At 70.8% G+C, this 56,487-nt stretch carries 53 protein-coding genes and 1 pseudogene (1 of these 54 only partly in view); 23 read left to right on the forward strand and 31 right to left on the reverse strand.

The window, feature by feature from the left end; all coding sequences use genetic code 11:
• The first annotated feature begins 504 nt into the window (after positions 1-504).
• Entirely contained in the window at positions 505-1,206 is a 702-nt protein-coding gene (locus tag ABD327_RS34165) for a hypothetical protein (RefSeq protein ID WP_344457174.1), read from the forward strand.
• A 24-nt stretch (positions 1,207-1,230) separates the two neighbouring features.
• Here the strand turns inward: ABD327_RS34165 and ABD327_RS34170 are convergent, their stop codons facing one another.
• Positions 1,231-2,052, reverse strand: coding sequence for a putative RNA methyltransferase (locus ABD327_RS34170; RefSeq protein WP_344457176.1), 822 nt, complete (start codon positions 2,050-2,052; stop codon positions 1,231-1,233).
• Positions 2,053-2,109: 57 nt separating this feature from the next.
• A complete protein-coding gene (gene trxA, locus ABD327_RS34175; protein WP_344457177.1) occupies positions 2,110-2,466 on the reverse strand; it encodes a thioredoxin in 357 nt (118 codons plus the stop codon).
• A gap of 159 nt (positions 2,467-2,625) precedes the next feature.
• On the opposite strand from trxA, the gene ABD327_RS34180 reads away from it, so the two are divergent.
• A complete protein-coding gene (locus ABD327_RS34180; RefSeq protein ID WP_344457178.1) occupies positions 2,626-3,636 on the forward strand; it encodes a sigma-70 family RNA polymerase sigma factor in 1,011 nt (336 codons plus the stop codon).
• 121 nt (positions 3,637-3,757) lie between these two features.
• Complete coding sequence (locus ABD327_RS34185; protein ID WP_344457180.1) at positions 3,758-5,104, forward strand: class II 3-deoxy-7-phosphoheptulonate synthase; 1,347 nt, start codon at positions 3,758-3,760, stop codon at positions 5,102-5,104.
• 5 nt (positions 5,105-5,109) lie between these two features.
• Here the strand turns inward: ABD327_RS34185 and ABD327_RS34190 are convergent, their stop codons facing one another.
• Genes ABD327_RS34190 through ABD327_RS34200 form a run of 3 tightly spaced genes read right to left on the reverse strand, consistent with a single transcriptional unit; the run spans position 5,110 to position 6,974 of the window.
• Positions 5,110-5,508, reverse strand: coding sequence for an ATP-binding protein (locus ABD327_RS34190; RefSeq protein ID WP_344457183.1), 399 nt, complete (start codon positions 5,506-5,508; stop codon positions 5,110-5,112).
• The gene (locus ABD327_RS34195; RefSeq protein ID WP_344457185.1) at positions 5,508-5,819 is read right to left on the reverse strand and encodes an STAS domain-containing protein; all 312 of its coding nucleotides are present in this window, start codon (positions 5,817-5,819) and stop codon (positions 5,508-5,510) included. The genes ABD327_RS34190 and ABD327_RS34195 overlap by 1 nt, the downstream gene beginning before the upstream one ends.
• Positions 5,820-5,840: 21 nt before the next feature.
• Positions 5,841-6,974: a PP2C family protein-serine/threonine phosphatase gene (locus ABD327_RS34200; protein ID WP_344457187.1), complete on the reverse strand. Its 1,134-nt coding sequence runs from the start codon at positions 6,972-6,974 to the stop codon at positions 5,841-5,843.
• 173 nt (positions 6,975-7,147) lie between these two features.
• On the opposite strand from ABD327_RS34200, the gene ABD327_RS34205 reads away from it, so the two are divergent.
• From ABD327_RS34205 to ABD327_RS34220, 4 genes and pseudogenes are all read left to right on the forward strand, one after another.
• Positions 7,148-11,179 carry a HAMP domain-containing protein gene (locus ABD327_RS34205; RefSeq protein ID WP_425547278.1) on the forward strand — a complete coding sequence of 1,344 codons (4,032 nt, stop codon included), beginning with the start codon at positions 7,148-7,150 and terminating at the stop codon, positions 11,177-11,179.
• Positions 11,180-11,182: 3 nt separating this feature from the next.
• Positions 11,183-11,650 (forward strand): annotated as a pseudogene (locus ABD327_RS34210) (response regulator); the annotation flags it as partial.
• Positions 11,651-11,778: 128 nt separating this feature from the next.
• The gene (locus ABD327_RS34215; RefSeq protein WP_344457191.1) at positions 11,779-12,759 is read left to right on the forward strand and encodes a DUF3616 domain-containing protein; all 981 of its coding nucleotides are present in this window, start codon (positions 11,779-11,781) and stop codon (positions 12,757-12,759) included.
• 51 nt (positions 12,760-12,810) lie between these two features.
• A complete protein-coding gene (locus tag ABD327_RS34220; protein ID WP_344457193.1) occupies positions 12,811-13,731 on the forward strand; it encodes an urease accessory protein UreH domain-containing protein in 921 nt (306 codons plus the stop codon).
• On the opposite strand, the gene galT is transcribed toward ABD327_RS34220, so the two are convergent.
• Both galT and gltX read right to left on the reverse strand, forming a co-directional pair.
• Complete coding sequence (gene galT, locus ABD327_RS34225) at positions 13,724-14,779, reverse strand: galactose-1-phosphate uridylyltransferase (protein WP_344457195.1); 1,056 nt, start codon at positions 14,777-14,779, stop codon at positions 13,724-13,726. The two genes, ABD327_RS34220 and galT, sit on opposite strands and share 8 nt — an antisense overlap.
• Positions 14,780-14,817: 38 nt before the next feature.
• A complete protein-coding gene (gltX, locus tag ABD327_RS34230) occupies positions 14,818-16,194 on the reverse strand; it encodes a glutamate--tRNA ligase (RefSeq protein ID WP_344457197.1) in 1,377 nt (458 codons plus the stop codon).
• 104 nt (positions 16,195-16,298) lie between these two features.
• Here gltX and ABD327_RS34235 point away from each other — a divergent pair, with 104 nt between their 5' ends.
• Genes ABD327_RS34235 through ABD327_RS34245 form a run of 3 tightly spaced genes read left to right on the forward strand, consistent with a single transcriptional unit; the run spans position 16,299 to position 20,057 of the window.
• On the forward strand, positions 16,299-18,389 hold the full coding sequence (locus ABD327_RS34235; RefSeq protein ID WP_344457199.1) for a DUF6421 family protein: 2,091 nt from the start codon (positions 16,299-16,301) through the stop codon (positions 18,387-18,389).
• Positions 18,386-19,006, forward strand: coding sequence for an SDR family NAD(P)-dependent oxidoreductase (locus ABD327_RS34240; RefSeq protein ID WP_344457201.1), 621 nt, complete (start codon positions 18,386-18,388; stop codon positions 19,004-19,006). Before ABD327_RS34235 ends, ABD327_RS34240 begins: the two co-directional genes overlap by 4 nt.
• Positions 18,990-20,057, forward strand: a complete 1,068-nt coding sequence (locus ABD327_RS34245; protein ID WP_344457204.1) for a threonine aldolase family protein — start codon at positions 18,990-18,992, stop codon at positions 20,055-20,057. Before ABD327_RS34240 ends, ABD327_RS34245 begins: the two co-directional genes overlap by 17 nt.
• A gap of 7 nt (positions 20,058-20,064) precedes the next feature.
• Here the strand turns inward: ABD327_RS34245 and narI are convergent, their stop codons facing one another.
• From narI to ABD327_RS34270, 5 genes are all read right to left on the reverse strand, one after another.
• The gene (narI, locus tag ABD327_RS34250; RefSeq protein WP_344457206.1) at positions 20,065-20,832 is read right to left on the reverse strand and encodes a respiratory nitrate reductase subunit gamma; all 768 of its coding nucleotides are present in this window, start codon (positions 20,830-20,832) and stop codon (positions 20,065-20,067) included.
• A complete protein-coding gene (narJ, locus tag ABD327_RS34255; RefSeq protein ID WP_344457208.1) occupies positions 20,829-21,530 on the reverse strand; it encodes a nitrate reductase molybdenum cofactor assembly chaperone in 702 nt (233 codons plus the stop codon). Before narJ ends, narI begins: the two co-directional genes overlap by 4 nt.
• On the reverse strand, positions 21,527-23,251 hold the full coding sequence (narH, locus tag ABD327_RS34260; protein WP_344457210.1) for a nitrate reductase subunit beta: 1,725 nt from the start codon (positions 23,249-23,251) through the stop codon (positions 21,527-21,529). The genes narJ and narH overlap by 4 nt, the downstream gene beginning before the upstream one ends.
• Positions 23,251-26,967, reverse strand: a complete 3,717-nt coding sequence (locus ABD327_RS34265) for a nitrate reductase subunit alpha (protein WP_425547282.1) — start codon at positions 26,965-26,967, stop codon at positions 23,251-23,253. The genes narH and ABD327_RS34265 overlap by 1 nt, the downstream gene beginning before the upstream one ends.
• A gap of 86 nt (positions 26,968-27,053) precedes the next feature.
• Complete coding sequence (locus ABD327_RS34270) at positions 27,054-28,277, reverse strand: MFS transporter (protein WP_344457214.1); 1,224 nt, start codon at positions 28,275-28,277, stop codon at positions 27,054-27,056.
• 92 nt (positions 28,278-28,369) lie between these two features.
• On the opposite strand from ABD327_RS34270, the gene ABD327_RS34275 reads away from it, so the two are divergent.
• Complete coding sequence (locus tag ABD327_RS34275) at positions 28,370-29,197, forward strand: 1-aminocyclopropane-1-carboxylate deaminase/D-cysteine desulfhydrase (protein ID WP_344457216.1); 828 nt, start codon at positions 28,370-28,372, stop codon at positions 29,195-29,197.
• 118 nt (positions 29,198-29,315) lie between these two features.
• Here ABD327_RS34275 and ABD327_RS34280 read toward each other — a convergent pair whose 3' ends face one another.
• Complete coding sequence (locus ABD327_RS34280) at positions 29,316-29,714, reverse strand: hypothetical protein (protein WP_344457218.1); 399 nt, start codon at positions 29,712-29,714, stop codon at positions 29,316-29,318.
• Positions 29,715-29,789: 75 nt separating this feature from the next.
• Positions 29,790-30,341, reverse strand: coding sequence for an RICIN domain-containing protein (locus tag ABD327_RS34285; RefSeq protein WP_344457220.1), 552 nt, complete (start codon positions 30,339-30,341; stop codon positions 29,790-29,792).
• 219 nt (positions 30,342-30,560) lie between these two features.
• On the opposite strand from ABD327_RS34285, the gene ABD327_RS34290 reads away from it, so the two are divergent.
• On the forward strand, positions 30,561-31,373 hold the full coding sequence (locus tag ABD327_RS34290) for a class I SAM-dependent methyltransferase (RefSeq protein ID WP_344457223.1): 813 nt from the start codon (positions 30,561-30,563) through the stop codon (positions 31,371-31,373).
• Positions 31,374-31,388: 15 nt separating this feature from the next.
• On the opposite strand, the gene ABD327_RS34295 is transcribed toward ABD327_RS34290, so the two are convergent.
• Together ABD327_RS34295 and ABD327_RS34300 are read right to left on the reverse strand one after the other, a co-directional pair.
• Positions 31,389-32,939 (reverse strand): long-chain-fatty-acid--CoA ligase, encoded by a 1,551-nt coding sequence (locus ABD327_RS34295; RefSeq protein WP_344457226.1) that lies wholly within the window; start codon positions 32,937-32,939, stop codon positions 31,389-31,391.
• Between the two features lie 59 nt (positions 32,940-32,998).
• Entirely contained in the window at positions 32,999-33,433 is a 435-nt protein-coding gene (locus ABD327_RS34300; protein WP_344457228.1) for a nitroreductase/quinone reductase family protein, read from the reverse strand.
• Positions 33,434-33,547: 114 nt separating this feature from the next.
• On the opposite strand from ABD327_RS34300, the gene ABD327_RS34305 reads away from it, so the two are divergent.
• Positions 33,548-34,255, forward strand: a complete 708-nt coding sequence (locus ABD327_RS34305; protein WP_344457230.1) for a TetR/AcrR family transcriptional regulator — start codon at positions 33,548-33,550, stop codon at positions 34,253-34,255.
• On the opposite strand, the gene ABD327_RS34310 is transcribed toward ABD327_RS34305, so the two are convergent.
• On the reverse strand, positions 34,239-35,033 hold the full coding sequence (locus tag ABD327_RS34310) for an ABC transporter ATP-binding protein (protein WP_344457232.1): 795 nt from the start codon (positions 35,031-35,033) through the stop codon (positions 34,239-34,241). The genes ABD327_RS34305 and ABD327_RS34310 overlap by 17 nt on opposite strands.
• A 103-nt stretch (positions 35,034-35,136) precedes the next feature.
• Here ABD327_RS34310 and ABD327_RS34315 point away from each other — a divergent pair, with 103 nt between their 5' ends.
• Together ABD327_RS34315 and ABD327_RS34320 are read left to right on the forward strand one after the other, a co-directional pair.
• Entirely contained in the window at positions 35,137-35,829 is a 693-nt protein-coding gene (locus ABD327_RS34315) for a (2Fe-2S)-binding protein (RefSeq protein WP_344457235.1), read from the forward strand.
• A 123-nt stretch (positions 35,830-35,952) separates the two neighbouring features.
• Complete coding sequence (locus tag ABD327_RS34320) at positions 35,953-37,506, forward strand: coiled-coil domain-containing protein (RefSeq protein ID WP_344457237.1); 1,554 nt, start codon at positions 35,953-35,955, stop codon at positions 37,504-37,506.
• Here the strand turns inward: ABD327_RS34320 and ABD327_RS34325 are convergent.
• The 4 genes from ABD327_RS34325 to ABD327_RS34340 all read right to left on the reverse strand — a co-directional run bounded on the left by ABD327_RS34325 (position 37,494) and on the right by ABD327_RS34340 (position 43,237).
• Positions 37,494-37,952, reverse strand: coding sequence for a peroxiredoxin (locus ABD327_RS34325; protein ID WP_344457240.1), 459 nt, complete (start codon positions 37,950-37,952; stop codon positions 37,494-37,496). The two genes, ABD327_RS34320 and ABD327_RS34325, sit on opposite strands and share 13 nt — an antisense overlap.
• Positions 37,953-37,956: 4 nt before the next feature.
• Positions 37,957-39,960 (reverse strand): zinc ribbon domain-containing protein, encoded by a 2,004-nt coding sequence (locus tag ABD327_RS34330; protein WP_344457242.1) that lies wholly within the window; start codon positions 39,958-39,960, stop codon positions 37,957-37,959.
• Between the two features lie 236 nt (positions 39,961-40,196).
• Complete coding sequence (locus ABD327_RS34335; protein ID WP_344457245.1) at positions 40,197-41,696, reverse strand: MutS-related protein; 1,500 nt, start codon at positions 41,694-41,696, stop codon at positions 40,197-40,199.
• The gene (locus ABD327_RS34340; RefSeq protein ID WP_344457248.1) at positions 41,696-43,237 is read right to left on the reverse strand and encodes a MutS-related protein; all 1,542 of its coding nucleotides are present in this window, start codon (positions 43,235-43,237) and stop codon (positions 41,696-41,698) included. Before ABD327_RS34340 ends, ABD327_RS34335 begins: the two co-directional genes overlap by 1 nt.
• A gap of 113 nt (positions 43,238-43,350) precedes the next feature.
• On the opposite strand from ABD327_RS34340, the gene ABD327_RS34345 reads away from it, so the two are divergent.
• Positions 43,351-43,929: a TetR/AcrR family transcriptional regulator gene (locus ABD327_RS34345; RefSeq protein ID WP_344457250.1), complete on the forward strand. Its 579-nt coding sequence runs from the start codon at positions 43,351-43,353 to the stop codon at positions 43,927-43,929.
• A 15-nt stretch (positions 43,930-43,944) separates the two neighbouring features.
• Here ABD327_RS34345 and ABD327_RS34350 read toward each other — a convergent pair whose 3' ends face one another.
• The 3 genes from ABD327_RS34350 to ABD327_RS34360 all read right to left on the reverse strand — a co-directional run bounded on the left by ABD327_RS34350 (position 43,945) and on the right by ABD327_RS34360 (position 46,254).
• Complete coding sequence (locus ABD327_RS34350) at positions 43,945-44,529, reverse strand: TetR/AcrR family transcriptional regulator (protein ID WP_344457253.1); 585 nt, start codon at positions 44,527-44,529, stop codon at positions 43,945-43,947.
• 143 nt (positions 44,530-44,672) lie between these two features.
• Complete coding sequence (locus tag ABD327_RS34355) at positions 44,673-45,302, reverse strand: TetR/AcrR family transcriptional regulator (RefSeq protein ID WP_344457255.1); 630 nt, start codon at positions 45,300-45,302, stop codon at positions 44,673-44,675.
• A 208-nt stretch (positions 45,303-45,510) separates the two neighbouring features.
• Positions 45,511-46,254, reverse strand: a complete 744-nt coding sequence (locus tag ABD327_RS34360) for an SIR2 family NAD-dependent protein deacylase (protein ID WP_344457257.1) — start codon at positions 46,252-46,254, stop codon at positions 45,511-45,513.
• A gap of 84 nt (positions 46,255-46,338) precedes the next feature.
• Here ABD327_RS34360 and ABD327_RS34365 point away from each other — a divergent pair, with 84 nt between their 5' ends.
• Complete coding sequence (locus ABD327_RS34365) at positions 46,339-46,650, forward strand: ArsR/SmtB family transcription factor (RefSeq protein WP_425547279.1); 312 nt, start codon at positions 46,339-46,341, stop codon at positions 46,648-46,650.
• A complete protein-coding gene (gene arsB / locus ABD327_RS34370) occupies positions 46,650-47,723 on the forward strand; it encodes an ACR3 family arsenite efflux transporter (RefSeq protein ID WP_344457259.1) in 1,074 nt (357 codons plus the stop codon). Before ABD327_RS34365 ends, arsB begins: the two co-directional genes overlap by 1 nt.
• 15 nt (positions 47,724-47,738) lie before the next feature.
• On the opposite strand, the gene ABD327_RS34375 is transcribed toward arsB, so the two are convergent.
• Entirely contained in the window at positions 47,739-48,461 is a 723-nt protein-coding gene (locus ABD327_RS34375) for a spermine/spermidine synthase domain-containing protein (protein WP_344457261.1), read from the reverse strand.
• A 235-nt stretch (positions 48,462-48,696) separates the two neighbouring features.
• Here ABD327_RS34375 and ABD327_RS34380 point away from each other — a divergent pair, with 235 nt between their 5' ends.
• From ABD327_RS34380 to hypF, 5 genes are read left to right on the forward strand one after another with little or no spacing between them, the layout of a single operon-like run.
• Positions 48,697-49,056: a helix-turn-helix transcriptional regulator gene (locus ABD327_RS34380; RefSeq protein WP_344457263.1), complete on the forward strand. Its 360-nt coding sequence runs from the start codon at positions 48,697-48,699 to the stop codon at positions 49,054-49,056.
• Between the two features lie 10 nt (positions 49,057-49,066).
• Positions 49,067-49,675, forward strand: coding sequence for an SIS domain-containing protein (locus tag ABD327_RS34385; RefSeq protein WP_344457265.1), 609 nt, complete (start codon positions 49,067-49,069; stop codon positions 49,673-49,675).
• Positions 49,672-49,899 carry a HypC/HybG/HupF family hydrogenase formation chaperone gene (locus tag ABD327_RS34390; protein ID WP_344457267.1) on the forward strand — a complete coding sequence of 76 codons (228 nt, stop codon included), beginning with the start codon at positions 49,672-49,674 and terminating at the stop codon, positions 49,897-49,899. The genes ABD327_RS34385 and ABD327_RS34390 overlap by 4 nt, the downstream gene beginning before the upstream one ends.
• On the forward strand, positions 49,896-50,555 hold the full coding sequence (locus ABD327_RS34395) for a D-sedoheptulose-7-phosphate isomerase (protein ID WP_344457269.1): 660 nt from the start codon (positions 49,896-49,898) through the stop codon (positions 50,553-50,555). The genes ABD327_RS34390 and ABD327_RS34395 overlap by 4 nt, the downstream gene beginning before the upstream one ends.
• Positions 50,552-52,852 (forward strand): carbamoyltransferase HypF, encoded by a 2,301-nt coding sequence (gene hypF, locus ABD327_RS34400; protein ID WP_344457272.1) that lies wholly within the window; start codon positions 50,552-50,554, stop codon positions 52,850-52,852. Before ABD327_RS34395 ends, hypF begins: the two co-directional genes overlap by 4 nt.
• A 51-nt stretch (positions 52,853-52,903) precedes the next feature.
• On the opposite strand, the gene hypE is transcribed toward hypF, so the two are convergent.
• The 6 genes in view from hypE to ABD327_RS34425 are tightly spaced (at most 14 nt apart) and all read right to left on the reverse strand, a layout consistent with a single transcriptional unit that may run on beyond the window.
• A complete protein-coding gene (hypE, locus tag ABD327_RS34405; protein ID WP_344457274.1) occupies positions 52,904-53,977 on the reverse strand; it encodes a hydrogenase expression/formation protein HypE in 1,074 nt (357 codons plus the stop codon).
• Positions 53,974-55,101: a hydrogenase formation protein HypD gene (gene hypD / locus ABD327_RS34410; protein ID WP_344457276.1), complete on the reverse strand. Its 1,128-nt coding sequence runs from the start codon at positions 55,099-55,101 to the stop codon at positions 53,974-53,976. Before hypD ends, hypE begins: the two co-directional genes overlap by 4 nt.
• 14 nt (positions 55,102-55,115) lie before the next feature.
• Complete coding sequence (locus ABD327_RS34415; protein ID WP_344457278.1) at positions 55,116-55,388, reverse strand: HypC/HybG/HupF family hydrogenase formation chaperone; 273 nt, start codon at positions 55,386-55,388, stop codon at positions 55,116-55,118.
• A gap of 10 nt (positions 55,389-55,398) precedes the next feature.
• The gene (locus tag ABD327_RS37555; protein ID WP_425547280.1) at positions 55,399-55,587 is read right to left on the reverse strand and encodes a DUF6893 family small protein; all 189 of its coding nucleotides are present in this window, start codon (positions 55,585-55,587) and stop codon (positions 55,399-55,401) included.
• Positions 55,506-56,090 (reverse strand): DUF5947 family protein, encoded by a 585-nt coding sequence (locus ABD327_RS34420; protein WP_344457280.1) that lies wholly within the window; start codon positions 56,088-56,090, stop codon positions 55,506-55,508. The genes ABD327_RS37555 and ABD327_RS34420 overlap by 82 nt, the downstream gene beginning before the upstream one ends.
• Positions 56,087-56,487 carry the 3' portion of a NifU family protein gene (locus tag ABD327_RS34425; protein ID WP_344457282.1) on the reverse strand. It continues 118 nt past the right edge of the window, so 401 of the gene's 519 nt are visible here — the last part of the coding sequence; the start codon falls outside the window, past its right edge — the gene reads right to left on this strand; the stop codon is at positions 56,087-56,089. Before ABD327_RS34425 ends, ABD327_RS34420 begins: the two co-directional genes overlap by 4 nt.

Raw genomic sequence — 56,487 nt, forward strand, 5'->3', positions numbered from 1 at the left:
GCCTTCCGGCGTTTCCCTCTCTGCGACTCTTCTAACTTAGCAGGCCTTTTGTCCCTGTCAAACCCGCTCTTTCGAGCGAATTCTTCCCGAGAAGACCTTTTGCAGTTCGTTCTCCGCCTTTCGGCGTTTCCCTCGCTGCGATGTTTCTAATTTAGCAGGCCCTTCTGAAGTGTCAAACCAGCGGAGTTCTCCGCTTCGTTTACACTTCCCAGACCATTTCCACGCGCAGCACTGACCTCGAACTTCGAAGAGTTCGCGATTCTCTGCTCGAGTGGAGTCCTGCCGGGGCCGGCCGCCTCAGGCGTCCTGCATCCCCTCAATGGGCTGACCGGTCCAGAGTAACCCGGCGGACTGCCGTCCGCACGTGGTTTTCCTCAGGTCGGTTCGCCGAGCTTACGCAGACCGTCCAGGGACGTCAAACCGGAGGGCCCGAGGGTGGCGGGCGCCACAGGAGTTCAGTACCTTCTACCGACCCAGTCGACGTTCCGGACCGGTGGAGGCACAGTGGCGACGCCGACCGTCGCGGGGGCGCTCAACGAGCAGAACGCCAGCCGGTTCGTGGTCGCCGGCGCCCTCGCCCCCGCGTTGTACGACATCCGCGCCTCCCGGCTCCGGGCGCTGCCCGGCCTGGTGGAGGTGCATGCCGATCCGGTCAGGTTCCGCGCGGCGGCCGACCCCCGGGCGCGCGGCCTCCATCTGAGCTGCGGCGCGGCCCTCTTCAATCTGCGGTTGTCCTCTGCGCAGGTGGGTTACGAGCCGGTCGTCAGGCTGCTGCCCGACCGGGGGCATCCGACGCTGCTGGCGTCCGTGCGGCTGGCGGGGCCCCGGCGTTCCCACCCGGAGGAGCGGCTCCTTTACGCGACGAGCCTCCGTCCGCTCCCCGGCCGCCAGCCCTACGGGGATCAGCGCCCTCCCCTTCCCGTGCTGCAGGAGCTTCAGGAAGCGGTGCGGTTGGAGGGGGCGACGCTGCATCTCCTCCCGCGGAGCGGCGGACCGCAGACGGCCGCGATCGCGACTTCGGGAGACGGTCCTTCCGCGTGGCTGCGCGCCGGCCAGGCGTTGCAGAGCCTCCTGCTGCACGGGGCGGTCCGCGCGGTGTCCGTCTCCTTCCTCTACGAGGTGAGCCGGGTGCCGCGCGCGCTGGAGGCGCTCCAGCCGGGTGAGGTCCCGCAGGTCGCGGTGGATCTGGCGCGCACCGGCCTTTGAGGTGCGGCGCCGGACGCCGGGGGTTCAGCGCTCCGGCAGGTAGACGGACAGGCGCACCTGCGCCTCGGTCCGGATCCTCGGCCCCAGCGCCTCGAGCCGGGTCCGCAGTTCCTCCGCCGGCACGTGGTGGGCGCTGGGCGTCATGCCGACGAGGGTGGCCGCCTCTTCTCCGGTGAGGTCCAGGGGCATCGTCACCGTGCCGGCCTCGTCGAGGCGGAAGACGCCCTCGAACGTCTCCGCCAGCCGCTCGTCCTTGCGCTCGTCCACCGACAGCAGCCCCAGCGGCCCGACGAGCCCGGACAGGTGGGCCGCCGTCGGCGTCACCACCAGGAGCCGTCCTCCCGGACGCAGGACCCTGCGGAACTCGGGGGCGTTGCGGGGGGCGAAGACGTCGTAGACGGTGTCGACCGTCGCGTCGCGCACCGGGAGGTCGCGCCAGAGGTCGGCGACGACCGCGCCGATCTTCGGGTGGGCGCGGGCCGCGCGGCGCATGGCGTGCTTGGAGAGGTCCAGGGCGAGCCCGCGCTCGGCGCCTCCGGAGCCGAGGGCGGCGGCGAGGTAGTGGCCGGTGCCCGCGCCCGCGTCCAGCACGGTGCCGGAGGCCGCTTCCGCCAGGGCGGCGGTCAGCCGCGCGTAGTGATCCGCGGCGAGGAAGTCCGCGCGGGCCTGGACCATGGCCGCGGTGTCGGCGGTGCCGGTCCCGGTGTCGCCGGCCAGCAGGGCGACATACCCCTGGCGGGCGATGTCGAAGGAGTGCCCCGCCGGGCAGCGGAGCGTCCGCTCCCGCTGGGCCAGGTCCCTTCCGCACAGCGGACAGGCCAGCAGGTCTTCGACGTCGTTCAGCACCCGACCAGGCTAGGGCGTGCGGCCGGGTGACCGTCCGGGCCGGTCACCCGGGGGCGGTCAGCTCTGCTCGAGCTTCTGCCTGATCTCGTCCATGTCCAGGGCCCGGACCTGTTCGATGATGCTCTCGAGGGCCTGCTCGGGCAGGGCGCCGGGCTCGGCGTAGACGATGACGCCGTCGCGGACCGCCATGATCGTGGGGATCGAGCGCACGTCGAAGCGGGCGGAGAGCGCCGGCTGGTCCTCGGTGTCGACCTTGCCGAAGGTGACGTCGGGGTGCCTCTCGGAGACCTTCTCGTAGACGGGCCCGAAGCGCATGCAGGGGCCGCACCAGGAGGCCCAGAAGTCGATCAGGACGATGCCCTCGCCCTGCGCCGCCTCGTCGAAGGTGTCCTCAGTCAGCTGGACCGTCGCCATGCCTGGGTTCTCCCGTTCTGCAGCGTATTGGATGCCCCTGAAGTGGGCACTCCGTAGAGCAATGAAGGCTGCTATGGCTATTCCCTCGCCGATCCGGGAATCACAGAGCCGTAATTAACGTTGGCAGTGTAGGGAACCCTCGACCGGAGAAGGGGCAGGATGGCTGCAACTCGTAGAGCGATCGCGGACAACCCCGACAAGGATCTCGTCGGCGCTTACCTCGACCGGATCGGGCGCAGGCAGCTGCTCGACGCCGCCCGGGAGGTCGAACTGGCCAAGGCGATCGAGGCGGGCCTGTACGCCCGGCAGCTGCTCGAGACAGGTGAGCTGCCCCCCGGGGTCGAGCCGTCGGAGCTGCGGGAACTCGTCGAGCTGGGCCTGGACGCCAAGCAGCGGTTCGTCGAGGCCAACCTGCGGCTGGTGGTGTCGATCGCGCGCAAGTACCCCACCGAGGCCCTGCCTCTGATCGACCTGATCCAGGAGGGCAACCTCGGCCTGATGCGGGCGGTCGAGAAGTTCGACTACCGGCGCGGCTACAAGTTCTCCACCTACGCCACCTGGTGGATCAGGCAGGCGATCGGGCGGGGGCTCAGCCACACCGCGCGGGCCATCCGGCTGCCGGTGCACGTGGAGGAGGAGCTGTCCCGGCTGCGCCGGGCCGAGCGCACGCTCAACCGGGAGCTGGGCCGCGACCCCCTCCGCGAGGAGCTGGCCGCCCTCCTGGACACCACGCCCGAGCATGTGGACGAGCTGCTGCGCTGGCGTCGCGACCCGGCCAGCCTCGACGCCAGCGTGGACGAGGAGGGCGACACCCCGATGGGAACGCTCCTTCAGGACCCCGAGGCGATCTCTCCGGAGAACGAGGTGGTCGCCGCCGACGACCTGGAGGGCCTGGTCCGCATGCTCGAGCGGCTTCCGGCCAGGGAGCAGGCGATCCTGCGCGCCCGGTTCGGCATGGAGAGCGGAGAGCCCCAGTCCTACGCCCAGATCGGCGCCCGGTACGGGCTGAGCCACAACCGGGTGCGCCAGATCACCGACCGTTCGCTGCGGCGGCTGCGCCAGCTGGTGGCGGAGTCGGACGCCGAGAGCGGGATCGCCGTGCAGGCCGCCCCCGTCCGGGCGCGCAAGTCCGTCGAGCAGGCCGACCCCGCCGCCCGGGCCGCCGCGTGACCGGTTCCTCCCCCGTTGAGGCCGGGCCCCGGTATACCCGGGGTATGTCGCCGGCCCGACACGGTCGTCCCACCCCCGCGACGGTGTCCTCATCCCGCGGGCTGTCCTACTCTGATATGTCGTGAGCACCCAGAGCAGCACCTCGTTCGATCTCGACGCCTGGCGCGGGCTGACCGCCCTTCAGCAGCCGGAATGGGCCGATTCGGCCGAACTCGAAGCGGTAACCGCCGAGCTGGCCGCACAGCCTCCGCTGGTCTTCGCCGGCGAGTGCGACCAGCTGAAGGAAAGACTGGCCGCGGTCGCCCGCGGCGAGGCCATCGTGCTGCAGGGCGGTGACTGCGCGGAGACCTTCGAGGGCTCGAACGCCGACGCCGTCCGCAACAAGATCAAGACCCTGCTGCAGATGGCGGTGGTGCTGACCTACGCGGGCAGCGTCCCGGTGGTCAAGATCGGCCGGATGGCCGGCCAGTTCGCCAAGCCGCGCTCCAAGCCCACCGAGACCCGCGACGGGGTGACCCTCCCCGCCTACCGCGGCGACATGGTCAACGACGTCGAGTTCACCCCCGAGGCCCGGCGCAACGACCCGCGGCGGCTGCTGCGCGCCTACTACTCGGCGGCCACCACGCTGAACCTCACCCGCGCCTTCACCAAGGGCGGCTACGCCGACCTGCGCCAGGTGCACGCCTGGAACCAGGACTTCGTGGCGGGCAGCCCGGCCGGGCAGCGCTACGAGCTGGTCGCCGGCGAGATCGACCGGGCGCTGACCTTCATGCGCGCCTGCGGGGCCGACCCCGAGGAGTTCTCCGAGGTCGACTTCTACTCCAGCCACGAGGCACTGGTCCTGGACTACGAGCGGGCCCTCACCCGGATCGACACCCGGACGGGCCTGCCCTACGACGTGTCGGCCCACTTCCTGTGGATCGGCGAGCGCACCCGCCAGCTCGACGGGGCGCACGTGGAGTTCCTGCGCCACATCCGCAACCCGATCGGCGTCAAGCTGGGCCCGACGACCACGGCGGACGACGCGCTGGCGCTCATCGAGCGGCTCAACCCCGAGGGCGAGCCGGGCCGGCTCACCTTCATCACCCGGATGGGCGCGGGCAAGGTGCGCGACGCGCTGCCCCCGCTGGTGGAGAAGGTCAACGGATCGGGCGCGCCGGTGGTGTGGCTGTGCGACCCGATGCACGGCAACACCTTCGAGGCCGAGTCGGGCCACAAGACCCGCCGGCTGGACGACGTCCTCGACGAGATCACCGGGTTCTTCGAGGTGCACCGCGCCCTGGGCACCCACCCCGGCGGCGTGCACCTGGAGTTCACCGGCGACGACGTGACCGAGTGCATCGGCGGCGGCCACGGGCTCGCCGAGAGCGACCTGCACGAGCGGTACGAGACCGCCTGCGACCCGCGTCTCAACCGGCAGCAGTCCCTCGACCTGGCCTTCCTGGTCGCGGAGATGTACCGGGGCTGAGCTCCTCAGCTCGCGACGGCGGCCTGGGAGGTGACGTCGATCTCGGCCCACACGACCTTGCCGCCGTCCGGCGCCGGTTCGGCGCCCCAGGCCCTGGCGTAGCAGTCGACCAGGAAGATGCCGCGGCCCCCGTCGGAGAGCGGGTGGGGGCTGCGCAGCACCGGCAGCCGGTGGTCGCGGTCGCGCACCTCGACCCGGACGTGGCCCTCGCCCCGCACCAGCCTCAGCTCGAACGGGGTCGCGGCGTGCGTGACGGCGTTGGCGACGAGTTCGGCGACGACGGCCGTCACCGGCTCCTCCCCCACGGTCATGTTCCAGGCCCGCATCGTCCTGACCACGAGCCTGCGCGACTGCTCCACGGCCTCGGTCAGCGGAGCCGCCCTCAAAGTGGTCTCGTCGTACATCACAGCTCGCGTATCAGGTATTTGTCCAGGCCGGTGGTGCGCAGGACGTTCTGCACCCGTCCCTGGGCCCCGGTCACGACGAGGGCGGCGTTGGTCACCCGCGCGTGCTTGTAAGCCCGTACCAGCACGTTCAGCCCCGAGGAGTCGCAGAAGTCCACCGCGGCCAGGTCGACGACGATCTGTCGATCACCTTCGTCGAGCAGGCCGATCAGATGGCTCTGCAGGCTCTCGGAGGAGTGCAGGTCGATGGAACCGCGTGCTGTCACCAGCGTCCGGTCTTCGTCTTTTCTCGTGTCCAGGGCCAGCCTCACCAGACAAACATAACCCGGACGTCAATCCAGAGCGCGCAGCACCACTATCGCCATGTCGTCCTGACCGGGATCGGATGAGTAGTCCCGGACGGCCTGTTCGACCGTGGCGGCGACCGCTCCGGCGCTGAGCCCGGCGCAGGAGGCCAGCAGTTCCTCCAGCCCGTTCCCGTCTCCGAGCAGGACCTCGCCGTTGCGGCGCTCGGTCACCCCGTCGGTGCAGGAGAAGAGCACGTCGCCCGGTTCCAGTTTGGTGGCGTCGGCCTCGAACACGATGTCCTCGACCACGCCGAGCAGCGGCTGCGGCGTGGCGCACTCGGTCACCTTGCCGTCGGGCGAGAGGATCAGCGGCAACGGGTGCCCGGCGCACACCAGGGACAGCTCGCCCTGGTCGGTCAGCTCGCCGTGCAGGAGGGTGAGCAGGCGCCCCCGGTCGCCCTCGGCGAGGATCAACCGGTTCAGGCGCTCCACGACGTCCGACAGCGGCATGCCCTCGGCGCCGAGGATGCGCAGCGCGTGCCGGGCGAGGCCGGTGACCGCGGCGGCCACGGGCCCCGTGCCGCAGACGTCCCCGATCGCGAACCGCCACCGGGTGCGTCCGTCCTCACTGGGAGGACAGGCGAATACGTCGTAGAAGTCACCGCCCACCTCGGCTCCCTCGCCGGCGGGGTTGTAGGCGACCGCCAGATCGAATCCGGGAAGATCCGGCAGCTCCGGAGGCAGAAGGCTGCGTTGCAGCGCTAGGCTTGTGGACTTCTGTTCCGCGTACAGCCTCGCATTGTCCAAGGCCAAAGCCGATCTTCGGACGAGTTCCTCGGCCAACTCGAAGTAGTCTGGTGGGAACCGCCCGGACCGGCCGATCGCGATCGCGCCGAGCTCCCTCCCCCGGGCGACCAGAGGGATCGTGCACGCCAGATCGTTGCCCCAGGGAACGGGCGGTCCCGACGGCGGCAGGCCCTCGATCCGCAGGAGGTGTTTCAGGTCATCCGAGCAGTCTTCATCGGTGTGCCAGACATAGACCGGCGGCTGGTCCTCGTCGGTGTAGGCCGCGCACCAGGTGGCCAGCCGAGGTACGACCAGTTGCGCGGTCAGCGCCAGGATCCCCTGGGGGTCCAGGGTCCCGGCGAGCAGTTCGCTCGCCTCCGCGACGAAGGTCATCCACCCCCGCCAGGTTCTCTCATTGGACTCAGCCGAAGAGGACATTACCCGGTCCTGTCCATTCGCTCGATCAGTGACGGACTCCCCACTGGATGTACTAGGAGCACCCTATGCCCAGAACGATAAGCGTGAATTCCCGGTTGGACGGAAACCCACGTTACAGCGACGCCGATATGGAACCGCTGCTCCAGGCACTGTCCAAGCTGCGCGACGGGGACTTCAGGCCGAACTCGCTCAAGGGCCAGGGCGCCATAGCCACGGCGCTGCTCCTGGTGGACCAGATCCGCGAACGGGCCTCCCACCACCACCAGGAGGCCATCCGGGTGCGCAAGGAGGTCTCGCGCGAGGGGCGGCTGGACGAGCGGATGAACGCGGGCCCGGGAGCCGGTTCCTGGGCCGCCACCATCGACGCGTCGAACGGCCTGATGGACGCGCTCACCGGTCCGACGGTCGCCATGGCGCAGGTGGTGGACGCGGTGGCGTCGGGGGACCTGTCGCACAAGGTGGAGCTGCGGGCCGACGGGCGGGCGCTGCGCGGGGACATGCTGCGGATGGCCCGTTCGGTCAACACCATGGTCGACCAGCTGGACACCTTCACCTCCCAGGTCACCCAGGTGGCGCGGGAGGTCGGAACGGAGGGCCGGCTGGGCGGCCAGGCTCCGCTGCGGGGGATGTCGGGCCGGTGGAGGGACGTGACGAGCGCGGTCAACACCATGGCGGGGCGCCTCACCGCGCAGGTCCGGGACATCGCGGTGGTGACGACGGCCGTGGCCAAGGGCGACCTGACCCGCAAGGTCACGGTGGAGGCGGCCGGGGAGCTGCAGGAGCTGAAGCACACCGTCAACACGATGGTCGACCAGCTGTCGGCGTTCGCCGACGAGGTCACACGCGTCGCACGCGAAGTCGGCACCGAAGGAAACCTCGGCGGACAGGCCAACGTCCGAGGCGTCAGCGGAGTCTGGAAAGACCTCACCGACAACGTCAACAACATGGCCACCAACCTGACCTACCAGGTCCGCAACATCGCACAGGTCGCTACGGCGGTGGCCCGGGGCGACCTGAGCCGCAAGATCACGGTGGACGCGCGGGGTGAGATCCTCGAGCTCAAGGACACCCTCAACACGATGGTCGACCAATTGTCGGCCTTCGCCGACGAGGTCACCAGAGTCGCACGCGAAGTCGGCACCGAAGGAAACCTCGGCGGACAAGCCAACGTCCGAGGCGTCAGCGGAGTCTGGAAAGACCTCACCGACAACGTCAACAACATGGCCACCAACCTGACCTACCAGGTCCGCAACATCGCACAGGTGACCAAGGCCGTCGCGCACGGCGACCTGTCCAAGAAGATCACGGTGAACGCCCAGGGCGAGATCCTCGAGCTCAAGGACACCGTCAACACGATGGTCGACCAGCTGTCGGCGTTCGCCGACGAGGTCACCAGAGTCGCACGCGAAGTCGGCACCGAAGGAAACCTCGGCGGACAAGCCAACGTCCGAGGCGTCAGCGGAGTCTGGAAAGACCTCACCGACAACGTCAACAACATGGCCACCAACCTGACCTACCAGGTCCGCAACATCGCACAGGTCGCCACCGCGGTGGCCGAGGGCGACCTGTCCAAGAAGATTGACGTGGACGCCCGGGGCGAGATCCTCGAGTTGAAGAACACCCTCAACACGATGGTCGACCAGCTGTCGGCGTTCGCCGACGAGGTCACCAGAGTCGCACGCGAAGTCGGCACCGAAGGAAACCTCGGCGGACAAGCCAACGTCCGAGGCGTCAGCGGAGTCTGGAAAGACCTCACCGACAACGTCAACGGCATGGCGACGAACCTGACCTACCAGGTCCGCAACATCGCACAGGTCACGACGGCCGTCGCGCACGGCGACCTCACCCTCAAGATCGACGTGGACGCGCGGGGCGAGATCCTCGCGCTGAAGACGACCATCAACACCATGGTCGACACCCTGTCCTCCTTCGCCTCGGAGGTCACCAGGGTCGCCCGCGAGGTGGGTTCGGAGGGCCGGCTCGGCGGTCAGGCCAAGGTCGAAGGCGTCTCGGGCACCTGGAAGGGCCTGACCGAGAGCGTGAACGAACTCGCCTCCAACCTGACCACCCAGGTGCGGGCGATCGCCGAGGTCGCCTCCGGCGTGGCCAGCGGAGACCTCACCCGCAAGATCGACGTCGAGGCCAGGGGGGAGGTCGCCGAGCTCAAGGACAACGTCAACCTGATGGTGGCCAACCTGCGCGAGACCACCCGGGCCAACGAGGAGCAGGACTGGCTGAAGACCAACCTGGCCCGGATCGGCCGGCTCATGCAGGGCCAGCGCGATCTGACCCAGGTCTCGCAGCTCATCATGAACGAGCTCACCCAGACGGTCGGCGCGCAGCACGGCGCGCTGTACCTGTCGAACGGCGAGGAGCTGGTGCTGACCGCCGGTTACGGGCTGGCCCGCGACTCGGTGGGGCGGGTCAGGTTCGCGCTGGGAGAGGGCCTGGTCGGGCAGGCGGCGATGGAGCGCCGCACGCTCCACGTCCGCGAGGTGCCCCGCGGCTATCTGAAGATCAGGTCCGGGCTGGGCGCCGCGGCGCCGGCGAGCGTGATCGTCATGCCGATCGTCTTCGAGGAGCAGGTGCTCGGCGCGATCGAGCTGGCCGCCTTCGACGGCTTCAACCCGGTGCACCTGGCCTTCTTCGACCAGTTCACCGAGACGATGGCCGTCACCATCAACGCCATCATCGCCACGACCCGGACCGCCTCGCTGCTGGAGGAGTCCCAGCGGCTCACCCACGAGCTGCAGGAGCGCTCCGACGAGCTGCAGCGCCAGCAGGGCGAGCTGCGCCGCTCCAACACCGAGCTGGAGGAGAAGGCCGCGCTGCTGGCCAAGCAGAACCGCGCGATCGAGATCCAGAACTTCCAGATCGAGCAGGCGCGGCGGGCGCTGGAGGAGCGGGCCGAGCAGCTGGCGGTCTCCTCGCGCTACAAGTCGGAGTTCCTGGCGAACATGTCGCACGAGCTGCGCACTCCGCTCAACAGCCTGCTGGTGCTGGCCAAGCTGCTGTCGGAGAACACCGAGGGGAACCTGACCGCCAAGCAGGTGGAGTTCGCCCGGACGATCCACGACTCGGGCACCGACCTGCTCCAGCTCATCAACGACATCCTCGACCTGGAGAAGGTCGAGGCGGGGAAGATGGACATCCACCCGCAGCCGCTGGAGCTCGCGAAGCTGGTGGACTACATGGACGCCACGTTCCGGCCGATGGCCGCGGACAAGGACCTGGAGTTCGACGCCAGGGTCGAGCCGGGCACACCCGCCACGCTGTTCACCGACGAGCAGCGGGTCGAGCAGGTGCTGCGCAACCTGCTGTCGAACGCGGTGAAGTTCACCTCCGAGGGCAAGACCGAGCTGGTGATCGGCCCGGCCACCCCCGAGGAGGTCGCGGCCTCCCGGCTGCAGGACGCCGAGCCGCTGGTGGCCTTCCGGGTCTTCGACACCGGGATCGGCATCAGCCCGGACAAGCTGCAACTGATCTTCGAGGCCTTCCAGCAGGCGGACGGCACGACCAGCCGCCGGTACGGCGGCACCGGGCTGGGCCTGTCGATCAGCCGGAACATCGCCCAGCTGCTGAACGGCGAGATCCAGGCCGAGAGCGAGGTGGGCAAGGGCAGCGTCTTCTCGCTCCTGCTGCCGGTGGACTACCAGGGGGCGCCCTCGGACCTGCCGGCGCCCGCCGTGCCCCAGCAGCCGTCGCGGTCCGTGGAGGACCTGGCGCTCCTCCCGACGGAGGAGGACGAGCCCGCGGAGCACCTCGATCTGGTCCTGTCGGGGAAGAAGGTCCTGGTCGTCGATGACGACGTCCGGAACGTGTTCGCGCTCACCAGCGTGCTGGAGGGGTACGGCATGGACGTGCTGTACGCCGAGGACGGCCAGGCGGGCATAGACCTGCTGCAGCGCAACCCCGACGCCGCGATCGTCCTGATGGACGTGATGATGCCGGGCCTGGACGGCTACGCCACCACCGAGGCGATCAGGAACATGCCGCAGTTCTCCGAGCTGCCCATCATCATGATCACGGCCAAGGTGATGCAGGGCGACCGGGAGGCGAGCCTGGCGGCCGGCGCCTCCGACTATGTCGCCAAACCGGTGGACATCGACAATCTGCTGAGTGTCATGCGCACCTGGCTGCAGAACCCGGAGGTGGGCTGAACGATGGAAGACAAGGTGAAGATCCTCCTCGTGGACGACCGCGAGGAGAACCTGATCGCGCTCGAGGCCATCCTGAGCTCCCTGGACCAGGAGCTGGTCCGGGCCCGTTCCGGGGAGGACGCGCTGAAGGCGCTGCTCACCGACGAGTACGCGGTGATCCTGCTCGACGTGGTGATGCCGGGCATGGACGGCTTCGAGACCGCCCGCGACATCAAGCGCCGCAAGAAGACCCGGGACATCCCGATCATCTTCCTCACCGCGATCAACAGCGACCCGGACTACGCCTTCCGCGGGTACGCGGCGGGGGCCGTCGACTTCATCTCCAAGCCGTTCGACCCCTGGGTCCTGCGGGCGAAGGTGTCGGTCTTCGTGGACCTGTACAACAAGAACAGGCAGCTGGAGCGGCAGGCGGTGCTCCTCAAGGAGCAGGCCGAACTGCTCAAGGAGCAGGCCGAGCTGCTGCGGCGGCGCGGGCTCCTCGACGAGGAAAAAGCCTAAGTCCTGTGCCAATATCTGGGGATATGTTCGTTGAAAGAAAAATCGAGTTGGTCTTCGGTGACCTGAGCCGACAGGCTCAGACCCACACCAACCTCTCGGCGGTGCGCAAAGAGGGACGGTGCCTCTGGGTGGCCGGCGACGAGACCGCCACCATCGAACGCCTCACCGAGACGCACGACGCCGACGGGGTCCTCACCGGCTACTCCGACGAGGTGACCTACCGGCTCGCGGACTTCGTCGACCTGCCCGCGGGCCCCGACGAGGAGGCCGACATCGAGGGCCTGGCCAGCGGGGACGGCTGGCTGTGGGCGATCGGCTCGCACAGCCTGAAGCGCAAGCGGGTCAAGCCCGAGCACCCCGCCCGCAAGTCCCGCCGCCGCCTGGCGACGGTCGTGCGCGAGGAGAACCGCTACATCCTGGTGCGGCTGCCCCTGGAGGAGGGGCCCGACGGGCTGCCGACGCCCGTGCGCAGGGCCGCCGACGGCCGGACCGCCGCCGTCCTGGGCGGGCGCGGCGACTCCCTCGCCGACCTGCTGCGCGACGACCCCCACATCGCTCCGTTCCTCTCCATCCCGTCCAAGGACAACGGCGTGGACGTCGAGGGCCTGGCCCTCCACGGCGACCGCCTGTACGTCGGCTTCCGCGGGCCGGTCCTGCGCGGCTGGGCCGCGATGGTGGAGGTCTGGCCCGAGACCGACCCCTACGACGAGCACCGCCTGCGGCTGCGCGCCGTGGACGGCGTCCGCTACCGCTCCCACTTCCTGGACCTGCGCGGCCTCGGGATCCGCGACCTGTGCCCGGACGGCGACGACCTGCTCGTCCTGGCGGGCCCGTCGATGTCCCTGAGCGGCCCGGTGCGCCTGTTCCGCTGGAAGGACGCCGTGAAGTGCGACGCCCCCGAGTTCGTGCGGGACCTCCTGCACGTCGGCGACCTGCCGCACGGTGACGGCGAGGACCACGCCGAGGGCATCGCCGTCGTCGCCGACCGGCTCCTCGTCGTCTACGACAGCCCCGCCGCGGAGCGCCACACCCCGGCCGGCGGCATGCTCGCCGACCTGCTCCTTCTCCCGAGGGAGGGGTGACCTCACCCTCCAGAACGGGTGATCTCTCTCCTTTCCGGGCACTGACCGTGCGTGAGCACGGCAACCTCCTTCGTGACCGGCACGGGCATGGGACTGCTCGCCGGCCTCACCACCTGCGCCGCACTGCACACCGGGCTCCTCGCCGGACTGGCGGGCCGACCGGGCGGCCCGGCCCGGCTCGTCGCGTCCTTCCTCACCGGTAAGCTCGCCGCCCACACCGCCCTGGGGGCGCTCCTCGGCGGTGTCGGCGCGGCGGTCCAGCCCGGCCCCCCGGCCCGAGGGCTCCTGCTGATGCTCTCCGCGGTGCTCCTGGCGTTCTTCGCGCTCCGCCTGCTCAGACCCCGTCCCCCCGACCACGGCTGCCCGCGGCCCTCCCGGCTCGGCCATCCCCTGCTCGTCGGCGCGGCCACCGTCCTGGTCCCCTGCGGCATCACGCTGTCCGCCGAACTGCTGGCCGTCGCCTCGGGCTCACCCCTGACCGGCGCGGCCGTCATGGCGGGCTTCGTCCTGGGAACCGCTCCGCTCACCGGGATCCTCGGCCTGAGCGTCTCCCTGCTGCACGGCCTCCCCGCACGCCTCCTCGGCGTGGCCCTGCTGGGAGTCGCGGCCTGGACGATGGCCGGAGGCCTCCGCCTCGGCGGCTGGCTTCCCGACACCGGCCGTGCGCCGCCCGTCGACGCCCGCCACGTCGCCACCGACGCCTCCGGGGTCCAGACCATCACCGTCCACGCCCTGGACGACGGCTACCGCCCCGCCCTCCTGTCGGCCCGCGCCGGAGTCCCCACCGTCCTGGTGCTCAGCACCAGCGGCACGACCGGCTGCACCCGGGCCTTCACCCTTCCCCGGCGCGGCACGTCGCTGCTCCTGCCCGAGAGCGGGCGGACCCGGATCGAGCTGGGCACTCCCCCGCCCGGCCGCCTGGGCTTCGTCTGCGCCGCGGGCCACTACCCCGGCTCGATCACCTTCAGGTGAAGGGGGGCAGGGCGTCGCGGAGCATCCGGGCCGCCTGCTCCGGGCTGACGTCGTTGATGAAGGTGCCCATGGCCGACTCCGAGGCCGCCAGGTACTTGAGCTTGCCCGGCGCCCTGCGGATGGAGAAGAGCTGGAGGTGCAGGCGGAAGGTCTCGCGGGCCTGGTTGACGGGGGCCTGGAACCAGGCGGCGATGTAGGGCAGGGGGAGGTCGAAGAGGGCGTCGAAACGGCGGAGGACGTCGAGGTAGAGGGGGGCGAAGGCGTCGCGCTCCTCCTCGGTCAGGGCCGGGATGTCGGGCAGCTGGCGGTGGGGGTAGAAGTGCACCTCGAACGGCCAGCGGGCGGCGCGGGGGACGAAGGCCGTCCAGTGCTCGTTGGCCGCCACCACGCGCTCGTCGGACTGCTCGCGTGACAGGCGGTAGCCGAAGGCGCCGGGGTCGCTCTCCAGGTAGAGCAGGATCTGGCGGACGTTCGGGGGGATGAAGGGATAGCCGTAGATCTGCCCGTGGGGGTGGGAGAGGGTGACGCCGATCTCCTCCCCCCTGTTCTCGAAGGGGAAGACCTGTTCGACGCCGGGCAGGGCCGACATCGCCTCGGTGCGGGCCGCCCACACGTCCAGGACCAGGCGGACGTCCCTCGCGTCCAGTTCCGCGAAGGAGCCCTCGTGGTCGGGGGTGAAGCACATGACCTCGGCGCGCCCCTCCCCGGGGCGGATGCCGGGCATGATGCGGTTCTCGGAGGTCCGGTCGCTGAACGAGGGGAACCGGTTCTCGAAGGTCACTACGCGGTAGGGGCCCGGCACCTCCGAGCGGAACTCCGGAGTGGACGGGCAGAGCGGGCAGTGGGTGCTGGGCGGCTGGAAGGTGCGTTCCTGGCGGTGGGCCGCCACGGCCACCCAGTCGCCGCGCATCGGGTCGAAACGCAGTTCCGAGGCCGGCGGGGGCGGCGGGAGCTCACGCGTGTCCTCGCCCTGCCGGGGCGGGTCGCCCGGCAGGTCGAAGTAGATGAGCTCCCGGCCGTCCGCGAGCTGGATCGGAGTGCTCCTCATAGGACCACTCTGTCCCCTTATGTCCAAAACGGAACCGATCAGGAGGTCAAACGTGCCCGAGCCGCGGCGATCCGGGCCAGGGTGCGCTCGCGGCCCAGGACCTCCAGCGACTCGAACAGCGGCAGGCCGACGGTGCGGCCGGTGGCGGCGACCCGGACGGGGGCCTGGGCCTTGCCGAGCTTCAGTCCGAAGCGGGCGCCGACCTCCTCCAGACGGCTCTTGAGCTCCTCCGCGGTCCAGGGGGCCTCGCGGTAGGCCTCCTCTGTGGCGGCGAGCAGCTCGGCGGCCGGCTCCTTCATGCCCTTGTTCCAGGACTGCTCGTCGAAGACGGGCTCGTCCAGGAAGGCGAAGTCCAGCAGGTCGTGCAGCTCCGACAGGACCCCCACGCGCGTCTGGGCCAGCTCGGCGAGCTGGGCGAAGACCTTGCGGTCCCAGGCCGGGTCCAGGTAGGGCTCGCTCTGCTCGATGAACCTCTCCAGCGGCAGCGCGCGGATGTACTCGCCGTTGATGGCGCGCAGCTTCTTGACGTCGAAGAAAGCCGGAGAGGTGTTGACGTCCTCGAGCCTGAACTCGGCGACCATCTCGTCCCAGGGGAGGATCTCGCGGTCGCCCGAGGGGGCCCAGCCCAGCAGCATCAGGTAGTTGACCATGGCGTCGGCCAGGTAGCCCTCGGCCTGGTAGTCCTCCAGGGCCACCTTGTCGCGCCGCTTGGACAGCTTCTGGCGCTTCTCGTTGACGATCACCGGCACGTGCGCCCAGACCGGCGGGGCCGCCCCCAGCGCCTCCCACAACAGCTGCTGCTTGGGGGTGTTGGACAGGTGCTCGTCGCCGCGCACGACCTGGGTGATGCCCATCTCGATGTCGTCGACGACGTTGGCGAGGATGAACAGGGGCGAACCGTCGCTGCGGGCGATCCCGAAGTCCTCCATCGCGGCGTTGGGGAACTCCACCCGGCCGCGGATCTCGTCCTGGACGACGGTGGCGCCCTCGTCGGGGGTGCGGAAGCGCACCAGGCCCTCGGCCAGGCCCCGGTCGCGGCAGTGCCCGTCGTAGCCGCGGTTGGGGTCGCCGGTGCGGGCGATGACCTGCTGGCGGTCGCAGTCGCAGTGGTAGGCCCTGCCCCCGGCGAGCAGCCCCCGCACCGCCGCGCGGTGCTGCGGCTCCTGCGCGGACTGCATGCGCGGGCCCTCGAAGTGGGAAGACTCGCTGTGGATGCCGATCCAGGCGAGCGCGGAGATGATCCCCTCGGTCCACTCGGGCCGGTTGCGGTTGGCGTCGGTGTCCTCGATCCGCAGGACGAAGGTGCCGCCGCTCTGCTGGGCGATCGCCCAGTTGAAGAGGGCGGAGCGGGCACCTCCGACATGGAACATGCCGGTGGGGGACGGAGCGAAGCGTACGCGGACATCGGAAGACATGGTCCAAGCCTAGCGCCGACCAGAGGAAACAGAATAACCTTTCGAATGTTAGGCTTTTTGCCATAAATTTTTCTCTGATCTAGCACTATTTCGGGAGGTATGCCGTGGAAGGCTTTGCGAGCGTGCTGTTCGACGAGGCGCATCGGGAGTCCTGGAGCATCCGGCCCGAGCAGGTGCGGACCATGAACCCGGGGCACCCCTCCGACGCGGGGTACCTCCGGGCCGCCGAACTGCTGCGCGAAGCCGGACACCGGATCGACGCCCACACCGGGGGTCCGCTCACCGGCGGCGCTCTCGACGGTCAGGACGTCCTGGTGATCGCGCATCCCTCCGAGGACCGCTGGGAGCGCACCACCGGATTGGGCGAGCCCCGGTTCACCGCCGAGGAGCTGGACGCGGTCGAGGCGTTCGTGCGCTCCGGCGGCGGGCTGGTCGTCATGGCCGAGTGCGAGCAGGACAAGTACGGGGCCAACCTGGACGAGCTGCTGGCCCGGTTCGGGATCGGGGTTCGGAACGTGACGGTCCAGGACCCCCGGAGCAACCACCGGGAGGTCGCGCACTGGGTGATGGGCGAACCGCAGGCACAGGACGGGTCCGAGGACCCTCTGGCAGGCGTCCGGAACGTTTGCTTCTACCGGGCGGGGGCCCTGGACGTCCCCGAAGGCGGCTCGGTACTGCTGCGCTCCTCCTCGAGCGCCGACCCCTCAGGGGCGCCCCTGGCCGTCGCGGTGCCCGCCGGCGAGGGCCGCGTGGCGGTGTTCGCCGACTCCGACCTCTTCGGCGACGACTCGATCGGCGAGCACGACCACGCCGTGCTGTGGCGGAACATCGTCACCTGGGCCGCGGGCGCGCCCCGCGAGTCCCGCGGCTCCGCGAAGGCCCCCCTCTCCTCCCCCGCCCTGGCCCACCCCGCCTGGACCGAGCTGAAGGAGACGGTCGAGCAGCTGCGCCTCCTGCAGGACAAGGACGGCTCCGTCCGGGAGGACGGGCGCGACCGGGCCGGCGGGCTCATCGACCGGATCGTCGCCTGCGTGGAGGAGCTGGCGCCCCTGTTCCCCCACGACGCCGGGTACCTGGCCGCCGTCGCCGACGACCTGCGCCGCTGGTCCGGCGAGGGGCTGGGCGTCCCCGACTTCCTGCGCTCCCTGCTGGCCTTCCAGCCGCAGCTGCGGCGCGAGGACGGGCTGGAGCACCTGGTCGTCTTCCCGATGTACACCCAGAACGGGAACCCCGACCGGAACCTGGAGGCCGTGCTCTGCCGGGTCGTCTGGCCGGACTGGCTGGCCGGGCTGGAGGCCTCGCGGTACGACAATCCGATGTTCGTGCCGCTGGCCTTCACCGACTTCACCTCCGGCTACGACACCAATTCCGCGGTGCTGTTCCCCGAGACCGTCGCGGTCCGCGAGGCGCCCGCGCGCTTCACCTGGGGCGGGATCTTCTGCGACCGGGAGGCCGCCCGGTTCCGCCGGGTCAGCCGTGCCGCCGCCGACACCCTGTGCCTGGCGCTGCCCCCGGACGCCGCCCGGCTCCTGGCCTCCCAGCGGCTGGCCCAGGACACCTTCACGCTGTGGGACCTCGTCCACGACCGCACGCACAGCCACGGCGAGCTGCCGTTCGACCCGTTCATGATCAAGCAGCGGATGCCGTACTGGATCTACTCGCTGGAGGAGCTGCGCTGTGACCTCAACACCTTCCGCGAGGCGACCCTGCTGACGGACGTGCCGCACGCCCGGCTCCTGCAGTACGCGATCCTCTTCGACCGGCTGTTCCGGTTCCCGATCACCGGCCCCCGGGTGCGCAACTACGATGGCCTGGGCGGGCAGCTGCTGTTCGCCCACCTGCACCAGCGCCAGGTGGTCCGCTGGTCCGACAACCGGCTGACGATCGACTGGGAGCACCTGCCCGAGGCCGTCGTCGCCCTGTGCGAGGAGGTCGAGGCGCTGTACCGCGAGGGCATCGACCGCCCCAAGCTCGCCCACTGGCTGGCCGCCCACGCGCTGGTCTCCCGCTACGTCGAGCCGCACCCGGCGTCCCGGTGGGCCGCGGGTGTGCGGGAGCTCCCCGCCGGGGAGCCTCCGAAGGCGTGGGTGGACGCCGTGCTGCCGGACGAGTTCCCGCTCAGCATGTTCTACGAGGCCCTCGCCAAACGGCTGGGGGACGTCATCGATTCTACGAAGGGGATCAGAGCGGCGTGAAGACGATCGTGGTGGCGGGGGCGGGCGGCGCGGCCGGCCCTTCCGCCGTACGGGCACTGGCCGGGGCGGGGCACCGGGTCGTCGCCCTGGACGTACGGGCCACGGCGTGGGACCACCCGAACGTCGTCGGGCGGGAGGTCGACCTGCTGGACCTCGACGCCGTGCGGGGGCTCGCCGCCGAGCTCGGGCCGGTGGACGGGCTGGTGCATCTGGTCGGCGGCTGGCGGGGAGGCAAGACCTTCGCCGAGACGCGGCTGGAGGACTGGGAGTTCCTCCACGACATGCTGATCCGCACCCTCCAGCACACCACCCTGGCCCTGGAGTTCGCCGACGGCGCCCGCGTCGCCGTCGTCTCCCAGACGGGCGTGCGCCGCCCCTCCCAGGGCAACGCCGCCTACGCCGCCGCCAAGGCCGCCTCGGAGGCCTGGGTCCTGGCGCTCGCCGACTCCTTCTCCGGTACCGGGAGCGCCGCCGTGATCCTGGTGGTGAAGGCCCTGGCCACCGGGGAGCCGCGGCCCGGCTGGACGCCGGTGGAAGAACTCGCCTCGAAGATCGCCGGGCTGTGGGATCGGCCCGCGTCCGAACTGAACGGAATCCGTCTTGACCTCACCAGCTGAACCGCTCGAACTGCACGACCCCTCCAGCCGCGGCTTCGCCAGCGACAACTACGCCGGGATCCACCCCGAGGCGCTGGCCGCGCTGGCCGCCGCCAACGGCGGGCACCAGGTCTCCTACGGCGACGACGTCTACACCGCCCGGCTCCAGGAGGTCTTCCGGAGCCACTTCGGCCCGGACGCGCAGGCCTTCCCCGTGTTCAACGGCACCGGCGCCAACGTCGTGGGCCTGTCGGCCATGACCGGGCGCTGGTCGGCGGTGGTCGCCGCCGAGACCGCGCACATCAACGTCGACGAGTGCGGCGCCCCCGAGAAGGTCGCCGGCATCAAGCTGCTGACCGTGCCCACCCCCGACGGCAGGCTCACCCCCGAGCTGGTGGACCGCCAGGCCTGGGGCTGGGGCGACGAGCACCGCGCACAGCCGCACGTGGTGTCCCTGACGCAGAGCACCGAGCTGGGCACCCTGTACGAGCCCGGGCAGATCCGCGCGCTGGCCGACCACGCGCACGAGCGCGGCATGCTGGTGCACATGGACGGCTCGCGCATCGCCAACGCCGCCGCGGCGCTGGACGTCCCCATGCAAAAGTTCACCACCGACGCGGGCGTGGACGTGCTGTCGTTCGGCGGCACGAAGAACGGCCTGATGCTCGGCGAGGCCGTGGTCGTGCTGAACCCGGAGCTCGCGCCTTCGATCAAGTACCTGCGCAAGTCCGCCATGCAGCTGGCGTCCAAGATGCGGTTCGTCTCCGCCCAGCTCCTCGCGCTGCTGGAGGGCGACCTGTGGCTGCGCAACGCCCGGCACGCCAACGCCATGGCGGCCCGGCTCGCCGCGGCCGTCCAGGGCCTGCCGAGACTGGAGATCACCCGTCCCGTCCAGGCCAACGCGGTCTTCGCGATCCTGCCGAAGGACGTCACCGAGCGGCTGCAGAAGCGCTTCCGCTTCTACACCTGGGACTTCAGCACCGGCGAGGTCCGCTGGATGACCGCCTTCGACACCACGGAGGAGGACGTGGACGCCTTCGCGGCCGCCATCGCGGCGGACCTCACCGGCTGAGGCCCCGTCAGCGGCTGGTGCTTTCCCACCCCCTGCGGGGAGCCCTGGTTCCCAGCTGCTCGTCGCGGCTGCGGTAGACGATGTAAGGCCTGGTCAGGTAGCCGACGGGCGCGGTGAGCATGTGCACCAGCCGGGTGAAGGGCCAGATGATGAACAGGCTCAGGGCGCTGAGGGCGTGCAGCTGGAACAGCAGCGGCACGCCCATCATCAGTTGCGGGTCCGGCTGGAGCAGGTACACCGACCGGAACCAGGGCGAGACGGTCTGCCGGTAGTTGTAGCCGCCGTCGATGACATTGGCCACGACGGTGGCCGCCAGGCCGAGCAGGATCACCGTCGTGAGGAAGAGGTACATGAGCTTGTCGTTGCGGGTGGTGGCGGAGAAGACCGGGCCGACGGTGCGCCGCCGGTAGATGAGGATCACCAGGCCCACGAGGGTGCAGAACCCCGCGATCGTCCCGAGCACGACGGCGATGACGTGGTAGGCGTGCTCGCTGACGCCGACGGCGTCCGTCCAGCTCTCCGGGATGAGCAGGCCGCCGACGTGGCCGAGCAGCACGACCAGGATGCCGAAGTGGAACAGCGGGCTGCCGACGCGCAGCAGGCGGTGCTCGTACAGCTGCGAGGAGCGGGTCGTCCAGCCGAACTTGTCGTAGCGGTAGCGCCAGACGTGCCCCAGGACGAACACCGCGATGGTGAGGTAGGGCAGGACCACCCACAGCAGGATGTCCCAGACGCCGGGGTCGGCCGCCTCGGGAGCGGCGAGGTACGCGGTCATGCTCGTGCTCCTCGTCGGACGGCGGGCCCGGCACCCGTCCGGATCTTGGGTTCGGGCAGCAGAACGGGACCGCCGTAGGGCTCCATGCCGACCTCCTCCTCGGGCGGCCCCTCGGCGGCCAGGCGGAAGACGGCCTCGCGGTCGTTCCCGGCCAGCGGCGGCAGCGTCGCCGAGACCGCCTCGAGCACCGCCCCCCACGGGGAGGCCGCGTCGGTCAGCGCCAGCCGGAGCAGCTCGAGCCCCGCCCGGTGCTCGGTCAGCAGCCGCCGGCCCGTCTCCGGGTCGCCGGTGGCGGCGAACTCCAGGACGACCGAGAGGTGGTCGGGCAGCTCCCCGTCCTCCAGGACGAGCCCGGCCTCGCGGTAGGCGGTCTTGAACCGCAGGAGCGCCCTGCCCCGCTCGCGGGTGTCGCCGTGGGCGTAGTACGTCAGGTAGAGGCAGCAGCGCTTGCGGTGGTCGAACGTGGCGACGTACTCGGCGGCCAGCTCCGGCGGCGGGGTGGCGTCGAGGTGGTCGAGGATGCGCCCCAGCGGTCCGCCCACGGCGGCGGGCAGTTCGGAGGCGACGCGCCGCAGCAGCGGACGCCGTTCCAGGAGGCGCTCGTCGGGGTAGCCGAGCAGCAGGGAGGCCGCCTGCCAGGCGATGACGCGGTCGGCGTCGTCGAGCGCTCGGTTCTGCGCTCTCTTCGCGGTTCTCACGGCTTGGCCTCCGTCTCGGCCGCGCCGGAGTCGGCGGGCGGGTTGGTGTCCCCGGGGCCGGGGGCGTCGGTCCGTTCGGGGAAGAGCCCCGACGGGGTGCCCTTTCCGTCCCAGTTGAGGAGGTTGACGCGGCGGCTCTTGTCGGCCGGGTCGGTGGAGCGGTCGGACGTCTGCCGCTGCTGGAGCATGTGGAAGTTCTCCACCGCGATCGGCGGGGCTCCCCCGGACGCCTCGCCGAACGGCCCGCCGCCCATGCCGGGGCCGCCCTCGTAGTCCAGGCTGCACTCGGTGGCGAGCTCTTCGAGCTTGTGGGCCTGCTCGGCGTGGGCGGTCGGGATGACGTACCGCTCGTCGTACTTGGCGAGCGCCAGCAGTCGGTACATGTCGTAGATGTCCTCGCCGGTCATGCCGACCCGGGCGGGGATCGCCTCGTCGGCGTCGCGGCCGAGGTTCAGGTCCCGCATGTAGGAGCGCATGGCCGCCAGCCGCCGCAGGACGGAGTCGACGGGGGCGGTGTCCCCCGCGGTGAACAGCTCGGCGAGGTACTCGACGGGGATGCGCAGGGCGTCGATCGCCGCGAACAGGTTGCCGTCGTCCTCGGCGTCGTGGCCGGTGTCGCGCACCACGTCCACGACCGGTGACAGGGGCGGGATGTACCAGACCATCGGCATCGTCCGGTACTCCGGATGCAGCGGCAGCGCCACCTTGAACCGGTTGATCAGGGCGTGGACGGGCGAGCGCCGGGCGGCCTCCACCCAGTCCCGGGGAATGCCGGCCCGCTCTGCGGCGGCCGCGACGGCCGGGTCGTCGGGGTCGAGGAACACCTCGCGCTGCGCCTCGTACAGGTCGGTGTCCTCGGGCACGGAGGCGGCGGCCAGCACCTTGTCCGCGTCGTAGAGCATCAGGCCGATGTAGCGCAGCCGCCCCACGCACGTCTCCGAGCAGACCGTCGGGATGCCGACCTCGACGCGGGGGAAGCAGAAGGTGCACTTCTCGGCCTTGCCGGTGCGGTGGTTGAAGTAGACCTTCTTGTACGGGCAGCCCGTGACGCACATCCGCCAGCCCCTGCACCGGTCCTGGTCGACCAGGACGATGCCGTCCTCGGTGCGCTTGTAGATCGCTCCGGACGGGCAGGAGGCCGCGCAACTGGGATTGAGGCAGTGCTCGCAGATGCGCGGCAGGTAGAACATGAAGGTCTTGTCGAACTCCAGTTTCACCTTCTCGGAGACCTTGGCGAGCTCGGCCAGCACCGGATCCTGCGCTCCGTACTGAGGCATGCCTCCCAGGTTGTCGTCCCAGTTCGCCGACCAGGAGATCTTCATGTCCTCGCCGGTGATCAGCGACTTGGGGCGGGCGACGGGCGTGTGCTCCTGCAGGGGCGCGCTGGTGAGCGTCTCGTAGTCGTACGTCCAGGGCTGGTAGTAGTCGTCCAGGGACGGCATCTTGGGGTTGGAGAAGATCGTGAGCAGCTTGCGCAGCCGCCCGCCGGCCTTGAGCGCCAGCCTTCCGCGCTTGTTGAGCGTCCAGCCGCCGCGCCAGGCCTCCTGGTCCTCGTAACGGCGGGGATACCCCTGCCCCGGCCGGGTCTCGACGTTGTTGAACCAGACGTACTCGACGCCGCTGCGGTTGGTCCACGCCTGCTTGCAGGTGACCGAACACGTGTGGCAGCCGATGCACTTGTCGAGGTTCATCACCATCGCCATCTGAGCCATGACCCGCATCAGTACGTCACCTCCTGGGAGCGGCGGCGGATCACGGTGACCTCGTCGCGCTGGTTGCCGGTCGGACCGAGGTAGTTGAAGGCGAACGACAGCTGGGCGTAGCCGCCGATGAGGTGGCTGGGCTTGATCAGCAGCCTGGTCAGCGAGTTGTGGATCCCTCCGCGCCGCCCCGTGGTCTCGGTGAGGGGGACGTCGATGAGGCGGTCCTGCGCGTGGTGCATGTAGACGGTGCCCTCGGGCATCCGGTGCGAGACGATGGCGCGGGCCGCCACGACGCCGTTGCGATTGACCGCCTCGATCCAGTCGTTGTCCGACACCCCGATCTTGGCGGCGTCCACGTCGCTCATCCAGATCAGCGGGCCGCCGCGCGACAGCGACAGCATGAACAGGTTGTCCTGGTACTCGGAGTGGATGGACCACTTGTTGTGCGGGGTCAGGTACCGGAGGCTGATGCCCAGCTCGCCGTTCTCGCCCAGGCGCGGCTCGCCGAACAGCTGGTGCATGTTCAGCGGCGGCCGGAACACCGGGAGCTGCTCGCCCAGCTCGGTCATCCAGTCGTGGTCGAGGAAGAAGTGCTGGCGCCCCGTCAGGGTGTGCCAGGGTTTGAGGCGCTCCACGTTGACGGTGAAGGGCGAGTAGCGGCGGCCGCCCGTCTCCGAGCCCGACCACTCCGGCGAGGTGATGACCGGGACGGGCCTGGCCTGGGTGTCGGCGAAGGTGATCTGCTTGCCCTCGTGCTCGGCCGCGAGGTCCGCCAGCCGGGTGCCGGTGCGCCGCTCCAGCGTCCGGAAGCCCTGGGTGGCCAGGTGTCCGTTGGTGGTGCCCGAGAAGGCGAGGATCATCTCGCAGGCGTGGACGTCGCTGCGCAGCGAGGGGCGTCCGGCCGCGGGGCCGCTCCGGACGGTGCCGTTCTTGCCGTGCAGGTACTCCAGCTCGCGTTCCAGCTCGAATGTGACGCCCTTGGTCGTCGCTCCCAGCTTGTCCGCCAGCGGCCCGATCGAGGACATCTTCGCCGAGACCGCCCCGTAGTCGCGCTCCACCACGACGAGCTTGGGCATCGTCGCGCCGGGGACGGGCTCGCACTCCCCCGCCGCCCAGTCGGCGACCACGCCGTGAGGGTTGGCCATCTCGTCGGGGGTGTCGTGCAGCAGCGGCACCGCGACGACGTCCTTGCGCACCCCGAGGTGGACGGCGGCGAGCCTGCTGAACGCCGCGCCGATGGTCTGGAAGGCGTCCCAGTCCGTGCGGGTCTGCCACGGCGGGGAGATGGCGGGGCTGAAGGCGTGGATGAACGGGTGCATGTCGGTGGTGTTGAGGTCGTGCTTCTCGTACCAGGTCGCGGCGGGCAGCACGACGTCGGAGTAGACGGTGGTGCTGGTCATCCGGAAGTCCAGGGTGAGCAGCAGGTCGAGCTTGCCGGTCGGCGCCTCCTCCCGCCAGACGACGTCCTTGGGACGCAGCTCGGGCGGGGTCTCCTCGGCGCGGAGGTTGGAGTCGGTGCCCAGCAGGTGCTTGAGGAAGTACTCGTCGCCCTTGGCGGAGGAGCCGAGCAGGTTGGCCCGCCAGATGGTCAGCACCCGGGGGAAGTTCTCGGGGGCGTCCGGGTCCTGGCAGGCGAACTTCAACCGCCCGGCCTTCAGTTCCTCGACCACGTACTCCCCGATCGGCGCGCCCGCGGCCTCGGCGTCGTCGGCGAGGTCCAGCGGGTTGCGGTCGAACGTGGGATGGGAGGGCATCCAGCCCATGCGGGCCGACTGGGCGATGACGTCGGCGACCGTGCGGCCCGACAGCGTCCCGCCGGAGGTGGCCGCGGACAGGGCGCCGGCGCTGAATCGGTCGTAGCGGAACTGGTCGGTGTGCAGGTACCAGTAGGCCGTCTGGATCATCTGGCGGGGCGGGCGCGACCAGTCGAGGGCGCCCGCCAGCTGCGCCCAGCCGGTCACCGGCCGGCACTTCTCCTGGCCGACGTAGTGGGCCCAGCCGCCGCCGTTCACGCCCTGGCAGCCGGTCAGCGTGGTCAGGGCCAGGAAGGCGCGGTAGATGGTGTCGGAGTGGAACCAGTGGTTGGTGCCCGCGCCCATGATGATCATCGAGCGGCCGCGGGACTCCTCGGCGTTGGCGGCGAACTCGCGGCCGATGCGGGCCGCCGCCTGTGCCGGGACGCCGGTGAAGGTCTCCTGCCAGGCGGGCGTGCAGGGCTCCTCGGCGTCGTCGTAGCCGGTGGGCCAGCGGCCTGGCAGGCCGTCCCGGCGCACCCCGTACTGGGCGAGGGTCAGGTCGTAGACGGTCGTGACGAGGTGGCCGCCGATCCGGCGCACCGGCACGCCGCGCCGCAGGGTGCCCGGGGAGCCGTCGAGGGTGTCGAAGCGCGGAAGGTCGACCTCCACGGCTTCTCCCGCCTCTCCGGCCGCGCTCAGCAGGGGGTCGGCGTCTCCGAGGTCCAGGTTCCACTTGCCGGCGCCGGACTCGCCGTACCGGAAGCCGAGCGAGCCGTTGGGGACCAGCGGCCTTCCCGTCGCGGAGTCCAGCAGGACGGTCTTGAACGCGGCGTTCTCCGCCTGCGCCTCGGCGCCCGGCAGGTCGGCCGCGGTGAGGAACTTGACCGGGGTGTGGGCGTCGCCCGCGGCGTTCGGCTCGAGCCGGACCAGGAACGGCAGGTCGCTGTAGCGCTTGACGTAGTCGGTGAAGTAGGGGACCTGCCGGTCGACGAAGAACTCCTTGAGGACCACGTGGCCCATCGCCATCGCGAGCGCGCCGTCGGTGCCGGGCCTGGCGGGCAGCCATTCGTCGGCGAACTTGACGTTGTCGGCGTAGTCGGGCGCGACGGCCACGACCTTCTGGCCCCGGTAGCGGGCCTCGGCCATCCAGTGCGCGTCGGGCGTGCGGGTCACCGGCAGGTTGGAGCCCCACATGATCAGGTAGGAGGCGTCCCACCAGTCCCCCGACTCCGGCACGTCCGTCTGGTCGCCGAACACCTGGGGCGAGGCGACCGGCAGGTCGGCGTACCAGTCGTAGAACGACAGCATGGAGCCGCCGATCAGGGACGTGAACCGGGAGCCCGCGGCGTGCGAGACCATCGACATCGCGGGGATCGGCGAGAACCCGGCGACCCTGTCGGGGCCGAACTCCTTGATGGTGTGCACGTAGGAGGCGGCGACCAGTTCCACGGCCTCGTCCCAGGTGGACCGCACCAGGCCGCCCTTGCCGCGCGCCGACTTGTAGCGGCGGGCCTTCTCCGGATCGGAGACGATCTCCGCCCAGGCCGCCACCGGGTCGCCCGTCCTGGCCTTCGCCTCCCGGTACATCTCCAGCAGCACGCCGCGCACGTACGGGTAGCGCACCCGGGTCGGCGAGTAGGTGTACCAGGAGAACGCCGCGCCGCGCGGGCAGCCGCGGGGCTCGTACTCGGGACGGTCGGGACCCACCGACGGGTAGTCGGTCTGCTGGGCCTCCCAGGTGATGATGCCGTCCTTGACGTACACCTTCCACGAACAGGAGCCCGTGCAGTTCACCCCGTGGGTGGAGCGCACGACCTTGTCGTGCGACCAGCGGTCGCGGTAGAAGGCGTCGGCCTGCCGGCCGCCCGTCTCGTACATCGTCCGCTGGTCCTCTGAGACCTCCGCGCGGGTGAAGAACCTGCGGGTCCCCACCAGCGCCCGGGCCAACGGGCCGTCCAGTCCGGGCCGCTCGGCCGGAGCTCCGGTCTCGGTGCTCATCATCCGCCTTCCCCGGACGTCTCGGAAGACGTCCTCTCCGTCGTGGGTCCTGCTCATCGGCATGCGCACGGGCGCGAAGACACGTTCTAGGCGGCCTCGGAGGCCGCGCGCCGCTCCACTTCCCGCCGCACCCCGGTGACGGTGAAGGCCGTTCCCGCCGCGGCGACGAGGGCCAGCAGCACCAGGCCGAGGGCGTAGCCGCCGTAGGCGCTGTAGATCGCCCCCATCACCAGGGGCGGGACGAAGCCGCCGAGCCCTCCGGCGGCGCCCACCACCCCGGTGACCGAGCCGACCCTGTCCTGCGGGGCCAGCAGCGCCACCAGCGCGAACACCGCGCCGCTCCCCGCGCCCAGTGCCGCGGCCATCGACAGGAAGGCGACGGTGCCCAGCGGCATGAGTGAGGGGGTGAAGGACTGGAGCACGGCTCCCGCGGTCACGACGGCCAGGCTGACGCCCAGGACCCGCACCGCCCCGAGCCGGTCGGACAGCCAGCCGCCCAGCGGGCGCATCAGCACCGCCAGCACCACGAATCCCGCCATCCGGTTGGCCGCGTCCGTCTGGGTGAGCCCGTACTCGGTGCGCAGGTAGGTCGGCAGGTACACCGAGAACGCCACGTATCCGCCGAAGGCGATGGCGTACAGCGCGGACGCCTGCCACGTCACCGGCAGCCGGACCGTCGCGGCCAGGTTCCGCAGGAAGGAACCCGTGGGGGCGCGGCGGCCGGGGGCCTCCCGCAGCACCAGGTAGGCGATCGCGGCGTAGACCGCCAGCAGCACGGCGGTCACCAGGAACGGAGTGGACATGCCAGACATGTCAACCAACTGCACCGTGGTGAGCGCGCTGATCGCGGTGCCGCCCATCCCCACGCCGAACACCCCGATCGCCAGCCCCCGCCGTTCGGGCGGGAACCACGCGTTGACGAACGGGACGCCCACCGCGAAGACCGTGCCGCCCACCCCGAGGAAGAACCCGCCCACCAGCAGTCCGGCGAACGACTCGTTGCCGCTCAGTCCCAGGTACAGCACCGGGGCGATCGTCACCAGCGAGACCAGCGGGAACATCGTCCGGCCGCCGAACCTGTCGGTCAGCGCGCCCACCGGGATGCGCCCCACCGAGCCGACCACGACCGGGACGGCCACCAGGAGCGCCTGCTGCAGCGCGCTCAGCCCCAGGACCTCCTTGAAACGGGGACCCAGCGGGCTGAGCAGGGCCCAGGCCCAGAAGTTCACCCCGAAGCCCACCGTGGCGATCACCAGCATCAGCACCGGCCGGCCCGCCGGACGGCCGTTCTCCCCGCTCACCGCGCTCACAGCACCACGTCCGTCCGGTGTTCCCCCTGGTACAGGGCTTGATCCCCGATCATCCGCCGGGGAAAACCACGGCCGCGGATAGGCTGGGGCAGGTGGAGCTCCTGCTGCCCTCTCCCCTGGTCGAGATCTCCGACGAGCGACTCGGGGACGTCCGGCTGCTTCTCAAACGGGACGACCTCATCCACCCGGAAGTACCGGGCAACAAGTGGCGCAAACTCAAGTACAACCTCGCGGCCGCGGCCGAACAGGGGCACGACACCCTGCTGACGTTCGGCGGCGCCTACTCCAACCACATCCGGGCGACGGCCGTGGCCGGGAGCATCTTCGGGTTCCGGACGGTCGGCGTCATCCGCGGCGAGGAGCATCTGCCCCTCAATCCCGTCCTGGCCTTCGCGACGGCTCAAGGCATGCGGCTGGAGTACGTCTCCCGCACCGCCTACCGCGACAAGCCGGTGCCTCCCGGACGGTTCTACGTGCTGCCGGAAGGCGGTTCCAACGCCCTGGCCGTCCGAGGTTGCATCGAGCTCGCGGAGGAGATCACCGAGCCCTACGACGTGCTGTGCTGCCCCGTCGGCACCGGCGGCACGCTCGCGGGGCTGGCCCTGGGAATGCGCGAGGGCGCGCGGGCGCTGGGTTTCGCGGTGCTCAAGGGCGGTGGGTTCCTGCGGGACGAGACGGCGCGCCTGCAACGGGAGTACGGGCGCGAGAACTCCGCCTGGTCCGTCCAGACGGAGTTCCATTTCGGCGGCTACGCCCGCCGTACGCCCGAGCTCGACGCCTTCGCGGCGGACTTCGAGGACCGTCACGGCGTCCGGCTCGACCGGGTCTACACGGGAAAGATGCTCTGCGGCCTGTACGCCATGATCCGGCGGGGGGAGTTCCCACCGGGTATCCGGATCGTCGCGGTGATCACCGGCTAGCGCCGTTCGATTCCTGCGGGTTAGGCATCGCATGCACCGATGATCGCGTTCATTCGGATCCCCCTTTAGGGACCATGGTCCTTCCCCCGACGGACCGTGGTCACCACGCGCCGCTCCCTCACCGGTTGAAGTACGTGTGGTCCGTGATGTAGAAGCCGGAGTTGTTCTGGGCGTACCACTTGGCCTTCTCCGTGTGGACCAGTCTGCCGTTCACATAGACACGGATACGGTGCGGCTTTAGCGCCACGGTGTTGATCCACACCCCGTGCTTGCGGCGCACCTTCACGGTCTGCGTGTATTTCGCGACCTTGCTGGTGCCGTCCTTGGCCGAGGGCTCGCAGTTGTTCTTCTTCACGCAGTAGGAGACATGGTGCTCCAGGTAGATGCGCTTTCCGCTCAGGCTGGTCGCCACCACCTTGACGGTCTTCTTGGCGGGAGCGGCCTGGGCGGGCGCGGCCAGGCCCAGGCCGAGCGCCAGCGCCGACACGAACATGATCACACGGGAGAGGAGTCGCATGCACCGATGATCGCGCCCGGCCGGACCCGCCGCCCAGGGACCGGGGTCCCGCCCCACCCGGTCCCCGCGCCGGGGTCAGGCCCGCCTGATGAGCCAGCGGCGCGAACGGTCGTCGTCGCACCGGAACTGGAGCGCCTCGACGTTGTTCTCGGTGCTCCTGCCGCCCGCGATCGTCAGGCACTTGCCCGTCTGCTTGTTCCTGATCTTGTAGGTCCCGCGGCCCGACCTGTAGATCGACCAGTAGCGCGAACGGTCGTTGTCGCAGTCGAACTGCAGGGCCCTGACGTTGTTCTCGGTGCTCCTGCCGCCCGCGATCGTCAGGCACTTGCGCGTCTGCCGGTTCATGATCTGGTAGCCCCGGCGGCTCTCCCGCAGCCTCCAGGTGCGCGAACGGTCGTCGTCGCAGTCGAACTGCACCGCCACGACGTTGTTCTCGGTGCTCCTGCCGCCCGCGATCGTCAGGCACTTGCCCGTCTGGGCGTTGACGATCTCCACCGGGCCGCGCCTCGGCTGGTTGAGGGCGGCCTCGCCGGACGAGGCGAACGCGGGCATGGCGGTGGCCGTCAGGGCCGAACCCAGAATGACCGGCACGAGGAACCGCCGAGTTCGCTTGAGGGTGTTCATCATTTGCCTTTCCGTAAAAGGGCCGAAGACACGTCGTCTTCCTTTCTGCCCACGATTCGCAGATTAACATCAATCGCCAATTCACCGAGATAAAGGATGTTTTGCCGCACCCGCCACCACCGAAGGGAGTAATTAGACTATTACCACCTTTTCTGCTCGACCTTAGGGGCATTTGCCGACAATTGTTTCCATAAGGGACAATCCGCGCTAGGGTCGAGCCTCATGGACGATGTCATCGGGCGTTGGCGGGAAGTCAACCTGGCCAACTGGAACGAACGGGTACCCATCCATCTGGCGGGATCGTTCTACGATCTGCCTGGATTCCGTAAGAAACGAAACGTCCTGCGGGAGTTCGAGGTAGCCGAGATCGGCGAGGTCGCCGGCCGGAGCCTCGTCCACCTGCAGTGCCACTTCGGGCAGGACACCCTGTCCTGGGCGGCGCACGGGGCACGGGTGAGCGGCCTGGACTTCTCCGGGCCCGCAGTGGAGGCCGCCCGCGGGCTCGCCGCCGAACTGGGAGTCGAAGCCGAGTTCGTCCAGGCCGACGCCTACGAGGCCGTCACCGCGTTCGAGGGCCGGACCTTCGACATCGTCTACACCGGGTTCGGCGCGTTGACCTGGCTGCCGGATCTGCCCCGCTGGGCACGCGTCGTCTCGGATCTGCTGAAGCCCGGCGGCTTCCTCTACCTCTCGGAATTCCACCCCTTCACCGAGATCCTGGACGACGAGACGGGCACCACCATCACCCACGACTACTTCGACGAGGGCGCCAAGGTCTGGGACGAGCCCGGCACGTACGCGGACCGTGGAGCGGAGACGCGGAACAACGTCGCGGTGTTCTGGGAGCACACGCTCGGGAGCGTGGTGTCGGCCATCGCCGGAGCGGGGCTGCGCGTCGAGTTCCTGCACGAGCACGAGAACACGATCTTCCCCCGGTACCACGACCTCGAGGCCGGGACGGACGGGCTCTATCGGCGGCCCGAGGGCGCGCCCCGGATCCCGATGATGTACTCGATCCGGGCGTCCAAGGCCTGACCCGGGAGCCGGGGGTCAGCCGATGGAGCGGCCCTCGGCCTCCCAGTAAGGGGCGCGCAGGTCCCTCTTCAGCACTTTGCCGCCGGGGTTGCGGGGCAGTTCGTCCAAGAAGACCACCGCGCGGGGGCGCTTGAACCCGGCGAGGTGGCGCCTGCCGTACTCCAGGACGTCCTCCTCCGTCGGTCCGCCGGGGCCGACGGGCACCACGACGGCCAGGACGCTCTCGCCCCAGCGCGGGTCGGGCACCCCGACGACCGCCACGTCGGCGATCCCCGGGTGCCGGGCCAGCACCTCCTCGACCTCCACCGGGTACACGTTCTCCCCGCCGGTGACGATCATGTCCTTGATGCGGTCGGTGAGGAAGAGGTGCCCTTCGGCGCCCACATGGCCGGCGTCCCCGGTGCGCAGCCAGCCGTCCGGGGTGAGCAGCCGCGCGGTCTCCTCCGGGCGGTTCCAGTAGCCGCGCGTGTTCTGGTCCGAACGCACCCACACCTCGCCGGTCTCCCCCGGCGGCAGCTCCCGTCCGGTCTCCGGATCGGCGATTTTCAGCTCCACCCAGGGGAAGGGGCGGCCGGCCGAGCGCAGCAGGTCCTCCCGCTCGTGGTCGGCCGGATCGAGCTGCACCATCGTCCCGGTCGTCTCGGTCATGCCGTACACCTGGTAGAGCGGGGCGCCGATGACCTCCTTCACCCGCCGCAGCAGCCCGGTGGTGATGGGGGCCGCACCGTAGCCGATGGCGCGGACCGCCGAGTAGTCGTGGCGCTCCGGCAGGTCGCACATCGCCTGGAGCACCGCGGGGACGACGAAGCCGTTGGTGATCCGGTGGCGTTCGAACAGTTCCGCCAGCTCGGCGGCGCGGACATCCCGGACGACGATGTGGTGGCAGCCGGCGTGCAGCCCGGTGAGCGCCCAGCCCGTCCCCCCGACGTGGAAGACCGGAGAGGCGACCAGGTTCACCGAGTGCTCGTCCAGCAGCCAGGAGGACGCCCTTCGCTCCCCGACGGAGAAGTTGCGGTTGCTCAGCGGCACGCCCTTGGGGACGCCGGTCGTCCCGGAGGTGTAGAGCTGGGCCACGATGTCGTCGGGGGTCCCGGTGAAGCCGGGGTCGGACGCCTCGTGCGCGGCGAGCCCGTCCTCGAACTCCGGGCCGGTGCGCAGCAGCCGTCCGGGGGCCTGGAACGGGCCGGCCTCCCGGTCCGCCAGGGTGAGGACGGCGCCCGCGTCCGCGAGGATCGCCTCGATCTCCTCGGCGGTCAGCCGCCAGTTCACCGGGACGGTGACCGCGCCGAGCTTGGCGGCTCCGAAGAGCAGGTCGAAGTACTCGGGGGCGTTCTTGCCGACGTAGGCGACCCTGTCTCCGGCCCGGACGCCCTCGGCCAGCAGGAGCCGCGCGGCCCGGCTGGAGCGGGCGTCCAGCTCGCCGTAGGAGACGGTGCGCCCGTCGCCCGTCAGCGCGGGAGCCTCCGGACGTTCCCTGCCGTGCCGTCGCACCACCGAGACCACCCGGAACTCCGGCTCGTCCCCGTCGTCCCCGGTATGACGTGTGATGTCCTCAGCGTCCTTCATGCCCACGGTCCGGCATCATGCCGCAGCGGCCCGCCGCCCGGCGCCCCGCGTCCCACCCATCAGGAGAGCCGGAAGACGGGGTAGCCCTCGGCGACGCGCAGCAGCTCCTCGTCGGAGGAGGTGTGGTCGAGCCCGTCGAAGAAGATCCCGACCTCGAACTTCCAGCGCTTGAGGTAGGCGCGCAGGATGTCCGGCTTCTCCTCGTCCGCCAGCTCGACCGCGCCGAACGGCGTCGACTTCCGCCCCAGGCGCAGTTCCCCGTGGCCTCCGGCGGCGCGCAGGTTGCGCACCCACTGGGTGTGCCCGCGCGGGGCGACGAGGTAGCGCTCGCCGTCCACGGTCAGGGGGTTGACCGGGTTGGTGCGCCACTCCCCGCTCTTACGGCCCCGGACGGCGACCAGGTTGGCGCCCCAGAGACTCACGCCCCTGCCGGTCAGCCAGCCGACGAAGCTGTTGAAGACGTTTCCCGTCCGGCCCGCCTCGACGTAACGCATTCCATGTTCTCCTTTGTGATCACTGCTCTCGCTTGAGAACATTGAACACCCCCACAAGAGTGAAGGCAAGAGCGGTGCTCTCTTTTTGGTGTGGCGCTCTGGCACACTGGGGCCATGAACGCGATCCGCACCGCCCGGGAGAGGGCCCGCGCCGAACTGACCCTGGAGATCAAGCGGGAGGCCAGGAGACAGCTCGCCGAGGTGGGCTCGGCCCAGCTGTCGCTGAGGTCGGTGGCCCGCGCGCTGGGCATGGCCTCCTCCGCGATCTACCGCTACTTCCCCAGCCGGGACGAGCTGCTGACCGCCCTCATCCTGGACGCCTACAACGCGCTGGGAGACGCGGCGGAGAAGGCCGACCGGCCGGAGGCCGCACCGCGCGAGCGCTGGATGCTGGTGTGCGCGGCGGTACGGGAGTGGGCCATGGCCCACCCGCACGAGTACGCGCTGCTCTACGGCACTCCCGTTCCCGGCTACAAGGCCCCGGCCGAGACCCTGGACCCAGGAACCAGGATCGTCCGCCGGTGCGCCGAGATCCTCCTCGCCGGACGGCCGCTGCGGCCCGCCTTCCCCGGCCCGCTGGAGGCCGAGCTCGACGGGCAGATGCGGGCGGTCGCCGAGGCCGCCGGCCTGGACCTGCGCCCCGAGGAGATCACCCGGCTGCTCATGGCGTGGTCGCAGCTGTTCGGCCTGGTCGGCTTCGAGCTCTTCGGCCAGTTCGCCAACAGCGCCGATCCCGCCGGGCCGTTCTTCCGGCACGCCACCGCCCAGATGGCGGACTTCCTCGGCCTGCGCCGGCCCCGACCGCTCAGCGCAGGCGGCTGAGCGGGATCACCAGCGGGGTGCCCGCGGACGGGTCGGTGATGATCTGGGCCTCGAGGCCGAAGACCTCGCGGACCAGCTCGGAGGTGAGCACCTCGGCGGGGGCGCCCTGCGCCGCGACCCGGCCGTCGCGCATGGCCACGAGGTGGTCGCAGTAGCGGGCCGCCAGGTTCAGGTCGTGCAGCACCATGACGATGGTGTGGCCGTCGCCGTTGAGCTCGCGGACCAGGTCGAGCACGTCGATCTGGTGGGCGAGGTCGAGGTAGGTCGTCGGCTCGTCGAGCAGCAGGAGGTCGGTGCCCTGCGCCAGCACCATCGCGATCCAGGCCCGCTGGCGCTGGCCGCCGGACAGCTCCTCCACCGGGCGCTCGCGCAGGTCCAGCAGCCCGGTGCGGGCGAGGGCGGCGGTGACGGCCTCCTCGTCCTGCTCCGACCAGGGGCGGTACCAGCTCTGGTGGGGGTGGCGGCCCCGTGCCGCCAGCTCGCCGACGGTCAGCCCGCCCGGGGCCACCGGGGACTGCGGGAGCACGCCCAGCGCCCGGGCGACCTCCTTGGTCGGCAGCTTCTCGATGCGCCTGCCGTCCAGCAGCACCGCCCCCTCGCGCGGGCGCAGCAGCCGGCCGAGCGCGCGCAGCGTGGTGGACTTGCCGCAGCCGTTCGGGCCGATGACCGCGGTGACCTTCCCGTCGGGGACCTCCAGGTCGAGCCCGTCGACGACGACCCGGCCGTCGTAGGCCAGCCGGAGCCCCTCGGCACTCAGCCTGGCGGCGGTCTTCAGCATGTGGGGCCTTCCCTGGGGATCGGGTGTGAGTTGACAAACACCTGGGCAATAAATTAGGCAAGGCTTACCTAATTTGCAAGCCCTCTCACCCTCGGGGAGCAGCATGACCGCGACCGAAGTCGGCCCGTACTCCCCCTCCGGCACCGATCCCACCCTACTTCCGCTGATCTCCCTGATCGAAGCGGCCTCCGCCACCGGCGGCATCCCGAGCATCGCCCCGGGACTGCGCCTCGACGAGGGCATGACCGTCCGCGAGCTGGCGACCGCGCCCTACACCGTGCTCGGCGAGCTGATCGAGGAGACCGCGGCCCAGTGGAACGCCCCGCGGCACGTGGCGGCGACCCTGTGGTGGAAGGGCTTCTCCTACTGGTCCACCGCCCCCATCGCCCTCGGCTGGGCCCTCAACGGCTTCTTCCCGGCGCTGACCGCGGACAACACCCTCGTCCAGCGGCTGTCCGGGGAGCCGCGCTTCGTCGTCGGGACGCGCGACCTCGTCCCCGCCACCGACGTGCGCGCCACCCTGCTCGACCTGCACACCCCGCTCATCGACGCGCTCGCCAAGACGGCGCGGGCCGGGCGGCGCAACCTGTGGGGATCGGTCGCCGAGTCCCTCACCCACCCGCTGTCGGTCTTCGCCGAACTGCTGCCGGGGACGCCCGACGCCGCCGCGCTCCTGGCCCTGGCCGGAGCGCCCGTCTCGGGCCTGATGGAGCTGAACCCGGCCCGCCGCCGCACCTGCTGCCTGTGGGCCACCCTGCCCGACGCCGAGGCGTGCGCCACCTGCTGCCTCAACTGAAGGGAGGCCCGCAAGAAGATCTCCTCGATTCTCCGGAAAAGAGATCTTTTGGCATGCCCGAAAGACAGTACCCCGTGAGCTTTTCAGGGCTTATCGTCATAGGAACAAACCCTGAGGAGTGCCATGACGGTGGTGTTGGTCGTCGCGTGCCTGGCGGTCGCCGGTGCTGAGCTCTACCTGGCCTTCGGCCGGACGAGACGCGACACGGCCGCACTCTCCGATCTGCGCGCCTCGGGGACCGAGCTCGCCGAACGGCTCGAGACCGCGCTGTCGGAACTGCACGAGCTGCGCGCCGACCTCGCCGGGCGTCCCGAGGCCGCGGACCTGACCCGGCTCACCAAGCGCACCGCCGAACTCGGGCACGCGCAGGAGGAACTGGACTCCGCGCTGCGCCGCTACGACGAGCTGGCCGGTTACGTGAGCCGGGTGGAGGAGCAGTCCAGCCGGCTGGAGAGCACCCTCCTCGAGCTGCGCCGCACCCGCGACAACCAGATCACCCACCTGGAGGCGGCGATCAGCGCGCTGCGCCGGGAGCGGGAGGAGCAGGGCTCCCTGGCCGAATCGCTCGCCGCCGAACTGCGCGCCGAGCACCGCGAACAGGACACCCGCCACACCACGGCGCTGGCCTCCCTGGAGGAGCGCACCCTGCGGTACGAGGACGTGCTGGCCGGCATCCGCCTCGACCTCGGCGAGCAGGGCGAACGTTTCGACCAGGCCCTCGCCGAGCTGCAGCTGGCCAGGGAGGAGCACGAGGCGCGGTTCACCGCCGTCTCCACCGACCTGCGGCGGGAGCGGGAGGAGCAGGACACCCGGTTCACCGAGGCGCTCGACGAGCTGCGGCAGGGCCGCGAGGAGCACTCCGCGCGGCTGGCCGACGCCCTGGAAGAGCTGCGCAAGGTCAGGGAGGAGCAGACGCAGCGGGTCGACACCGCCCTGGAGGAGCTGCGCACCGCCGAAGAGGTCGGCGTCTCCGAGCAGCGCGAGCTGTCAGGACGGCTCGACCAGCTCGGCGACCCGACGGCGCAGGAGCTCATCCGGGCCGAGCTGGTGGCGCTGCGCGCCCAGACCGACCTGGCGCTGGAGCGGATGGACGAGCTGGACGCCGAACGCGACCGGGACCTCGAGCGCTACCGGGACCTGGCCCAGGCGCTCGACGCGGTCGAGGACCAGCTCGCCGGGCACCACGCCGCCGACCCCGAGCCCACGACCGTCCGGGGCGGGCTGGTCGGCGCGACCCCCGCCTCCCACGAGGTGCTGACCAAGGCCTACGAGAACTTCGTGGACGCGATGGATCTGCGGGTGCGCATGCAGGTGCCGGCGGGCGCCTCCCCCTGGCACACCCAGTACTACCTCGCGGGCAAGAACACCGCGCGCCTGCGCCGCGACTTCCTGGCCCTGCTGGGCGACCTGCGGGCGGTGGGCGCCGACCCGCGGAACGAGGCCCTGCACGCCCTCGCCGTCGAACTCCAGGCGTGCGAGCAGGCCTTCGCCCAGATCGGCCCGCTGGTCATGGTGCGGGTGCAGGGCGCCCTGCTGTGCGGGGTCCTCACCGTCGCCGAGACCCGCCGCTTCGACACCGAGCGCTTCCTCAGCGATCCGGCCGCCGCCGCGACGGGCCTGCGCCTGCTGCCCGAGCCGCGCTTCCGCGACCTGAGCAGCCGGACTCAGACGGCCTGACGGCGGCGCAGCGCCTCCAGGGCGCGGTCCGCGTGCACGTTCATGCGGATCTCGCTCTTGACCACTTCGAGCACCTTGCGGTCGGTGTCGATCACGTAGGTGATCCTCCTGGTGGGGGCCAGCGCCAGCCCGCGCGTCACCCCGAACAGGTCCCTGACCTTGCCGTCGGGGTCGGCCAGCAGGGGGTAGCCCAGCGAGTACTTGCCGCTGAACTCCGCCTGGCGCTCCACGCTGTCCCCGCTGATCCCGACGGGCTGTCCTCCCAGCGCGCGGAACTCGCCCACGATGTCGCGGAAGTGGCACGCCTCGGCGGTGCAGCCGGGGGTGAACGCCGCCGGATAGAAGAACAGCACCACGGGCCCGTCGGCCAGCAGTTCACTCAGCTTGCGCACGGTCCCGGTCTCGTCGGACAGCTCGAAGTCCTCGGCCACATCTCCAGGTTTCATGCGCTCAACCTAAGGCCTGTTTCAAAGTTGCTGAAACAGTCCGGTGCCCGGTGGCGTCTGTCCGGTGGGACCCGTGGAGAGTCCCGGTCCGGGGTCGGCGCCGCTGGCGTTCCGGAATCGGCCGAGCAGAGGCCGCCCCTTGGGGGCGGCTGCCGCCTCGCCTCCCGCCGCCGCCTGTTCGGGCGGGGTGGGGGCGGGTGGCGGTTGACTCGGTCAGGGCTCCTTGCAGCCCGGGCCCGAACACGCCCAGGGCGTGCCGGGAAGAAGAGAAGTCGACCGACGCGGTCTTGGGGTCGGACGGATCGGTCCAGGTGACGAACGCGCCCAGTGCGGCCGAGACCAGGTCCCGGTCTGCGGCCAGCCCGCAGGACGGGCAGCGGTGTACCCGATCAGCGAGGCTCTTGGACGTCTTCTGTCCGCACAGGCAGTGCTGGGACAGGGCGGTGGTGAACGTCGACGCCCGCCCCAACCGGCCACCCGCAGCCGAGCATTCGACGGCCAGCGCCTCCTTCAGCATGCCGGGGGTGAACACCGCACACGCCCGCCCCCACAACCGGAACCAGGAGCTGACCGGCCCGTCCTCGACGGTCAGCCGCACCCCGTGGGCGGCGGTGATCCGCTCCGCGACCCTCTTGGCGCGGTCGTGTTTGGCTTGGGTGCGTCCGGCCTGCCGCACGCGGATGCGGGTGCGCAGCATCCGGTAGCCGCCGGTGATCCGGTCCTTGCGATGCGAGGTCAGGGGGCGGCCCGCAGCGTCGGCCAGTCGCGGTCCTTTGGGCAGTGCGACGTGTCGTTCGGGCAGCCCAGCGGCCTGTCTGCGCTGCTGCCGCCTGCGCTGGCGGCGCGACAGCTCGTACCGGGCCTTGTTGTTCGCGCGGCGGGAGCGCTCCAGTGCCCGGGCGCGTCTGCGGGTGGTGCGCCGCTCCCGTTCCACGGCGGTGCGCTCGAGGTCGGTGAGGACGATCTGGTCGGCCAGCACGGGCCCGTCGGCTGGGTACAGGGTGGCGGGCAGGGAGGCGACGGACAGGTTGCCCACGTTGAGGTCCACCCCGCCGATCCGTCCCACGGCGGCGGCTTGACGACGACGCTCGAGGGTGGCCGGGGAGGTGTAGCCGCTGTCCAGGACCATCAGATGCGCCTCGTACACCCACCCGCCGGGCGCGGCCGGGTGCGGACGCCGCACGAGATCGATCTTGTGCCACAGGTGCGGCCGGTCCAGGAAGTGGCGCAGCCACCGCCACCGTCCCGCGCCCTGCGGCAGCCGCACCGGCAGAACGATCTCGTCACGCTTGCTGTCGGGGCCGCCGGTGAACACCAGCGTCAGCGCCCCGTCATGCTCCCACCACGAACTCCTGCCTCCACGACCCACCGGGGGCAGGGGCGCGGGCATGCGGCGAGGCTGGGCCAGCACCGATGTCTCTGGATTCAACCGCGCCGCCTGCGCCGGGGTGGCGATTTGAGCGGGCAGGGCGGGATGCCGCCAGGCATCCAGATGCCCTTGCAGGCTGCCGTGCAGCCGGAACGTCTCCCACTTACGCGCCGTGGTGTGCGAGCGCGCCCGGCCGGGAATGCGCGTGTACTCCCACCACGAACCCGTCCGGGGACGCCCGGCGCGTTTCCCGGAGGCATCGGGGAACAGATGGCGCTCCACCCCCGTCCACACCTCGTCAGCCTGATGCAGCGCCAAAGCCTTCGTGGCGTGGTGGCGTAGCCAACCGGAGGCGTCCAGATGGGCGTAGGCGGCCCGCGCCAGATCCGGACGGGTCAGGCCCACCTCACGCCGCCAGGCCGCCGCATCCGCCTCCCGGCGACGTTTACCCGCCCAGAACGCCTCCGTCCGGGAGCGGGCCTCACGCTGCACTGTCCGTTTGAGGCAGAACATCGCGAAGAACAAAGACCCCAGACGCGCCGCCGCCTGCTCGTCGACCACCAGCGGCAGGCGGATCACCGACACCGGGCCGTCCCACCGCCACGCCGGGGCCTTGTTCACACCCCGTGTACGGCGCACACCATCACCCGAGTCACCGGAGGTATCCGGCGGCCCCGAGTGAATGGCGAATGTCTGCATGACCCAGGATCTTGCCATGAGTGATCGATAGAACGCAGACGGTTACTAAATTTCTTTCCGTCATCCGGCAAGCAGCACCGGAATCCCTTCCCCAGCGCATCAACCGACCTGCGACCGGACTTTTAGACAGGCTTTAGCCTTGGGACGTCCCGTCCGGTGAATGCCGAGTACCGGAATCAACTACTTCCCCCGGATTCCCCGAATATTCGGGCGTACAGGTCTCCGGCGTGGGCGGTGGGCGAGGGGATGCCCGGCTGGAGGCGGAACGTTCGCTCGCCCCCGGCCTCCCTCCCCGCGGTGAGGAACAGGCACCCGTCGGGTCGCTCCTCCCGCATCCGGCGGGCGAAGCCGTACAGGTGCGTCACGGACACGACCCGGACGCCGAGGCCGGTCAGCGCTCCGACGACCTCGACGGAGACGTCGGAGCCCTCCCGCTCGTTCGTGGACATGAAGGACTCGTTGCACAGCACCAGCGACCCCGGCCGCAGGCGGTCGACGATCGCGCTCATCCTGGAGAGCTCCTCGTCGAGCTTGCCGCTGGACATCGAGCGGTCCTCCTCCCGTTTGAAGTGGGTGAAGACCCCTTCGGGGGCCGACGCCGCGAAACGGCCCGCGCAGGTGAACATGCCGCACTGCATCATCAGGTGGGCCACCCCCACGCTGCGCAGGAAGGTGGACTTGCCTCCCCGGTTCGCTCCGGTGACCGAGATCAGCCCGATGCCGTCGGCGTCGACGTCGTTGCCCTCCACGGCGGCGTCGAGCCGCAAGGCCAGGCAGGGCTCGTACAGGCCGCGGGCGGTGAAGACCCCCGCCCCCGCGGGGTGCGGCTCGGGCAGGCAGACCGGCAGGCCGAGCCGGGAGAGGGTCTCCGCGAGATTGAGGCAGCCGACGTAGAAGCCCAGTTCGTCCCGCAAGGCGCGGAAGAAGTCGCGGACGTGGTCGGCGGACCTGGTCACGGCGTCGGCGACGGGAGCGAGGACGCTTCCGCGGAACATCGCCAGGGCACGCCAGTCCTCCTCGTACCGGCCCGGGATGGCGTAGCTGAGGCCGGACTTCTTCAGCCTCCGGTGGAGGGATGAGGCACGCCCCTTTCCCGGAGGTTCGTGCAACCGGAAGTCGACGCTCTTGTTCCCTTCGCCGAGACGGGCGCCGGCGATGATGCCGTGCTCGAAATCGAGCCCGCCCAGGAGCGCTTCCACCGAGCGGAGGTACTCCTCGTCCAGTTCGGTCCGGATCAGCTGGAACAGCCGGGTGAAGCCGGCCGAGTGGAAATCACGGGCGTGCCGTGAGGCCAGCCCTCCCAGCCCGCGCAGATGGCCGCAGAACAGTTCCAGCAGGCGTCGCGAACGGTTCAGTAGGGCCTCGGGGCTGCCGGCGACCCGGATCGTCTTCTCCTCCGCGGTGACCGCCTCGTCGGCCAGCGCGTGGAGCGCCCGGACGGCCGGGGCGTTCCGCAGGCAGTCGCCCAGCGCCTCCTGCCGGTAGGCGATGGCCGCCGGGTCCGTCAGCGGAGCCAGGGTCGCGGCCCTGGCCAGGGCGAACAGCCGGCCGTCCCCGCGCGCCATGCCCGCCCACAGCGTTTCGAGGTGCAGGTCCTCCACCAGTTCCCCGGCGAGGGGCGGCTCGGGCGCCCGGGAGTCGAAGTCGCCGTCGGCGAACATCAGCCGGGGCCTCATCAGAGGATCCTTTCGGCGAGGCGGGCGCGGGTCAGCCCGTGCCTCTCCACGAGCGTGCGGGCGTAGGCCCGCCCGTCCGGGGGTCTGCGCACCATCTTGTAGGTGCGGGCCTCTCCGGCTTCGACCGTGCCGACCATGCTCACCACGCTCCCCGCTTCAAGGCCCGCTTCGGACAGCTCGTCGACGAAGCTCACCCACAGGCACAGCGCGTCGAGCCGGGAGACCGACGCGAGGAGCGACTCGCTGAGCGCCCGCGCGTCGTCCGCGGTCGTGGAGGTGAAGATCTCGTTCAGGATGATGACGCTGCCGGAGGTCGCCCGGTCGAGGATCGCGCGTGCCCGGAGCAGCTCGTCCTCCAGCTTGCTCGTGAGCCCCTCAAGGCTCTCGGCGCGCTCGTAGTGGGTGAAGATCCGGTCCGGAAGGAAGACGCGGACCTCGCTGCCCGGCACGGGACAGCCGAGGGCGGCCAGGTGGTACAGCTGGCCGAAGGCCCGGGAGAAGGTCGTCTTTCCTCCCTGATTCGGACCCGAGACGACGATGACCCGTTCGGCGCCGCTGAGCTCCACGTCGTTGACCACCACCGGCTCGCCCCGCCGCACCCGTTCGGCGGCCAGCGCGAGGTCGAACACGTCGCGTGCGAGCAGCGTCTTGTCGGTGGCGGAGACGACGGGATAGCAGACGGGCAGGCCCGCTTCCCGCAACGGCGCGAGATGGGCGAGGTAGCCGAGGTAGAACCGCAGTTCGCGCTCCGCCCGGACGACGTCGGCGGGCAGGAATTCCCCGTTCGCCGCGCGGAACGCCGCGAGGTCGCGGAACACGTCGGGGAACAGTTCGACCACGAGGTCCAGTACTCCTGCCTCGACCCGGTCCAGCCCTGGTTCGGGAGGCCGGACCGGAGACGGCCCCTCTTCCGTTCCCGTCCGGAAGCGTTCGAACGTCGCCAGGACCCGCTCGATGTAGTCGAACCGGGCTTCCGGGTCGTGGCGGGCCAGAGTGACCTTGTCCCCTCTCAGAAGAAGGTCGTAGCGGGTCTTCTCCAGCCGGTCTCGCAGGTCTCGTGCCTGGTCTCGGAGCCTCGTGAGGGAATCTCCCCGGGCGTATGCGGCCATGTCGTCGCACAGCGCCTTCAACCCGGGGGCGGTGGCTCCCGCCTCCTCCAGCTCCTCGGCGAGTGCCGTCACCACGGCGGCGTGCTCCAGCACGAGATCGAGGAACCAGCGGTTCGCCTGCGGGGGGTGTTTCATCCGTCCCACCAGCTCCAGCCGCCGCCGGATCCGGGCGTTCGCCGCCGTGAACCGCTCCGCGGCCTCCCGCACACGCGGGTCCTCCAGGTTCCGGAAGATCTCCTGGCGGAAGCCGATGAGCCGGACGTCCCTCGAAGGAAGGCGGAGGCAGGAGACCAGGCCCGGGTCCTCCCCCGCTTTGGCGACCGCCTCCGCGATCCGATCGAGGTTCAGGTCCTGGAAGTACTCGGGTTCCGCCACTCCCTCCGTCTCGGCGGAGGGCCTCCCCGGCCCGAACAGGATGCTCCGGATGGCCATGTGTCCTCACGTCCGATGCGACAACCGGTCGGTCCCACCGAACCACGGACCCCAAAAATCCACAACCGCTAAAATTTCGTAGTGGTTACACCTTTGGCTGTTACGGTGTCCGGGTGACTCCACCGACGGCGGGCCGCCGGGAACGCAAGAAGGCCCAGACCCGCAGGGCGCTCGGCGAGGCCGCGCTGCGCCTCTTCCTGGAGCGCGGCTACGACCGGGTGAGCGTCAAGGAGATCGCGGACGCGGCGGACGTCTCGGTCACCACGCTCTTCGCCCACTTTCCCGGCGGGAAGGAGACCCTCGTCTTCGACGAGGACGCCTCCCGTGAGGAAGCCCTTCTCGCCGCCGTCCGGGGGGCCGAGGAGTCCCTGTCCGGAGTCCTGGACGCGCTCCACGCCCATCTGCGGGACCGCTTCCACGCTCTGGAGGCCTCGCGGGACCTCGGACCCTTCCTGGAACTGGTGGATTCCACGCCGGAGCTGTCCGAGCACGCCCGGCGGATGTGGCTGCGCCATGAGAGCGCTCTGGCCGGGGCCGTCGCACGACGCACCGGCCGCGAACCCGACGACGTCGCCGTCACCTCGCTGGCCCGGTACGTCCTGGACCTTCCCCAGCTGGCCCGGCGGAGCCCCGACCCCATGGCGTCCCTGGACAAGGTCATCGGGCTCCTCAAGCGGGGCTGGGGGCCCTGACCGTCCCGCGGCGCCTCAGGGGCCGTCCGAGGAGGCCCAGCCGGTCAGCCGGTGCATGAAGGCGCGGAAACGGCGGCGGGCGGCGGGGTCGGCCACCGTGAGGGGATCCGTTTCCCGGGTGAGGATGCCGCCGTTGAGGAAGCCGGTGATGCACCAGCTGAAGGCGCTGATCCACGTCTCGGGATCGGGGATGGACTCGAGCGTGTCGAAGATCTCGAAGAGGCGGTGCGTCAGAGGCCGGCGGAACCTCTCCTCCACGTCCTCGACGTCCACGGCGTCCAGCAGCCCGCGGTAGAGCCAGACCGCGAGCCCTTCCGGATGGTCGAGGTAGAAGTCCAGGAACCTGTCGACGGCGCGGTGCAGGTCTCCCCCGTCGCTTCTGTAGCCGGCCTCCACCTCGTCGAACATCTTCATCTGCGCGGTGTAGAAGTCCTCGAGGATGGCGCGGTAGAGCCCGGCCTTCCCGCCCTCGACGGCCGAGGGCGGGACGCCCGCCGCCGTGGCGATCATCTCGGTCGTGGTGCCGTCGTAGCCCAGGCCCGCGAACAGCCGCCGGGCCGCGTCGAGGACGCGGGTGTCCTCACCGGTCTCGTCTCCCACGGGCCCTCCCCCCAGAGGCGTTCCTTCACCCGATCCGGCATCAGGCCTCCCCCGGTACCTGCCCTGTCCGGTGCCCGGCCCCCCCATAACCGAGGTGAAGCCCTCCCCAAAAACACCCCTTTCTCCGGAGGTACTTGGACGATTCACACCAAGCCGCCGTAGAGGAGGTCCAGGTACTGGTCGGCGACGGTCTCGGGCCGCAGCTGCCCGCCGGGCCGGTACCAGCGCACCGCGGACCAGATGGCGTCGCGGATGAACAGGTAGGCCACCTTCGCGTCGAAGTCCGGCCTGATCGCCCCGGACTCCTGCCCGGCCCTGAGCACCCGCAGCCAGATCTGCTCGATCCGGGCGCTGTGCTCGCCGACGTAGGCGAACGCCTCCTGGCGCAGGAGGTTGTCGGTCTCGTTCTGGTACACCGCGACCGCGTGCGGGGAGTCGTGGATGCAGGAGAAGGAGATCCTGATCAGCTCGCTGAGCGTCTCCCGGGGGCCGCCGCCCTCCCGCTCGACGGCCGCGAACCGCTCGTGCAGGGGGATGAGGAAGCCGCGGAGGATCTCGTCCAGCATGGCCTCCTTGGAGGCGAAGTGGTGGTAGATGCTCCCCGCCAGGATCCCCGTGGCGTCGGCGATGTCGCGCATCGTCGTCTCGGCGTATCCCTTGGTGGCGAAGAGCTCGACCGCGACCTCCAGGAGCTGCTCGCGCCGGCCCCCCTTGGCGCCGGACCCCGCGGGCTCCCCTTTCGCGACCGTCTCACGCGGCTTCGCCACCCCCATACGGGACTTCCTCTCCGTCGGAGGACCGCGGTGGACGCGCCCTCTCCCGATCTCTCATGAGGATCCGGGCCCGGCCCCGATCCGCCCCTTAGTGGAACACGGATCATGACGATCCACTCGCCGGAACAAACATTTGGCCCGGCCCGCGGGGAACACGCGAGAGCCCCCGCGCCCCGCCCGAGGCGTCGCACGGACGGGGCGTGCGGCGTCAGGGGGCCAGTGCCTCGCAGATCCGCGGCAGCGCGGTGCCGATGGGCTCGCGGACCAGGGCGGTGGCGAGGTCGTCGTACGGGGTGGGGTCCCGGTTGACGATGACGAGCCCGGCCCCGTTCTCGACGGCGAGCGCGCACAGCGAGGCCGCGGGTTCGACCTGCAGCGAGGAGCCGACCGCCAGGAACAGCTCGGACGCCGCCGCGATGTTGCGCGCCAGCGACAGGACGTCCTGGTCGAGGTACTCGCCGAACATGACGACCGACGGCTTGAGCACCCCGCCGCAGGCGCAGACGGGCTCCTCGGGCAGCCGGGCGATCGCCTCGGCGGCGGGGGTCCGCTCCCCGCAGCTCAAGCACGTCGCGGTGGCGAGCGAACCGTGCAGTTCCACGACCTTGCGAGGGGTCGATCCGGCCTTCTGGTGCAGCCCGTCCACGTTCTGCGTGATGACCCGCAGCGCCTTGCCGCTCGCTTCGAGCTCCGCGAGCGCCCGATGCGCGGCGTTCGGCTCCACCTCGCCCTGCCGCCCGGCGAACACCTGCCAGAACCGGAGCCGGACCTCGGCGTCCGCACGGAAGTTGTCATAGGTGAACAGATCCGCCAGGGAGGGGTCCTTGGTCCAGATGCCCTGGGGTCCCCGGTAGTCGGGCACTCCCGAGTCGGTGGAGATCCCGGCCCCGGTGAAAACCGTCGCCCTTCGCACGTCCCGGGCCCACCACAAGTCCTCTCCGCCGCTTCTCATATCGGCAAGGTAGGCGGCGGGCCGTTCCGCCCGCCACCGTTTATCGGCGGCAGGCGCCGCCGATACGTCCTGTAGCATCATTCCATGCTGACATCAGTACAGACTGATCTCATGCGGGTGTTCGCCGATCCGCTGCGCCTGCAGATCATCACGCTGCTCGCGCGGGAGACGCTGTGCACCACGCATCTCGTCGCCGAGACCGGGGCGCGGCAGACGAACCTGTCCAACCACCTGCGGGTGCTGCGCGAGGCCGGGGTCGTCGACACCGAGCCGTGCGGGCGGTTCACCTACTACCGGCTGCGGCCCGAGGTCGTCGAGCAGCTCGCCGGAGCCCTGGGCGACCTGGCCGAGACCGCTCGCGCCACCGCCGAGACCGGACGCAAGAGGGCCTGCTGATGACCTCCGTGCAAACCCCTGCCGCGGACGGCTCCGTCGTCGCCAGGCTCTCCACCCTCGACCGGTTCCTGGCGGTGTGGATCCTGCTGGCCATGGCCGCAGGCCTCGGCCTCGGACGCCTGGTCCCCGGCCTGGACGGCGTGCTGGCCGCCGTCGAGATCGGCGGGATCTCCCTGCCCATCGCCCTCGGCCTGCTGATCATGATGTACCCGGTGCTGGCCAAGGTCCGCTACGACAGACTCGACGCCGTCACCGGCGACCGCCGCCTCATGGCCTCCTCGCTGGTGGTCAACTGGATCGTCGGGCCCGCGGTGATGTTCGCCCTGGCCTGGCTGTTCCTGCCCGACCTGCCCGAATACCGCACCGGTCTGATCATCGTCGGGCTGGCCCGCTGCATCGCCATGGTCATCATCTGGAACGACCTGGCCTGCGGCGACCGCGAGGCCGCCGCCGTCCTGGTGGCCCTCAACTCCGTCTTCCAGGTGCTGGCCTTCGGACTGCTCGGCTGGTTCTACCTCGACCTGCTGCCCGGATGGCTGGGCCTGGGCGAAGGCGAGAACCTCGACATCTCCATGTGGAAGATCGCCCTCAACGTCGTCGTCTTCCTCGGCATCCCGCTCGTCGCGGGCTTCCTCACCCGCCGCCTCGGCGAAAAAAGACTCGGCCGCGAGCGCTACGAGACGTCCTTCCTGCCGAAGATCGGCCCCTGGGCGCTGTACGGGCTGCTGTTCACCATCGTCGTCCTCTTCGCCCTCCAAGGCCAGACGATCACCTCTCAGCCGCTGGACGTCGCCCGCATCGCCCTTCCCCTGCTCGTCTACTTCGCGATCCTGTGGTTCGGCACGTTCGCGCTCGGCAAGGCCATCGGACTGAACTACGAGCGCACCACCACCCTGGCCTTCACCGCCGCGGGCAACAACTTCGAGCTGGCCATCGCGGTGGCGATCGCGACGTTCGGCGTCACCTCAGGACAGGCTCTCGCCGGAGTCGTCGGACCCCTCATCGAGGTGCCCGTCCTGGTCGCGCTCGTCTACGTCTCCCTCGCCTGGCGCCGCAAGTTCACCGCGGCGTGAACCCGGCCCTCCGGGTCAGGCCGGGCTCGACCTCGCGAGGTAGACGGTGTTGGTGGCCTCGCGGTCCTGGAGGTGGTTGGGGAAGCTGACGACGCGGGCGTGCGGCTCGGCGAACACCTCCGCGAGCACGGCGAGGAAGGACTCGTCCGGCGGGTCGTTCGACCACAGGGCGAACACCCCGCCGGGGCGGAGCAGACCGGACAGCCGCCGCAGCCCCTCGGGCAGGTAGAACGCGGCGTGGCCCGGATGCAGCAGGTGGTCCGGCGCGTGGTCGATGTCGACGATGATCGCGTCGAAGCGCCGCCCGTCGTCCTGCGGGTCGAAACCGGCACCGGCCTCGACCAGCGCGAAGAAGTCGCCGTGGACGAAGCCGCAGCGGGGGTCGGCGGTCAGTTCCGCGCCGAGGGGGATCAGGCCCCGCTCGTGCCAGTCGATCACTTCGCCGAGCGCCTCGACCACGGTCATCGACCGGACCCGCGGGTCTTCCAGGACGGCCCGGGCGGTGTAGCCCAGTCCGAGCCCGCCCACGACGACGTCGAGTTCCGTGCCGGGCAGCTCCGCGAGGGCCAGCTCGGCCAGCTCGACCTCGCCCGCGGTGAACAGGCTCGACATGAGGAAGTCGTCGTCGAGCTTGATCTCGAACACGTCGGTTCCCAGGACGGGCTCCCGGCGCCGGCGCAGGCTGATCTCCCCCTTCGGGGTGGCCCTGTAGTCCAGCTCTTCGAACCGTGCGCCCATCAGGTGTTCCGTTCGTGTGTCGGTGCGATCGTCGCGCGGCTTGCGGGTGCGTGGTCGCCCGGACTCGTGGCCACCGGATCAGTCTAGCCACGCGGCGTGGGCGGGACGTCTTCCTCCTCGAACACCGCGGGCACTCCGCCCGACCATCCGCTCGGCGGGGAGTGTTTCGGACTTCGGCGAAGCAGGTAGGAGCTTGATGACGGAGAGTAATCATTCTGGTGTTCTCGGAGGGGATGTGGAAGGCAACGAGATCCGGAGCCTGCTGCATCCGTTCCTGCTGCTGTTGATCTACGAGCGTCCCGGACACGGGTACGACCTGATCGAGCGGCTGGCCCGGATGGGGGTGCCGGGGGTCGAGCCCGGGCACGCCTACCGGGTGCTGCGGAGCCTGGAACGGGCGCGGCTGCTCAGGTCGGCCTGGGAGCCCTCGGGGACGGGGCCCGCGCGCCGCCGCTACGAGCTGACGGCCGAGGGCATGGCGGACCTGGAGTCCTGGGTGCCGCGGATGGGCGCCTTCGCGGAGCTCCTCGGCTCCTGCGTGGAGCGGTGGACCACGGCGTCCGGACCCGGCCGGCTCGCCGGCCGGGTCCGGTGAGGGGGCGCCCGTGCCGCCATGGGAGACCGCGGAGGACAGGGCGCTGACCCTTTTCGGAGCCAGGGCGGAGGCCGGTCTCGCGCTGAAGCGGGAGGCCGGAGCGGTCGGGCGCGCCTGCCGGGCCATGGCCGGGAGGTTCCGCCGCGGAGGGACCCTCTACACCTTCGGCGCCGGTGTCGCGGCGGCGGACGCCGCGCACATCGCGGTCGAGTTCGTGCATCCGGTGATCGTCGGTAAGCGCGCCCTGCCCGCGGTCCCGCTGAACTGCGAGACCGCGCCGCTGACCGGTGAGGGGGCCGCCGAGGCGTTCGCGGCGAGGCTGGAGTCGATGGCGGAGCCGCGCGACATCGTCCTCGCCCTGTCCTCCGACGGCCGGTGCGCGGCCGTGCTGCGCGGCCTGGACAAGGCGAGGGAGCGCGGCGCGCTCACCGTCGCCCTGACCGGCGCGGGCGGCGGGGAACTGGCGGGCGGCCCGGCCGTCGACCATCTGATCGTCGCGGCCTCGGACGACCCCCGCGTGGTCAGGGAGATGCACGTGACCGTCTACCACGTGCTCTGGGAGCTGGTGCACGTGTTCCTCGAACGGCCTGGAGACCTGGAACAGGAGGCGTTCTCTTGACGGAACGGGAGTCGTACTGCGGCGGGGACGAAGCGGTCTGCATCACCTGCTCGGACTCGGCCGTCGCGGTGCGGATACGGGAGCTGCTGCCCGGCGGGCTGGCGATCGTCGACACCGGGGAGGGGCTCGAGGAGGTCAGCGTGGCGCTGGTCTCCGCCGGTCCCGGGGACGTCGTGCTCGTGCACGCCAAGGAGGCCATCGCGATCGTCGGGGAGCCGGCGTGACCGCGGAGGCCGGGCCCGGCGGAGTGGAGGCGCTCTACCCGTTCCTGTACTCCGGGCGGGACGATCTCGCGTCCCTCCTGGCCGACGTGGAGAGCTCCACGTCGGAGAAGGCCTCGGAGATCGCCGCGTTGCGCGGGTCCCTCGCCGCCCGCTTCGCCTGGCCGATCGCCGAATGCGCCCGGACGATCGCGGACTCCTTCGCTTCGGGCGGCCGGCTGCTGGCCTTCGGCAACGGCGGCAGCTGCACCGACGCGCAGGCGTTCGCCTCGCTGTTCACCGCCTCCGCGCCCCCGCTGCCCGCGTTCTGCCTGCCGCAGGACGCGGCGTCGCTCACGGCCCTGGCGAACGACGTGGGTTTCGAGGTCGTCTTCGCCCGTCAGCTCGGCGCTCTGGGGCGGGGCGGGGACGTGGCCGTGGCCTTCTCCACCAGCGGCGGTTCGGCGAATCTGCTGCGCGGCCTCGGGGAGGCCCGGCGTCTGGGCATGGTGACGGTCGGTTTCGCCGGTCACGACGGCGGGCCGATGGCCGAGGCGGGCACCGTCGACCATCTGTTCGTGGTGCCCTCGGCGTCGGTGCACCGGATCCAGGAGGCCCAGACGACGCTGTACCAGGTGCTCTGGGAGCTCGTCCTCCACGAGCTGGCGGACGTCCGGTGACGGTCCCGTCCCGCCGGACCCGCGTCCGGATCCGGGTCGAGGGCATCGTCCAGGGGGTCGGGTTCCGTCCGTTCGTCCACGAGCTGGCCGGCCGTCACGGGCTCGCGGGCTTCGTCGGCAATGACGGCGACGGCGTCTTCGCCGAGGCCGAGGGCGAAGCGGCCTCGCTGGACGCCTTCATCGCCGACCTCGGGTTGCGGGCTCCCCCGTTGGCCCTCATAGAGCGGGTCACCACATGTCCGGCGGAACCGCTCGGAGAGCTCGGTTTCCGTATCGTGCCGAGCGTCCCGGGAACGGGGCGTTCGACGCTGCTCTCCCCCGACATGGCGACCTGTGCCGAATGCCTGAACGACATGACCGATCCCGGGAACCGACGGTTCTGCTACCCGTTCACCAATTGCACTCACTGCGGGCCCCGGTTCACCATCACCGTCGACGTGCCCTATGACCGGCACAACACCACGATGAGCAGCTTCGTCCTGTGCGCCGACTGCGAGCGGGAATACCAGGATCCGTCCGACCGGCGCTTCCACGCCCAGCCCGTCTGCTGCCCCCGGTGCGGGCCGACGCTGCGGCTGCTGGGAACGGACGGCGAGGCCGTACCGGGCGATCCGGTCGACGCGGCCGCCGCACTGCTCCGGGAGGGCCTGATCCTGGCGGTCAAGGGGCTCGGCGGTTACCACCTGGCCGTACTCGCCGGTGACGAGGACGCGGTCCGCCGGCTGCGCGCCCGCAAGCACCGGGAGGCCAAGCCGTTCGCCGTGATGGCACCCGACCTTGCCGCCGCCCGTGCCCTGGCCGACTTCGACGAGGCCTCCATCCGCCTGCTCACCGGCTCCCGCCGCCCCATCGTGCTCGCACCACGCCGTGCCGAGGCCCTGGTGGCCGACGCCGTCGCACCCGGCTCCGGAGAACTGGGGGTGATGCTGCCGTACGCGCCCCAGCACCACCTGCTCGCCGCACGGCTCGGCGAGCCCTTCGTCCTGACCAGCGGAAACCTCTCCGACGAGCCGATCATCCACCGCGACGACGAGGCCCTGAAGCGCCTGGCGGACGTGGCCGACGCCTTCCTGACGCACGATCGCCCCGTGCACGTCCGCGCAGACGACTCGGTGGTCCGCGTCTTCCGCGGCCGGGAGATGCCCCTGCGCCGTTCACGCGGCTACGCGCCCGCCCCTCTGACGGTGCACCGCCCCTTCCCCCGGCCCGTCCTGGCCTGCGGAGCCGAACTGAAGAACACTTTCTGCCTCGGCAAGGACCTGCGCGCGTTCCCGTCCCCCCATATCGGCGACCTGGGCGGCTACGAGACCCTGCGCGCGTTCACCGACGGGATCGCGCACTTCCGTCACCTTTTCGGCATCGAACCCGCGGTGCTCGCGCACGACCTCCACCCCGACCACCTGTCCACGAAGTACGCGCTGGACCTGGCCGAGACCGAGGGCCTCCCCGCGATCGGAGTGCAGCACCACCACGCCCACCTCGCCTCGTGCCTGGCCGACAACGGAGAGGACGGCCCCGCGATCGGCGTCGCGTTCGACGGGCTGGGCTACGGCCCCGACGGGACTTTGTGGGGCGGCGAGCTGCTCGTCTTCGACCTGGCCGGATACCGGCGCGCGGGGCATCTGGAGACCGTGCCGATGCCGGGCGGAACCGCCGCGATCCGGCAGCCGTGGCGGATGGCCGCCGCCCACCTGCACGCCGCGTACGGAGGCCGCCCCCCGGAGCTCGACGTCGTCCGACGGCACGCCGACCGCTGGGAGGCCGTGACCGCCCTGGCACGTTCCGGGACGAACGCGCCTCTCACCTCCAGTGCGGGGCGGCTGTTCGACGCGATCGCGGCGATCACGGGCGTCCGCGACGAGACCTGCTACGAGGGCCAGGCCGCCATCGAGCTGGAACGGCGCGTCGACCCGGACGAGCACGGCGCCTACCCGGTGACGGTCTCGGACTCGGATCCGCTGGTCGTCTCCTGCGCGGACCTCGTACGCCGCGCCGCCGAGGACGTCCAGGCGGGAGCCCGCACCGGGCAGGTCGCCGCCCGCTTCCACCGCGGCCTGGCCGCCGCCGTCGTCGGTGCGATCGCCGTCCTCCGCGAGCGCACCGGCCTCACCTCGGTCGCCCTGTCCGGCGGAGTGTTCCAGAACATCACCCTGCTGGGCCTGGTCGCCTCAGGCTTGGAACGAACCGGCTTCCGCGTTCTGACCCACACGCGCGTCCCCCCGAACGACGGCGGCCTCTCCTTCGGCCAGGCGATGGTCGCCGCGGCCTCGGACCGGGACCCGTCCCCGCTCCCGTGACCGCTCCGCTTCGCACGGCCGAGAGGGGCTCGGTTCCCGCTCCTCGGGCGGTCAGCAGATGCGGGGCAGCGGGTCTCCGACGAGCAGGTCGGCGATGCGGGTGCCGCCGAAGGCGGTCTTGAGGAGCACCAGGCCGGCGGGGCCGCCTTCCACCCGGCCCACCAGCGCGGCGCCCTCTCCCAAGGGGTGGCCGCGCAGAGCCGCCAGGGCCTCCTCCGCCCGGTCCCCGTCGACGAGCGCGACGAAGCGGCCCTCGCAGGCCACGTACAGCGGGTCGATGCCGAGCAGTTCACACGCGCCGATCACCGCAGGGCGCACCGGTACGGCGGCCTCCTCCACCGTGATCGCCAGTTCGGCGGCGCGCGCCACCTCGTTCAGGACGGTGGCGACGCCGCCGCGGGTGGCGTCGCGCAGCATCCGCACCCCGCCGGGCACGGCGTCCAGGAGCGCGGCGACCACGCCGTCGAGCGGGGCGGTGTCGGAGACCAGGTCGGCGGCGAGGTCGAGTTCGCCGCGGGCCAGCATGACGGTCACGCCGTGCTCGCCGATCGGTCCGGAGACCAGCACCGCGTCCCCCGGACGGACGTGCGCGGCGCCGAACTCGTCGGGGCGTTCCAGCACGCCGACGCCTGTCGTGGTGATGTAGCAGCCGTCGCCCTTGCCCCGCTGGACGACCTTGGTGTCGCCGGTGACGACCTCGACGCCCGCGCGCCGGGCGGCGGCGGACATGGACGCCGTGACGCGCCGCAGGTCGTCCATCGGAAAGCCCTCTTCCAGGATGAACCCGGCGGAGAGGTACAGCGGCCGGGCGCCCGAGACGGCCAGGTCGTTGACGGTGCCGTTGACGGCGAGGTCCCCGATGTCCCCGCCGGGGAAGAACAGCGGTGACACGACGAAGGAGTCGGTGGTCAGGACCATCCGGGCGGTTCCCACCCGCAGGACCGCGCCGTCGTCCAGCGGTTCCAGTGCCGGGTTGCCGAACGCGCCGAGGAAGACGTCCTCGACGAGGGTCTGGGTGGCCTTTCCTCCGGCGCCGTGGGAGAGGGTGACGCGTTCCTCCCGCACCCTCGGGGCTCGCCGGCGGGCGCGTTCTATGCGGTCCAGCACCTGCTTCTCGGTCGTCATCTGAGTGTCGCCTCCCGTACGCGGTCCCTCGTGAACCGGCCGTAGTTGTAGTACGCGGCGCAGGCGCCCTCCGAGGAGACCATGCAGGTGCCGATCGGGGTCTCCGGGGTGCACGCGGTGCCGAACACCTTGCACTCCCAGGGTTTGATGACGCCCTTGAGCACCTCGCCGCACTGGCATGCCTTGGGGTCGGCCACCCGGACGCCGGGCAGGTCGAAGACGCGTTCGGCGTCGTGGGCTGCGAACTCCTCGCGCAGCCGCAGGGCCGAGTGCGAGATGAAGCCGAGCCCGCGCCATTCGAAGTGGGGGCGCAGCTCCATGGTCCGGCCCATGGCCTCCAGAGCCCTGGGGTTGCCCTCCCACGGGACGACCCGCGCGTACTGGTTCTCCACCTCGCAGCGGCCCTCGGCCAGCTGCCGCATCAGCATGTACACCGACTGGAGCAGGTCCAGCGGTTCGAACCCGGCGCACACCAGCGGCCTGCCGTAGCGGGCGGCGATGAACTCGTACGGGCGGCAGCCGATGACGGTGGAGACGTGGCCGGGGCCGAGGAAGCCGTCGAGCCGCAGGTCCGGCGAGTCGAGGATGGCCTTGATCGCCGGGATGACGGTGACGTGGTTGCAGAAGACCGAGAAGTTCTTGATGCCCTCGGCGGCGGCCCGCAGCACGGTCATCGCGGTGGACGGCGCGGTGGTCTCGAAGCCGATCGCCATGAACACCACCCGGCGGCCGGGGTTGTCCCGGGCGATCCGCAGCGCGTCCAACGGGGAGTAGACCATGCGGATGTCGGCGCCAGCGGCCTTGGCGTCGAAGAACGAGCCGTCGCCGCCGGGCACCCGCATCATGTCCCCGAACGAGGTCAGGATCACGTCGGGTTCTCCGGCGATGGCGATGGCGTCGTCGACGCGGCCCATCGGGATCACGCACACCGGGCAGCCCGGCCCGTGCACCAGCTCGACGGCCTCCGGCAGGTGGTCCTCGACGCCGTGCTTGTAGATGGTGTGGGTGTGGCCGCCGCACACCTCCATGAACTTGTAGTGCCGGCCGGGCTCGCACAGCGCGGCGATCTCCGCGGCCAGGACCCCGGCCCTGTCCGCGTCCCGGTACTCGTCGACGAACCGCATGGCCGCCCCTCACGTCAGGTGATGTCGGATTCGGAGAGCGCTTCGAGCTCGTCCTCGTAGGCGCTGCCGAGCCCTTCGAGCAGGGCGAGGGTGGCGGCCGCCTCCGCCTCGTCGATCTTCGACATGGCGAAGCCGACGTGGACCAGGACCCAGTCGCCGGGACGGACGGCACCGGGGCCGAGCAGGCCCAGGCTGATCGGCCGGCGGACGCCGGCGACCTCGACCGTGGCCAGGTCTCCGCGGTCCGGCAGGAGTTCCACGATCTCTCCCGGGATGCCGAGGCACATGTCGCTCCTCTCACATCCGCCGCATGCGCAGGTACCGCTTCAGCGCAGGCAGGTTCTGGAAGACCAGGAACACGGCGAAAGCCATGAAGAGGGTGAGTATCGCAATCCCGACCCGTCTCACTTTTCTCCTTCCGCGAGGCTCGCGAAGAACGCCTCGATCTCCGGCCACACCCGGGTGCCCCCGGACAGGCCCTTCCACGCGCCCCGAACGACGGCCACCAGCCGGTAGCAGTCGTCGACGGGCACCAGCCACCGTTCGTCCGCGCCGCGGAGCGAGTTCACCAACAGCGCCTCCGCACCGGGCCGCAGCTCGGCCAGGCGCGGGCAGGACGCGACCGCCTTCGCCCACGCCGCCGCCTCCACGGAGTGGCCGGTGGAGCCCGCCGGGCTCGGATAGCGGGCGGTGACGACGCCGTCCGCACCGAGCGTGAAGAACGCCAGCCCGACCGGGACGCCGAGGTCCGCGGGATCCAGGCCGGTGAGCCGGACCCGCCCGCCGGTCACCAGCCGGTAGTGGCCGGTCCCCTCCCCGAACAGCAGCGAGCAGGCCCGGCAGGAGCACAGCAGCGCGCCGTTCCGCTCGTCCACCACGTGGCGGTGCTCGTCCTCCACCGGGATGCCGCACAGACCGCAGAGGTCGGTCGTCCCCCGTTCCCGCGACTCGGCGCGCCGGATGGCCCGGCCGAGCGCCGTCGAGTTCATGAGGCCGTCTCCGGGCGGCGCGACAGCGACTCGACCGGGATGAAAGCGGCTTTGCCCTTCGGCTGCCGGACGTCGACGTCCGTCAGTTCCGGGACGGCCCCCAGTACCGCCTCCCGGACCACCTCCACGGCCGGCCCGGCCCCTCCGCATCCCCCGCCCGAGAGCAGGACGCGCGCGACGGTCCCCTCGACGCCGTCGAAACGCGCGTCGCCGCCCCGAAGGAGCGGGCGCACCCGGTCCAGGGCCCGTTCGATCCGCCGCTCGGGCGGCTCGGGGTGGAGTTCGTGCAGGACCAGCAGGTGACCGACGAGCTCGTCGTCCGCCAGCGGGCCCGCCGTGCCGGCCGCCAGGTCCATGACCCGGGCGAGGGCCTCCCCGTACAGCTCGGTGATCAGGG

It is taken from the genome of Actinocorallia aurantiaca (assembly GCF_039533685.1).
In the GTDB taxonomy this organism is placed as follows: domain Bacteria; phylum Actinomycetota; class Actinomycetes; order Streptosporangiales; family Streptosporangiaceae; genus Actinocorallia; species Actinocorallia aurantiaca.

Coding starts and splice junctions, on each gene's coding strand:
- galT (WP_344457195.1), bottom strand. CDS start 14,779: ATGAGGAGCACTCCGATCCAGCTCGCGGACGGCCGGGAGCTCATCTAC.
- ABD327_RS34200 (WP_344457187.1), bottom strand. CDS start 6,974: ATGACCTTCGTCGCGGAGGCGAGCGAACTGCTCGCCGGGACCCTGGAC.
- ABD327_RS34205 (WP_425547278.1), top strand. CDS start 7,148: ATGGAACCGCTGCTCCAGGCACTGTCCAAGCTGCGCGACGGGGACTTC.
- narH (WP_344457210.1), bottom strand. CDS start 23,251: ATGCGGGTCATGGCTCAGATGGCGATGGTGATGAACCTCGACAAGTGC.
- ABD327_RS34325 (WP_344457240.1), bottom strand. CDS start 37,952: ATGAAACCTGGAGATGTGGCCGAGGACTTCGAGCTGTCCGACGAGACC.
- arsB (WP_344457259.1), top strand. CDS start 46,650: ATGACCTCCGTGCAAACCCCTGCCGCGGACGGCTCCGTCGTCGCCAGG.
- gltX (WP_344457197.1), bottom strand. CDS start 16,194: ATGTCTTCCGATGTCCGCGTACGCTTCGCTCCGTCCCCCACCGGCATG.
- ABD327_RS34355 (WP_344457255.1), bottom strand. CDS start 45,302: ATGGGGGTGGCGAAGCCGCGTGAGACGGTCGCGAAAGGGGAGCCCGCG.
- hypE (WP_344457274.1), bottom strand. CDS start 53,977: ATGACGACCGAGAAGCAGGTGCTGGACCGCATAGAACGCGCCCGCCGG.
- ABD327_RS34365 (WP_425547279.1), top strand. CDS start 46,339: ATGCTGACATCAGTACAGACTGATCTCATGCGGGTGTTCGCCGATCCG.
- ABD327_RS34420 (WP_344457280.1), bottom strand. CDS start 56,090: ATGAACTCGACGGCGCTCGGCCGGGCCATCCGGCGCGCCGAGTCGCGG.
- ABD327_RS34310 (WP_344457232.1), bottom strand. CDS start 35,033: ATGCTGAAGACCGCCGCCAGGCTGAGTGCCGAGGGGCTCCGGCTGGCC.
- ABD327_RS34300 (WP_344457228.1), bottom strand. CDS start 33,433: ATGCGTTACGTCGAGGCGGGCCGGACGGGAAACGTCTTCAACAGCTTC.
- ABD327_RS34315 (WP_344457235.1), top strand. CDS start 35,137: ATGACCGCGACCGAAGTCGGCCCGTACTCCCCCTCCGGCACCGATCCC.
- ABD327_RS34265 (WP_425547282.1), bottom strand. CDS start 26,967: ATGAGCACCGAGACCGGAGCTCCGGCCGAGCGGCCCGGACTGGACGGC.
- ABD327_RS34190 (WP_344457183.1), bottom strand. CDS start 5,508: ATGTACGACGAGACCACTTTGAGGGCGGCTCCGCTGACCGAGGCCGTG.
- ABD327_RS34280 (WP_344457218.1), bottom strand. CDS start 29,714: ATGCGACTCCTCTCCCGTGTGATCATGTTCGTGTCGGCGCTGGCGCTC.
- ABD327_RS34360 (WP_344457257.1), bottom strand. CDS start 46,254: ATGAGAAGCGGCGGAGAGGACTTGTGGTGGGCCCGGGACGTGCGAAGG.
- ABD327_RS34340 (WP_344457248.1), bottom strand. CDS start 43,237: ATGGCCATCCGGAGCATCCTGTTCGGGCCGGGGAGGCCCTCCGCCGAG.
- ABD327_RS34320 (WP_344457237.1), top strand. CDS start 35,953: ATGACGGTGGTGTTGGTCGTCGCGTGCCTGGCGGTCGCCGGTGCTGAG.
- narI (WP_344457206.1), bottom strand. CDS start 20,832: ATGACCGCGTACCTCGCCGCTCCCGAGGCGGCCGACCCCGGCGTCTGG.
- ABD327_RS34285 (WP_344457220.1), bottom strand. CDS start 30,341: ATGATGAACACCCTCAAGCGAACTCGGCGGTTCCTCGTGCCGGTCATT.
- ABD327_RS34335 (WP_344457245.1), bottom strand. CDS start 41,696: ATGAGGCCCCGGCTGATGTTCGCCGACGGCGACTTCGACTCCCGGGCG.
- ABD327_RS34415 (WP_344457278.1), bottom strand. CDS start 55,388: ATGTGCCTCGGCATCCCGGGAGAGATCGTGGAACTCCTGCCGGACCGC.
- ABD327_RS34295 (WP_344457226.1), bottom strand. CDS start 32,939: ATGAAGGACGCTGAGGACATCACACGTCATACCGGGGACGACGGGGAC.
- ABD327_RS34305 (WP_344457230.1), top strand. CDS start 33,548: ATGAACGCGATCCGCACCGCCCGGGAGAGGGCCCGCGCCGAACTGACC.
- ABD327_RS34180 (WP_344457178.1), top strand. CDS start 2,626: ATGGCTGCAACTCGTAGAGCGATCGCGGACAACCCCGACAAGGATCTC.
- ABD327_RS34375 (WP_344457261.1), bottom strand. CDS start 48,461: ATGGGCGCACGGTTCGAAGAGCTGGACTACAGGGCCACCCCGAAGGGG.
- trxA (WP_344457177.1), bottom strand. CDS start 2,466: ATGGCGACGGTCCAGCTGACTGAGGACACCTTCGACGAGGCGGCGCAG.
- ABD327_RS34290 (WP_344457223.1), top strand. CDS start 30,561: ATGGACGATGTCATCGGGCGTTGGCGGGAAGTCAACCTGGCCAACTGG.
- hypD (WP_344457276.1), bottom strand. CDS start 55,101: ATGCGGTTCGTCGACGAGTACCGGGACGCGGACAGGGCCGGGGTCCTG.